Source organism: Pseudobacillus sp. 179-B 2D1 NHS, from assembly GCF_045370945.1.
Classification (GTDB): Bacteria; Bacillota; Bacilli; order Bacillales; family Domibacillaceae; genus Pseudobacillus.
In genome coordinates this window covers 1-50,201 of the sequence record NZ_JBIQDP010000030.1, presented here as the reverse complement: position 1 = coordinate 50,201, position 50,201 = coordinate 1, and the positions used below count along the sequence as shown (strand labels likewise).

Below are 50,201 nucleotides of genomic sequence, written 5' to 3'. Positions count from 1 at the left end.
TTGGCACAATGGTCACACCAGGCAACACACATGACAGCCAGATCTTAGAGCCGTTAATGGAGAAAGTGATAGAAAAGATAGGAAAACCTAAAGCTGTTGCCGCAGACGGGGCTTACAAAACGCCTGCGATTACCAGTTATTTAATGCAAAATGACATGAAGCCGGCCCTTCCTTACACACGACCGCGCACAAAAGAAGGCTTCTTCCGAAAACACGAGTATGTTTACGATGAGCACTTTGACTGTTACCTTTGTCCGGAGGGAGAAGTCTTGACCTACTCGACAACGAATAAAGAGGGGTATCGTGAGTACAAATCACCGAAACAGGTGTGTGTAGCCTGTCCTTCTTTAGCCAAGTGTACAGAAAGTAAAGACCAGTCACTCGCCACATCTGACAGGAGTATGTGGAGGAAGCCGACCATCTTCGCCATCACGAAGAGGTCAAACCCATCTATGCGAAACGCAAAGAAACGATTGAACGCGTTTTCGCAGATGCAAAAGAAAAGCATGGCATGCGTTGGACAACGTTAAGGGGGCTTAAAGAATTGTCGATGCAGGCGATGCTTACTTTCGCTGCCATGAATCTCAAGAAAATGGCCAGCTTGGACTTGGCAAGATCCCAAAACGGTCTAAATAATGAACTCGGAGCGGTCTATCCTTCTCTCAAACGGCTATAAAACCAATAAAAAATCAAAAAGGGGTTCGGAATGAGACCATTCCGAACCCCTTTTGTCGACAAGCTGCAGTCTTCGTTTTAGACTTCTATTTAATTTTTTGTACTCATTAACCCAACCCGTTCCGCTTTTTAGCCCCTTATTTTCATTATCCAATCTTCTTTAAAGATGATTGTTTCCCGCCATATAGCTGCCCCCAAAGATCAGACATTTTTCTTCTACCGCTTTCTATTCTTGGATTAAATTGGATTGCGGCATGTTGACGTATGGTTTCTACATATTCTATAGCCTGTTCGAGCTGCTGGTCAATGTTTAAATTACCTTTTTTTGATTGGCTGGTGATGGAAAGGCCAGCAACTGTTCCTTGAGCCATGGCGATTTTTCCACTCTCAATTCCAGTAATATTACCTGCAACAAATAATCCGTCAAGCGGTGTTTCCATTTTTTTAGAGTGGTGGGGGACATGGCCGCCAAGCTCTGGAATGTATTGAAACGGGCAGCCGGCAACTGCTGCAAGCTCAGCAAGAGGATATAAACCGCCCGCAATACAGACGAAATCTGCCTCGTATATTTTTTCTGTTCCCGGGATTAACTTTCCACTTGGATCAATATCTGCTATCAGCACACCTTCCACATGATCCTTTCCAACAATCTCTAGAGCCGCTTTTTTTAGCTGCACCGGTGTACCATTAATCTTCACACCGCTTTTAGGGAAGAAATTCATCCCAACTCTTCTGAACCAATCATTTTTCATGAAGCGGCTTCCAAAACGCAAGAGAGGTGATGGAGCAAGATGGGCGGCATTAAGAAGTGATTTCATTACTTCCTCGGGTTCTCCAGCCTTTTGGCTCAGCGGGCTTTTTTCCGGTAAAACAATCCGATTCACATTGATTCCAGCTAATTGCAATTCGTTTAAAATAGCGAAGGCTAATATATTTGCCCCAATAATGATTCCTGTTTTCCCAACCTCGACACGGTGAACATTAGTCATAACCTGCGCAGCTCCAATAGACATGACGCCTGGGAGAGTCCAGCCCGGTACAGGAATAGGAAACTCAGCTGCTCCTGTTGCAGCTAGAACAAAAGGGGCTGTCAGAGTCCCGATATTGGTATGCACATGCCATAAATCATTCTCTTTTTCAAGGTTATAGACGGAAACACCGCAGCGGATATCTACTGATTGCTTTTTAGCCTCGTCATGAAGTCGCTGCGATTCTTTGATTCCGTTCCACCATTCGCCTGAAGGTTCCTCATGAAGTTGGCCGATTAATCTTCCGCCTGGTCTTACAAATTCATCTACTACGGTTACCTTTAAACCATTTTCCGCACAGGAAATAGCACCTGCTAATCCGGCTGGTCCGGCTCCGATTACAATGACATCTTTCACTGTTGCTCCACCATCCTTTTCACAATGTTAGGGTGCTGTTTCCCGCTTTCAACAACCATATTTTCCTTCACCATTGTTAAGCATGCCCTCACATTAGCCTGGTCATTTACTGTGACCCGGCATTCCATGCAATGGCCGATGTTGCAGTAAAACCCTCTTGCTGTTCCGCTTTCCTCATGAACACGAAGCGTTCGCATTCCATTTGCTAAAAGAGCAGCTGCAACCGTTTCATGTTCATATGCTTCATATTCATTTCCATCAAATGTAAAAGGGATCTTTTTTTGATCTCCTAGTTTTCCTAAAATAGGATGGTCTATGATCCTAGTCATGTTTCTCACCTACTGTTCCAAATGTTACCGGGCGAACGGGGGGTTGATATTTTAATGGTATTTCGCCTTCCTCTGTATTAGATAGGACACTTTCTACGACCCGATCGACTATGATTCTGCAAGTACGTCCCCCGCAGAATCCCATTCCTGCTCTTGTTCTTAATTTTAATTCTCTTGCTGTACAGTGGTGTTCTTCAGCTGTTTCACAAAGCTGTCCATATGTAACCTCTTCGCAACGGCAGATAACAAGTGCTTCTTTGTGGCTCATTTGGAAATCCTCCTTTGCAATCGTATATGAAAATATCATGCAAGAATCACACCAACATAGAAGAATCTCCTTACACTTAGCTCAAACCTACCCGTTTTAATCGGTTATAAAGGGTTGCTCTTGTAATTCCAAGCTTATTGGCACATTCCAACTTATTGCCGTTTGTTAATACGAGCGCTTTCTCAAGCACCTTTTTCTCATACCGCTCCATTTCCTCTTGCAACGGCAAAATAATAGAATCTATTTCTTGATAAGATTCGTGTAACTTCCTATCATCTGTATTCTCCATAGCGGAGCTTGAATGAAAAGGCAAATACTCTTTACGAATCACACCATCTGTGGCAAAAACAACAAGGCGTTCCACGACATTCCGCAGCTCACGAACATTCCCCGGCCAATCGTATTGAAGCATCTCCTGCATCACTTCTTGAGAAAATTGATGGATCGGCCGTTGATAGCGTAAAGAGAAATCATTTAAAAAGTAATGAACAAGTTCGATGATGTCCTCACGCCGCTCTTTTAAAGGAGGAATCTTTAAACTTACAACATTTAACCGGTAATATAAATCTTCGCGAAATTGGCCCAGTGTCATTAAGTGTTTTAAATCTTTATTGGTTGCGGCAATCACACGGAAGTCTGCTTCCATTTCTTTCTCTCCGCCAACTCTGTAATATTTTCGCTCTTGGAGCACACGAAGCAGCTTAACCTGCATGTCTAGAGGCATCTCGCCAACTTCATCAAGAAAGAGAGTGCCGCCCTTTGCCAGCTCAATTTTCCCTTTTTTTCCTTTATGATCAGCACCAGAAAAGGCGCCACGGTCGTAGCCAAATAATTCACTTTCAAATAATGAGGCTGGAATGGCTCCGCAATTGATTGAAATAAATGGAGCATCTGGGCTCTCTGTTGCCTCATGAATAGCTTTAGCAAATACTTCTTTACCGACGCCGCTTTCTCCTAAAATTAATACGGTTGACTTGACGGTGCATACCTTTTTCGCCAGTTGAATGGTTTTCTCTAGAGCAGGGCTTTTCCCCTTAATATGGTTAAAGGGATCGGATGGCCTATATTTAGCCATTTCCTGTTCTAACCGGTGAACCTCTGTTGACATATTAAATAATTTTTCATTTAGCACAATTTGGTTCGTCACATCGGTTTCCGAGACAACTGCGCCAATGGTTTGATTCTTAAAATAAACAGGGCTCGAATTGATTAGAACAAAGAGATCAGGTCTTGGCTGGTGATATTGCCCGGATAGTTTTTTTCCGTTATGAAGGGACTGCAGGATTTCAAGGTCTTCCTGTTCGAAGAAATCGGTTATCGGCTTGTCGATTATTTCATTTTTTTTGACAGTAAAAATTTTTTCTGCTCCTCCGGTCCATGTGCGGACGCGTTCGCTAGCATCAATCACGGTGACCGAAGCATCCATCGTATCGATAACCGTTTCATAGAAGGCCTTTAATTGATGGTAGGAGTCATGTAAAAAATCAATGATTTGTTCTGCCATGAAATAGCCAACGATATTGCCGCTAATCGTATCGATGATTTCAACGGCTGAATAGCGCTTACATGATTGTACTAATGTTAAAAATGAATCATCTAGATGAACGGTTCCGAAAGAAAAGCTATCCTTCTTTTTTGATAAAGGAATTAATTTATTTTCAATTATTTCTTGAATGGATGGTAAAGCAAACATAGACAACCTCCTGAAGTGTAAAAAAATATTTACACTGTTTAATATTTTATACACTATTTTATCAAATTTTTAGAAAATTGAAAGAATAAAAGTGGATAAAGATCAAATATTTGGAAGTTAGCCGGTGTTTTGGAGAGATTCAATTTTGGCACACTTATTGCAATAGGTAAGTTAGACAGCCAGACGAAGGGAGAGTGGTTTTGTGACCCATCATTGTGACGTTTTAGTCATAGGAGGAGGGATTATTGGTTGTTCAATCGCCTATTATACTTCTAAATCTGGAAGAAGCGTAACGATTATTGAAAAAGGCGAATTTGTTAGCGGCACTTCATCAAAATGTGATGGTAATATCCTAGCGATTGATAAAGATCCCGGGTTTGATAGCCAAATGTCATTAGTCAGTCAAAAATTAGTAGATGATTTAAGCAGAGAATTGGAGCATCCATTTGAATATCGAGCTCCTGGAAGCATCCTTGTTTGTGAGACTGAGGAAGAAATGGAGGCTGCCCAAAAATGGGTAGGCCGTCAGAAAGAAGCAGGTTTGGCATTCAGGATGCTGGATCGTCAGGATATTCGCCAAGAGTCTAAGTTCTTTGCCGATGATCTTTTAGGAGGATTAGAGTGTGCGACAGATTCTACGGTTAATCCGTATCTGTTGGCATTCAATCTATTGGAAGCAGCCAAAAAAATGGGCACAAAAGCTTTCAAGCAAACAAAGGTTATCGAAATGAAAAAGGAGACAAATGGTACTTTTGTTGTTGAGACGACGAATGGTGTTTTTACAGCTGACCATGTAGTTAACGCTGCGGGAGTATGGGCTCCTTATATTGGAGAAATGCTTGATGTATCCATTCCTATCAAACCGAGAAAGGGTCATATCATCGTCGCATCCCGGCAGCAGCATGTAGGGTCGAGAAAGGTGATGGAATTTGGTTATTTAATCTCCAAATTTGGCGGAAAGCGCAAAGTGGATCCGCTGACGGAAGCATACGGGGCAGCACTTGTTTTCGAACCAACAGAAAGTCAAAACTTTCTTATCGGAAGCAGCCGCGAATTTGTCGGATTCAATACAAAGGTAAACAATGAAGTCATTAAATGTATTGCTAATCGTGCTATAAGGTTTTTTCCGAAAATGGCTGACATGATGGCTATCCGTTCCTATGCAGGCCTGCGTCCATGGACGGAGGATCATTTGCCAATCGTCTCAAGATTGGAAGAGATTCCTAATTATTATATTGCAGCAGGACACGAGGGAGACGGGATCAGCCTTGCTGCGGTTACTGGAAAAGTGATAGAGGAAATGCTAAATGATAAAGAAACTTGCATCCCGATTGAACCGCTAAGCTTTAACCGCTTTAATCCTGTTCATTCTAAATCTTCCGCCTCTTTACTAGGAAGATAAAAGCTATTGAGATTTAATTCGCAGATGCCTCGAATTGTTAATGGAAATTTGTCAGAGGCAAATACACAAAAGGAAGTTGAGGGAAAGGATGTTAGGCTGATGAAGGCAAATCGAGTGTTTACTACGATTGATACACATACAGGAGGAAATCCGACGCGAACATTAATTAGTGGGATTCCAAAGTTAAAAGGGGAGACAATGTCTGAAAAAATGCTTCATATGCAAAAGGAGTATGACTGGATTCGAAAGCTGTTAATGAATGAACCAAGAGGACATGATGTGATGTCCGGTGTTTTATTGACAGATCCATGTCATCCTGAAGCAGATATTGGCGTCATTTATATCGAAACTGGCGGATATTTGCCGATGTGCGGGCATGACACGATTGGTGTATGTACAGCATTGGTTGAAGCCGGATTGATCCCTGTTAAGGAGCCCGTTACATCTATCAAATTAGACACACCCGCTGGACTTGTTGAGGCGGATATTATTGTTGAAAATGGAAAAGCGAAAGAGGTTTCCTTTTGTAATGTGCCTGCCTTTTTATTAAAAAGTGTCTCTGTGAATGTTGAGGGAATTGGAAAGGTTGAGGCCGATATTGCATACGGTGGTAATTTCTATGGAATTATTGATGCCAATTCTGTTGAATTAGAGTTAACGCCAGAGAACGCCTCAACTATTATAGAAAAAGCAATCAAAATAAGAAATACGATTAATGAACAAACCGATATTGTTCATCCTCAATACTCATTCATTCGCGGACTGACACATATTGAATTCTTTACAGAACCAACTCATAAAGAAGCGGATGTGAAAAATACGGTAATTGTTCCTCCGGGAGGGATTGACCGTTCACCATGTGGTACAGGCACCTCGGCTAAATTGTCCGTTCTTTATTCCCAGAATAAAATTGGAATCAATGAGGAATTTGTTCATGAAAGTATTGTAGGATCCTTGTTCCGCGGATGGGTGCTTGAGACAACAAATGTGGAAAATGTGAAGGCAGTTATGACAAGAATTTCTGGTTCAGCTTGGCTAATGGGGATGCACCGGTTCTTTTATAACGAGGAGGACCCGCTTAAAGAAGGCTTTTTGCTCATTCCCCCAATGGAGCACAAAATGGAGGATGTAAAATGAATTTTCAAAAGGTTTACACAGCGACCGATGTCCACGTAGCAGGAGAGGCTTTTCGGATTATAAAAGATGTGCCATTCGTTCGTTATCAGAGCTTAGAGGAGCTAAATGATCAATTCCCGCAGGCTTACGAGAAAGAGACCAAACTTTTATTAAATGAACCACGCGGATTTGCTGGCTTAAATGGCTGTCTTGTCGTGCCGCCCTTTACAAGTGAGGCAGATGCGGCTGCAATATTTTTTAATCATGAAGGAACCGTGCCAATGCAATACGGCGGAGTTGTGGCAGTCATTACGGCATTGCTGGAATGCGGGCAACTGAAAGTGAGAGAAACAAATGAATATAAAATTGAAACGGTCAGCGGGGTGATTTCTGTAATCGCTTCCATGGAAAATGATGAAGTGAAATCAGTTGAGCTGGCAAGTGGACCGTGCCGGGTTATTCAGGACAATGTAGCCTTGTCTTATTTAGATTTACAATCGGAAGCTGCTCTCGTTCAGGCAGATCAATTATATGCGATTTTTGATCAATCACAGGTGCCTTTTGATATCCGCATGGAGGATCTTGCAGAGCTTAACCAATGGGGACAGAAAGCAACAGCAGCGCTTGCTTGCACACATCCGGCTGATAAAGTGATACTGTTGGATCGGTCGAGAAAGGATAAAGGCAAAATCAAAACAGTCACCTTGCGGCAGGACAATTATTTCGTTCGTTCCCCAGGGTTTGGCACGACGGCTGCCGCTATTACCTATTTATTATCAAATAGTGATTTAACGGCAGATGGATTAGTTGAAAATGAAAGTATCTTTCATGGCAAGCTGACAGCCGAACTCATAAAACAAACTGAAAGCGGCTGCGAATTTAAATTCAAAACCCGCGGATTTATTACGGGCATGCAATCTTACGTGTTGGATCCGACAGATCCGCTATCCGCTGGGTTTTTAATAAAATAAATTACTTACATGTATAGGAGGAAAACAAATGACAACAATTAGAGGAGCTTATCCAGTATTAATTACACCGATGACACAGGAACAGGAGATTGATTGGGGTGGAGTAAAGAACAATGTGAATTACTTCGTGAACCAAGGGGTTGCGGGGATCGTAATCAACGGAAGTACTGGTGAATTTGTCAGTCTATCAAAAGAGGAAAAATTCCAAATGGTCGAAACCGTGATGAAGGAAGTAAACGGACGTATCCCTGTTATAGTCGGAACTTCTGCAGAAACAACGAAGGAAACAATCGAATATACAAAGCAGGCCGAAGCGCATGGAGCCGACTGCGCCTTAATCATTAATCCTTACTATATGAAGCCAAAGGAAAATGAAATGTATCATCATTTTAAAGAGGTCTCCAACGCTGTTAACCTTCCAATCATGCTTTATAATAATCCATTTACTTCTGGCGTTAATATGAGCACGGAGTTAATGCTGCAAATTGGAAAGGATTGTGAGCATGTCACTCACATTAAAGAGTCAAGCGGTGAGATTGGAAAGGTAAGAGATCTTGCAAGAAAAGGAAAGGGAGACTTTGAAGTATTCTGCGGTGCCGAAGAGCTAGTGATGGAGTCTTATTTAGTTGGAACAACTGGCTGGATTTCTGTCGCAGGTAATATTGTACCGAAGCTTGTAACTGATATGTATAACCATTTTGAGAATGGCGAGCTTGAAGAAGCATGGGCAATCAATGACCGTATTTTACCGCTTTGTTCGTTCCTGGAGGGTTCGGGAAAATATGTACAAATTGTCAAGAGGGCGATGGAATTAACTGGCCAGGCAGGAGGGCCTGCACGTCACCCGCGTTTGGGTTTATCCCCTGAAGAAGATCAACACTTAAAAGATATTTTAGCAAGCTTATCCGTTGAGCTAGTTTCATTATGATATAAAAAAAGCAGATGAAAGGGGAACTTAACTTGTTAACAACGCAAATTGAATTAAAACCACAGGTAAAAGCTTTTCTTGAAAAGGATATTGATCTTTTTATCAATGGACAATCTGTGCCGTCTGTCAGCGGGAAAAAATTCGAAACGATTAACCCGGGAACCGAAGAAGTGCTTGCATTCGTCGCCGAGGCACAAAAGGAAGATGTAGATTTAGCCGTCAAAGCTGCACGGCAAGCCTTTGAAACTGGAGATTGGCCTAATCTTAGCGCAGCGGAGAGGGCCCATATCATTTACAAGTTTGCTGATTTAATAGAAGAACACCGCGAAGAATTAGCTCAATTAGAAGCACTTGATAATGGTAAGCCATATGAAGTTGCCCTGCATGATGATATTCCAGCTACGGTTGAACATTATCGCTACTATGCAGGCTGGGCAACAAAAATTCTTGGCCAGACATTCCCGATTTCAAAGGATTATTTGAACTATACGAGACATGAGCCGATTGGGGTTGTCGGTCAAATTATCCCGTGGAACTATCCGCTTGTGATGTCCGCTTGGAAAATGGGTGCGGCTCTTGCTACAGGATGTACAATCGTGTTAAAACCAGCAGAACAAACTCCACTTTCTCTTATGTATACAGCTAAGTTGGTAAAAGAGGCTGGCTTCCCAGATGGGGTGATCAACTTTGTTCCAGGGTTGGGCCAAGAGGCGGGAGCTGCGATTGTCAACCATCCTGATGTCGATAAGGTTGCCTTCACAGGGTCAACGGTAACTGGCAAATACATCATGCGCCAGGCAGCTGAAACCGTTAAGCATGTGACACTAGAGCTTGGAGGGAAATCTCCAAACATTATCCTAGAGGATGCTGACCTTTCAGAGGCGATCCCAGGTGCCTTCAATGGAATCATGTATAATCATGGACAAAACTGCAGTGCCGGCTCACGCGTATTTGTTCATAGAAAGCACTACGATCAAGTAGTTGAAGAGTTTGCTAGAATGGCCAATGACATTAAGCTTGGAAAAGGGATGGGAACTGAAACTGAAATGGGTCCTCTCGTATCAGAGAGACAACTTGAACGTGTCCTTGGCTATATCGAAAAAGGAAAGGCGGAAGGAGCCCGGGTGGCAGCCGGTGGAGAGCGTGCTTTTGATAAAGGCTACTTCGTCAGGCCAACAATCTTTGCAGATGTAACAGATGATATGACGATTGCAAAGGAAGAAATCTTTGGACCAGTAGTTTGTCTCCTTCCGTTTGATACAGTAGAAGAAGTAATTGAAAGAGCAAACAATACTCCATACGGACTTGCAGCTGGTGTTTGGACCGAAAATGTAAAAACCGCACACTATGTGGCCAACAAATTAAAAGCAGGTACTGTTTGGATTAATGATTACAATCTTGAAGATGCAGCAGCTCCATTCGGCGGATACAAGCAATCAGGAATCGGACGTGAAATGGGATCTTATGCACTTGATAACTATACAGAAGTAAAGTGTGTCTGGGTTAAATTAAAGTAAAATATTTTTCTTGTTTGTCATCTTTCGTTTTAAACATAGCCGAGGGTTCCGCATAAGCATGTTCGAACCCTCGGTGGCATCGAGTGATGAAACACTCGTTATATTTAGGGCAAAAGCGGACTCTGTTGGGACCACCGTACAGGCCAGTATTTCTTTCGATTCGTCCTCACCAAATGCCGACAGCTAGATAGACCATTTCTTTAGAGACCGCGCTACGCTTAACTGCAATGTAAGTCGCGTCCCCATATACATGCGCATAGTGGGAAGAAAGTTAGAGTGACTGGAAGGCTTTCACTTGTTCGCTCAACACCTGCGTCATGTGTCTTTGCTTTAGTCAGAAAATTCTAACTATAAGATGATATAAAGAAATTGAATTGTTTTCTCAAGACATATTCTGGGAGGTATAGCATGGAGGAGTTAGTAAATTGGGCGGTATCGAAGGTTTGGAGCCTTGGGCTAGTTGTTTTTGCACTTGGTGCTGGATTGTTTTTTTCCATCATGACACGCTTTGTGCAAATAAGGTATTTTAAAGAAATGCTTAAGCTGTTGTTTGAAGGAAGGAGATCTGAATCGGGTGTCTCTTCTTTCCAAGCATTCTGTATGGCACTAGCAGGACGTGTCGGTATAGGCAATATCGCCGGTGTGGCGACAGCTATTGCCTTCGGCGGTCCTGGAGCTGTTTTCTGGATGTGGATTATGGCCCTGCTTGGAGGCGCAAGTGCTTTTATTGAATCAACACTTGCCCAAGTTTATAAAATAAAGGACGGGGAGCAATATCGAGGCGGGACACCTTATTTTATTGAAAAGGGATTAAATATTAAATGGTTCGCGGTATTGGTAGCTGTTGTTGTAACCCTTTGCTATGGGGTATTGGTTCCTGGTATACAGGCAAATACCATTGCTGTTGGATTTGAAAATACGATGGGCCTTAATCGAAATATCACGGGAATTATCTTGATTGCTTTGCTTGGTGTCATTATTTTTGGCGGTGTTAAGCGGATTGCGACTGTTGCCGAAAAAGTTGTCCCATTTATGGCATTAGGATATGTTGTTATGACTTTCGTTATTTTAATGGCTAATGCGTCAGAAGTTCCAGCCATGTTCTCTATGATTATCACAAGTGCATTTGGTACAAACGAGATGTTTGGCGGAATGATCGGTGCAGCCATTGCCTGGGGTGTTAAGAGAGCGGTGTTCTCTAACGTTGCTGGTGTTGGGGAAGGCACCTATAGTTCGGCAGCAGCAGAGGTTTCCCATCCGGCAAAACAGGGTCTTGTTCAAGCCTTTTCTGTTTATATTGATACCATTATTGTATGTACAGCTACGGCCCTGATGATTTTAATAACCGGCATGTATAGCATTACTCCGGAAGGACAGAAGCCCATTGTAGAAAATATGAAAGGAGTCGAAGCCGGCCCGATGTGGACACAGGAAGCAGTCGAAAGCGTTATGCCTGGTTTCGGTTCCTTGTTCGTCGCTATCGCTATCTTCTTCTTTGCTTTCACCACCTTAATGGCCTATTATTATATTTCCGAAACCACCCTTGTTTTCCTTGATAGAAAACAAAAATTTAAATGGGTAAAAAATGCTTTAATGGTTATTTTCTTAGGAATGATTTACTTTGGAAGTATTAAGTCAGCATCTCTTTTATGGGCACTTGGAGATTTAGGTTTTGGAAGCATGGCTTGGTTGAACCTTGTAGCCATTCTGCTATTAACAAAACCAGCCTTAAAGGTTTTTAAGGACTATGAATCTCAGAAAAAAGCCGGCTTAAATCCAGTATTTGATCCTCTTAAGCTGGGGATTAAAGGTGCAGATTTTTGGGAGGAGAAAAATAAAGAAACATCTTCAAAGGATAAAAGAACTACTGGTTAAAATAGTAAAGAGGCGGTTTCTCCACTCCCATTGGCAAGCCAAATTGATTAGCGAAAATTCCACTCAATTTTCCATAATATAGAGTTTACGAGTCCCAGTACATTAGATGATCTTTTATATTTGGTTCAATCAGATGGATGGAAATTTTGGATCGACTCAAAAGAAAAACGAGAACGGCTGAATAAAACAAATGAAGGCCCTATCTAAGAAGCCTTCATTTTTATTTATCTTACAAATATTAGTTAGTAATCTATACTCCTCTCTTGGATAAAACGGGTATTAGATCAATAAAGGAGACACGAGTTATTCAGAATTGGATCAGGCGTTAATCCCACTTGGTATTATAGTTATCGGTTTTGTCTTTTTTCTTACCGGTGCCATAATGTCAATTGGAGTTGGGAATGCGGATATTGTGACTGTTATGCAAGGGTTAGGATTTCCTTTCTGGGGCTTTTTAATTTTGTAGCTTGCCCTCTGGACAAGTCAAATAGTAGCTAGCTATTCTACTGGCCTTGATGGGAATATTAGATTATTTTATGGACTTCCTTATCTTATTAGAGGTTATTTATCCTGCTATTGCTGGAGTGATGTTTGCAGATTTCTTCTTTATAAGGAACAAAAGATGGGGAGACAAAAGCGGGTGGAACTGGCTTGCAACTTTTGCGTTAGTCGTTGGTGCCCTGGTCGGTTATTTTACTCAATATCACTTCCCAATGGGGATACCAGCTGTTCAATCTATAGTTATTTCAGGGGCTGTCTACTTGGTATCGATGAAGCTAAAGGCAAAAGTGAAGCCGGATCATTTCACTGAAGTTCAATCGGATGGTGTTGATGAACATGCCAGTTAGACAGTGAATGATTAGAAGAATTTTAAGCAAAAGCTATAACGAAGTGGGATAAAACATCCCACTTTATTTATTTCATTAAAAATAGACTTGGATGAGTACTGCGGAAAGATAACTAGAAAGTTTATTGAGTATCTTTAATAAATGATGAGTAGCAGAAATATGAAATTTAGGAGTGACCTCTTTATGTGTAGTCCATATCGATCAAGGGTTGATAAACTAATTCATTATTTGAATAACCAAAATATAGAATTGGCAATTGTTTCTCATCCGAAAAATGTCTTTTATTATACATGATTTAATACTGAGCCGTATGAGCGGTTTATGGCCTTAGGGCTTGATTTAAAAAAGCAAACTCAATATCTGTTTGTTCCTTCTCTTGATGAAGAAGCAGCAAATAAATCTTCTTACATAAAGCAAATTGTCTCGGTTTCGAATGAATTAAATCCCTTCCAAATTTTAAAAGAAACCGTAGGAGAAGGCATAAAGGTCATAGGTATAGAGACAAAAGAGGCTTCTCTATTCCAGCGGGAACAGCTAACTCACTTCTTTTCTGATTTTGAATACAACGATATTGGTGATTTTATATCCACCTAAAGAATGAAAAAAACCGCTGCTGAACGTGTTAAAGTTCGAAAAGCTATTCAAATAATTGAAAAAGTACTGGAGGAGGGAATTAAGAGTGTTAAAGTTAGCATGAGTGAGCTGGATTCGGCAGCAGAGTTTATCTTGAGTTGTTCCACGACAGTAATTGTTTTGAGGGATGGCAGTTACGAGGCGACAAAGGTTTTTATTTATTTCACCTTATGAAATCCTTTATCAGTAAAAAAGAAGTTGAGTATCTAAAAGGTACTGAACCTCTTTTTGTTCGAAAAGTAGAGAAGAGCATAAAGAGAAAGGAGTTAACGTGTGATAGGGTACATTCTTTAATAAGACATATAAACCTCAGATTTGAGTATTTAATGTACAGCTAAGGCAGGACGAGTTGGTAATGACTTCTTGAAAGTTTTTTCAGTTTATTGGAATGTATACATTCATAATTTGTCGGTAGTGAAAAGACAGCGATAAAGGATTTTTACTCCATAAAAATAAAATGTCTTTGGACTCTTTCATGAGATACTAATAAATAAGCAGGCAAACTCTGCTCATGTTTGTACATTTTCTGTTTGTTATAAAACTTGTCATTATGTTTAATATCATACCGATTGAAATAAAACCATTAAGAGAACGAAAAGAAGATATAAATGTACTGACCTTTCATTTCTTGGATAAATTTAATAAGAAGTACAAAAAGAATGTAAATATGCCATTGGAAATTCTGACACTATTAAAAAACTTTCATTGGCAGGGAAACGTACGCGAGCTATCAAATGTAATAGAAAGGTATGTAGTATTATCTGGTGAAAAAGATGTTATTTTGGAATATGTAAGCTTAGCGGATTACCCAGTAATCAATACTGAAAATATTACAGATTTAAAAAAAGAAGTACACTATTTTGAAAAAAAGATAATAATTGATACATTAAATAGAGAAAAAAGTTCTTATAATGCAGCTATAAAGTTAGGGGTTTCTCAATCATATATATCAAGAAGATTAAAAAAGTATCGAACAGATATATAATTTAATGAAGGGATTTTGATGTTACCGGGAATCTGGATGAAGGTACCGCCCAGGAAATTGTCGGGCTGTGCGGGCACTGGCCCATAAGGAAGGGAAGTGTGTTATCGTTGTTACTCATGACTCGAATATTTCCCGCGATTCCGATGTGACGGTGAAGCTGTCGAAAGGGAATATTACGGTTTCGTCAAATGATCGAGAGCTGGTTTCGAATTGAAAAAGGTGCCTTTCCCCAGGTGGGGGAGGTACTTTTTTGGGTTGCGCTGTATCGAATGCTTTTGGTTCTTTTACCAGATGCAGAATGGAAGTGGCACATAAATGAACTAAATTGGATCATAAGTGGAAAAACATGCACACATAATTTATGAAAGTAATTCATAAAGTCCAGCCTTTTGTCTCACTGAAATTTTAATTCAGAATATTGACTTTGTTATGATAGAATTATAAATTATTTGATATTTGGGGGTGATGGCTATGCTGGAAAAATTAATGACAGAAATGAAGTCGGGTGCCGCAAAATTTTTTCAGTCGTATCCTGTTAAAACAGATGTATTGCTGGCAGGAAGAGAATGGAAGGATTTGCATCTAAATTGTCAGATTGCCTCTAAGATCATGAAGACCGGAATCAATGCGATAGTAAAGCAGAAATCTGATCATAGTACATGTATGTCTTGTTCTGCGAAAGATCATTGTTCAATTGAATCTGCTGCATTTTCTCCCATTTTCATCAAAAAAAGAGTGGCAGGAATTATATTAATTACTCCCATAAAAGAACAAAGGGAGTGGCTGCAAAATAATTTGGACATTCTAGAACTTCAGCTTGATTTATGCAGTGAATGGGCAGGTGCGAAACTAGAAAATCATGAAATGAAAAAGGAGAATAATCAGTTTTTAGGAGAGATCAATGGAATATTTCATTTTATCCATGAGCCTATATTGATAGCTGGCAGGGACGGAACCATTCATAACATCAGTAATAGGCTGTGCAGCATGCTGAATAAAACTCAAGCAGAATTAATAGGTGAACATATTACAGAAGTCATTTCGGTTCCGGACTGGCTAAAGATGGCCAAAATAGCCAATCAGCATGAAATGAATGTCTCTTTCCATACAAGTAAAACCATAGGAAAGTCAGAACCCTATACGGCCCGTTTAAAGCCTATTTTATCAGCTGGACAAATCGAATCATTTCTTATCCAGTTAAATCCCATTTTAAAATCAATGAAAAAAGAGGATAAAAGATTTCTGTACTCCTTTCATGATGTTAAAGGGACAAGCGAGGCCATTCAACGTGTGGTTGAAATAGCAAAAAGAGTAGCTCCAAGCGATTCTTCGGTTTTACTTAGAGGTGAGAGCGGTACCGGGAAGGAAGTATTCGCCCAGTCCATACATCAGGCGAGCAATCGAAAAGACGGCCCATTTATCGCCATCAATTGTGCAGCTATACCTGAATCGCTGTTGGAAAGTGAGCTTTTCGGACATGTAAAAGGGGCTTTTACAGGTTCAAACGCAGATAAACCAGGAAGATTTGAGATGGCCAACGGCGGAACGATATTTCTGGATGAGATAGGTGACTTATCTCTTCATCTCCAGGCTAAATTGTTAAGAGTGGTTCAGGAAAGAAAAATTGAACGGGTTGGGGATACGAAAACCACTCCTATAAATGTACGCATCATAACAGCTACTCACCATAATCTGGAAAAATTAGTTTCCGAAGGGCAATTCAGGGAGGATTTGTATTACAGGCTAAATGTAATTCCAATTACTATTCCCCCCCTAAGAGAAAGAAAAGAAGATATTCCTATTCTCGTCGAATACTTCTTAAAATCGTTTTCTCAAAAGCTCTTCCGATCACCAAAGAGATTATCTAAAGATGTCAATGAAATTCTGCTGCATTATCATTGGGCAGGTAATATACGGGAACTCCAAAATGTTGTCCATCATTTTATGCAATTGGAGATCGGTGATTTGGTCACCATTAAAAGCTTGCCTTTCTATCTAAGTGACCTATATAAAAGTCAGGTAAACAAGAATGCTCTTCAGCAAATACCGGCTGAAACATCCGGGAGAAGAAAGAAATATTCAGAAGAAAAGGAACTAATTCTAAAGCTATTGGATCAGTTTGGCAGAGATACGACAGGCAAAAAGAAAGTAGCTGAACAGTTGAACATAAGCCTTCCTACATTGTATAGAAGGATTAGCAAGATGAAAATTAAATGATCCTCTTCAGTTAAAATAAAAGGGTTTAAAATATGATAAAAAGTCAAAAAAATGAGAATAAATGAGAAAACTTGAGAAAATTGTTTAAATCATTAGAATTTTCATTTTTAAATTCTTTCTCATTATCAACTTTTTTGCGTTTGAAGAAATCATAAAGGCAATTAATCCCATGCTCCTCAAGCCTGAGGGGTTTTCTCTTTTCTGGCACAGTTCTTGCATTAATAAAATTTGAAAGGGGCAGCACATCATATGTCTTGGCAGATTAGAAAGAATGACATTCCCATTTTAGCATTAGGAGCAAAACTATTATCCTGTGGCGGGGGCGGTGATACGAAAACAGCGGAAAGTCTGTTGATATCCATTATGGGAGAAGATGATGTCATTGCGGTCAAATCCATCTCAGATCTTGGGGATGAATGGGTGGCCGCGGCAGGAATTATGGGTTCTATTGTTTTATTTAATGAGGATATTCCAAGCGGCCGTGAAGGAGTCCAGGCTTTAAAGCTTTATGAATCCGTCATATGCAAGAATGTAGGAGCCCTAATTTCAATCGAAATAGGCGGTGTTAATTCCTTAATACCCTTAGTAATAGCAATCCAAGCGAATTTGCCCGTCATAGACGGGGATGGAATGGGAAGAGCCTTTCCAGAATTATTTATGACTGCCTTTCATTTATCGGAAATTCCGTTATCACCGATGGTTTTACAGGCGCATAACACGAACAGGGTTATTTATGACGCGGAAAATGCTCATTACACAGGAGAAATGGCAAAGGTTTTTACCGTAAAAAATGGAGGTCATGCCCATTTAGTTGGATATGGAGCTAAAGGACGGAAAATGAAGACGTCTATGATTCCCGGAACATTAAATTTAATTTTCAGGCTGGGCAATGTCCTTAAAAGTGAAAAATCAGCAGGCGTCAAAATGGATCATATGATACACGTTTTTGAAAACTCCATTTATGGGAAGCCTCAGCAAATCATTAGCGGAGTGGTAACAGAAGTATGCCGCTGGTTTGAAAAAGGCTCACTTGTAGGAAAGTTCATTGTTGAAGGGCGATCTGCATTTTCTGGTCAACGGATTGAAATAGAATTCAAGAATGAATTTATATCCATAAAAAATGGCCAATACATCTGTACAGCGCCTGATCTCATCCTGGTATTAAATGAGGAGAATTTCATTCCTTACAATGTTTCTGAAATTCAATCAGGTCTTTCCATCACCATATTTGCTGTCCCTGCGCCTAATATTCTTCGTACAAAAGACATGCTGGAGTTAGTCGGTCCGAATAGCTATGGATTAGCCTGTTCATTTAAACCGTTTCAGGGGGATTCAGGCAATGAAACTTGGAATTGATGTAGGTGGTACAAACACAGATGCAGTAGTCATAAAGAATGACGGCAAGCTTCTTTCCTGGTCGAAACACTTAACAACAAAGGATATCATTACCGGCATTGAATTAGCAGCAAACGAAGCTTTACGGGATGCGAATATTCCGCCAGAAAAAATTGACGGTGTATTCCTGGGGACGACTCATGTGCTCAATGCCTTATACTACCCCAACAATCTGGCAAAAACCGCGCTGATCCGCATGACCAAGATACCTTCTTTAATTGAACCTGCCATACAATGGCCATCGAATCTTAAGAAGTATATTGGGAAAGTGTATGATTTTAAGAGTTTGTGTGATTACAAGGGGAATAAGGATGATTCTTTAAATCTGAATTCTGGCCAAATAAACAAGTTGCTCAGCGATATAGAGAAATACAGCATTGAATCCATTTGTATTGTAGGGGCTTATTCCCCTTTATATGAAAAGGAAGAACAAGATATCCGGAAAATCATAAAGGAACATTATCCCGAAATACCGGTTACGATGTCACATGAAATTGGAAGTACCGGTTTTATAGAAAGGGAAAATGCAGCCTTAATAAATGCCATTTTATCAAAAGTTATAAGGCAGGCTATGACTGACTTATCAAAATTATTTAAGATTCTATCGTTAAATTGTTCCTATTGGCTTACACAAAATGACGGTTCACTTATGGAAATTCAAGAGGCTTCGGAATATCCCATCCTGACGATTGGTTCTGGTGTGAGCAATAGTATTAGAGGCGCCAGTATCTTAAGCGGTTTAAAGAGCTGCATTGTTGTGGATGCTGGCGGAAGCACAATCGATATTGGAAAAATCATAAATGGACAGCCCGAAGTTTCTGTAGGTTCTTCTTCTATTTTTGATATTCAAGTTAATGTCCGTGTTCCGCAAATTCATTCTTTGCCATATGGAGGCGGGAGTCTTATCACGATAGAAAAAGAATTAGCGGAAATCAAGGAAACGATTGCAAATGATATCGAACAGCAGGGGATGGCATGGGGAGGACATAAATGGACGTTAACCGACTCCTTCCTTAAACTGTTTCCCGATTCTTTTCAAGATGAAACTTTACAGCTGAAAGGATTGGACCTTTTATCAAAAGAAGACTGCAGAAAAGTTATTCGCAAGGTAACAAAAGATATTAAGGCGTCAATCTCACGCCTCCAGCCAAGCGTCGAGGATCTGCCAGTCATTCTTGTTGGAGGCGGAAGTCCGCTTCTCGCCAATCGCTTATTTGGCAGATACAAAAAGATATTGCATCCGGCTGGCTATCATATTTGCAATGCTGTCGGAGCATGTTTTGCTCCTCTATCTGCAGAAATTGATAAAGTTTTCTGGCTGAATGGCATAACCAAACAGGAGGTCATAGACCAAGCAAAAGATCAACTTTTTCAGCAGCTGATGCAAAAGGGTGCGAAACAAGAAAGCATAGAGCTTGTATTATTGGAAGAGTTTCCATTTGATTATCTGGAAGGCGAAGTGTTAAGAGTTCGGTTAAAGGCTTTAGGAGAATTGGCCTGATAGGATGAGGTCTTTCCATTTTAAATATAGATAATGAAAAATTTTAACAAAGGAAGTGTATGAGAATGAAAATCAAAGTGATCATGCCTATTACATCGGATATCTTTAATGAGGAAATTAAAGAGGAAGTTAAATACTATGCATCCGATACAACCGAAGTGGGAGTTACAAGTCTGGATTATGGGCCTGCCTCTGTTGAAAGCGAATATGATGAGGCCTTATGTGTGCCTAATTTCTTAGAAAAAGCAAAAGAGGCAGAAGATGAAGGATATCAAGGCGTTATTAGTGACTGCTTCGGAGATCCCGGTGTAAAGCCTGCCAGAGAGATTTTGGATATTCCAGTTGTGGGTGCATGTGAAGCCTCTATGCTGTTCGCAAGCTCTCTTGCAAAATCTTTTTCAGTGGTAACGGTGCTTCCAAATGTTGTCCCAATGATTGAGAATATCAGCAAGACTTTAGGTGTAAACGGAAATTTGGCTTCAGTACGCTATGTGAATATTCCTGTCTTGGAAGTTCACGATAAAAATAGGCTGAAAAGAGAATTATACGAGGAAATGATTAAAGCAATCGAGCAAGATCATGCACACTCACTTGTATTAGGCTGTACAGGCTTTATGGGAGTAGCAGCAGAACTGCAGGAACGCTTAAAGCAGAACGGGTACGATGTTCCGGTCATCGATCCGGTGTTTGCCGCTACGAAACTACTTGAAAGCCTGATTTCGATGGGAGTAAAACAAAGCCGCCTGACTTACATGACACCTCCATCTAAAAAGCGAGTAAAAAGTTAATAAGAAAAATGAGCTTAGTTATATCGCAATTTACTTTGCCTCAAAATAAGGGGAAGCTTCTCTAAATCGAACAAAAACATACAAAGCAGAGGAGAAGTAATTTAAAAAGGAGGTGGAAAGTCGTGGGAGATAATTCAAAGTTAGGAGACGATTACTCTCTATCTAGAGTTCCCAAGTCAGCACGCTTGCCAATGTGGGATATTATGCTTGTCCGTGTTGGTGCTCTGGCGACACTCTCTCAATTTATGCTTGGGGCTGCTTTGGGATACGGAATGACTTTTTGGCAGGCGTTTTGGGCCATGATGCTCGGAAGTGTTATATTGCAGGTTGTAAGCTTTCTAATCGGTTATGCGGGGGCGCGTGAAGGGCTTTCTACGAGTCTATTATCTCGCTGGACAGGATTCGGCCGATACGGTTCGACCATTATTGGAGCCGTTATCGCCATTTGTACAATTGGCTGGTTTGGTGTGCAGAACTCTGTTTTTGCCAATGGGCTGGTTCAGGCAACAGACGGCAAATTGAGTCTGCCAGTCGCAGCTGCTATCACTGGACTAGGTGTAACAGTATTGGTTATTTTTGGATTCAAGCTTTTGAGCATGACTGCGAAAATTGCCGTACCAGCCTTCCTATTGGTAGTAGGGGTGGGAATCTACCAAGTATTAAGCGACCACTCCATTTTTAACCTAATGAGTACTCCGCCTCCGGGAGAAGGACTTTCCATCGGTGTAGGTGCAACAATGGTTGCGGGAGGCTTCATGATTGGTGCAGTCATCACACCTGACTTCAGCCGCTTTGCCCGAAATGGCAAGGATGTATTCTGGATGACCACTATCGGAACCCTTGTGGGCGAGCTTGGTGTCGGAATGATAGCGGTTCTTATGGCCCATGCAGCCAAAACAAGTGATGTTGTCAGCATTATGCTTCAAACATCGGGCTGGCTTGGAGCTGCAGTTGTTGTTTTTTCAACAGTGAAAATTAATAACTTAAATCTATATTCTTCTTCACTGGGATTTACAAATATCATTGATTCCGTATTCAAGCTGAAAGTAAATCGCGGGCTCATTACCCTTATCATTGGTGCGATCGGAACACTGTTATCCATTCTCGGCATCCTGGACAGATTTGTGGATTTCCTCGTTCTGCTTGGAATCATGATTCCTCCTATAGCCGGTATTATGGTGGTGGATTACTTCGTGTTAAAAACATATCGTAAAGCACTTGATGAAAGCAGGGAAAAAGGCATCTTGCCATCAGAGCCGGAGAAATTAAATCCAGTGACTTTATTCGCCTGGGCTGCAGGATTTGCAGGCGGCTATTATATAACTCTAGGAATACCATCCATTAATTCGCTGTTAATAAGCGCTATCATCTATTACCTCGGTGTAATAGCTATGAAAACCATATCCGGCAATAAAAAGGTTAAAGAACATATTGCATCATAAATTTTTTGAATATTGGGAGGTTTTGAAAAATGAGGAAACTAGGCAAACAGGAGATTGAAGATATAGCAGTAGGTGCCGCCTTACTTGGAACGGGCGGAGGGGGGGACCCTTACATTGGAAAGCTCATGGCATTGCAAGCGATCGAGGAATATGGGGAAATTACACTTTTAGATCCAGATGAGGTGCCGGATGATGCATTAATTGTTCCATCAGCCATGATGGGAGCGCCAACTGTTATGCTTGAAAAGGCCCCAAGCGGTGAGGAGGCAGCTGCAGCTTTCAGGAACCTTGAATCGTATTTAGGGAAAGAGATTTATGCAACTATGCCAATTGAAGCAGGCGGATTAAATTCCATGCTGCCCTTGGCCCTTGCTGCCAAACTTGGCCTTCCGGTTGTAGATGTGGATGGGATGGGACGAGCGTTCCCTGAACTGCAAATGGTCACATTCTACCTGGATGGAATCTCTGCTACTCCTATGGTGATCGCAGATGAAAAAGGAAACACAACACTATTGTCGACAATCAATAATGTCTGGACAGAAAGGATTGCCCGGGCTGCAACGATTGAAATGGGGGGGGGTTCCATGATTGCCATCTATCCAATGACAGGCAAAGATATTAAGGAAAGCGGAATTAGTAATATCTTAAAACTTGAAGAGGAAATCGGCAAAGCAATCCGGCTTGCTAAGGAAAATAATGCAGACCCCATACACGAAGTCCTTAAAAAGGCTAAAGGGTTTGAACTGTTCCGCGGCAAAGTTAGTGATATTAACCGGAAGACAGAAACAGGTTTTGCAAGAGGAGTGGCAACCTTTGAGGGGATCAATGAGTATAAAGGCGAGACTCTCGAGGTTCGATTTCAGAATGAACATCTTCTTGCCCAGACGGATCAGCGCCTGCTTTGTGTCACACCTGACCTGATTGCGGTACTTGATGCAGAAACTGGCCTTCCAATCACAACAGAGGGGATTAGATACGGTGCGAGATGTGTCATTATCGGAATGCCTTGCCATCCAAAATGGAGAACTGAGAAGGGGATTGAAACAGTTGGTCCAAAGTATTTTGGATATGATGTGGAATATGTCCCAGTTGAAGAACTAGCCAAAAAAGGAGTGACAGTATAATGGGTGTGTATCGCATTGGAATTGACGTCGGGGGAACCCATACAGATGCAGTGCTTTTAGATCAGGATAATAAAGTCATTTCGGAAACAAAATCACCTACAACAGAAGATGTGGCAACTGGCATTTATACAGCTATGAAAAAAATTATAAAGGATGGGAATGTCCCGCGGGAAGAAATCAAATATGCCATGCTGGGAACAACACACTGCACAAACGCAATTGTTGAGAGAAAAAGAATGAATAAAATTGCCGCAATCCGAATTGGAGCCCCTGCAACACTCGCGGTTAAGCCGCTGATCGGAGTACCTGATGACCTGCGGGATGCACTCGGAAAATATGTTTACCTGATCCGGGGAGGGCATGAATTTGATGGACGCGAAATCGTTTCTTTAGATGAAGGGCATTTATATCAAATCGCAGAGGAAATCAAAGGGAAAGTCGATTCTATTGCTATCACTTCTGTTTTCTCTCCAGTTTCGCAAGCTCATGAGCACAGGGCAAGTGAAATCTTGAAAGAAGTGCTGGGAAATGATATTTCTGTTTCCTTATCATCCGAAATTGGATCAGTAGGATTGCTGGAAAGGGAAAATGCAACCATTCTGAATGCGGCCGTTGTCCAAGTTGCTAAAACAGCCGCGGATGGATTTATCAATGCTTTAAAAAATGAAGGTATTGAGGCCAAAGTCTTTTTCGGACAAAATGATGGTACCCTCATGTCTGTTGAGTATGCGGTGAAATATCCGATCTTCACAATTTCTTGCGGCCCAACGAATTCACTGCGCGGTGCATCGTATTTAAGCGATTCCTCAGATGCTATCGTTGTGGATGTTGGCGGTACAACGTCTGATGTCGGGGTTCTGGTTCAGTCATTCCCTAGGGAATCCTCCCTGGCTGTGGAAATTGGAGGAGTCCGCACGAATTTCCGGATGCCGGATCTGATTTCTATTGGACTTGGCGGCGGAACGATTATCAGAATTCAAGAAAATGGTGGCTTCACAGTTGGACCTGACAGCGTAGGATATCGGCTGCCGGAAAAAAGCCTTATTTTTGGAGGGGACACGTTAACCGCCACAGATGTTGCAGTAGCACTCGGCAAAGTAAATCTTGGCGATTCTTCAAAGGTAGCACATCTAGATCAAACATTATTGAATAAGGTCTATGATAAAATGGTCGAGCTTGTTGAAGAAGCAATTGATAAAATGAAAACAAGTGCGGCACCGGTACCGGTAATCCTTGTTGGCGGAGGAAGCATCTTGCTGCCGGAAAAATTGAAAGGTGCATCAGAGGTCATTCGTCCTGAACATTCAGGAGTAGCAAATGCCATTGGAGCAGCAATCTCCCAAGTAAGCGGACAAATTGAAAAGGTATACGCCCTGGCTGAAATCGGAAGAGAAAAGGCACTTCAACTTGCTAAAGAAAAGGCTATGTCGGAAGCAATCAATGCTGGTGCTGATCCTGATAGTCTGGTCATTGTAGATATAGAAGATGTTCCGCTTGCCTACATGCCCGGCAATGCAACTCGTATTCGCGTAAAAGCTGCAGGAGATTTAGCCCGTATGGAAGTGAATGAGTTAGTGTAGGCTTGGCCGATATTGTAAAAGCTCTGGTACTATTGCTAGAGCTTTTTACTCATAATGGACAGGTTGAACAGTAATATTTTAGTATGGAGGACAATTGAATGGAAACAGCAACATATATAGATCAGATTAAAAATCACACTCTTATTATGGATGGCCACTTTGACTTATTGATGGACGTGGCAATTCAAAGGGAACGCGGAAGAAGGAAGGTGATTGAAACAGATTATTGGCCGCGTTTTAAACAAGGCGGCGTGAATATTATCATGGCAGCTATTTTTATTGATAGCAGTTTTTTGCCGGAAATGGCCCTGCGGAAAGCCTTGAATCAAGTAAGTGCATTGTTTGAAGAAGTACAGGAATCACCAGATAAGTTAATGATCTGCAAGAATAGTGAAGACATGCTGCTGGCCCAGAAATCAGGCAAAATCGGTTTCCTGCTTTCTCTTGAGGGTGCAGAGCCAATTGGGACCGACTTAAGCCTGTTAAGGGTATTCTATGAATTGGGTGTCCGAAACATGGGCTTGGTGTGGAGCAGAAGAAATGCTGTCGGTGATGGAAGCCATTTCAGCCCGATTCGGGAAGGCAGGAAAGGCGGCATAACCTCTTTTGGTGTCCAGTTAATTGAAGAAGCAGAACAACTGGGAATGACGATTGATGTTTCCCATTTGAATGATGAAGGATTTTGGGATGTCATTGAAATTTCAAAAAAGCCTATTATTGCTTCCCATTCAAATGCAAGGGCTCTTTTGAATACGATGCGCAATTTAACGGATAACCAAATGAAAGCCATTGCCTCCAAAGGCGGTGTTATCGGAATAAACGCGGTCAGCATTATTATCGCGGCAGAAGACGAAAACAGTAATCTGGACCAGTTGATTAATCATCTTGATTATATGGTTCAGCTAGTTGGCATTAATCATGTCGGAATAGGTCTCGATTTATGTGATGATTTCTTCAAATATGTGTCCGCAGAGGATTTAGCCAGCATGCCTCGGAAACCGTTCGACGTGATTAACGGACATGGAAACCTGGGTCAATTGATTAAGGGATTTGCAGATAGAGGGTACAAGACGGAAGATATAGAAAAGGTTTTGGGACGGAACTTTCTGAGAATTTTTTAAACCTGAAGCTAGTAAATAATCGTATGCAACCTGACTAGTAAAAAAAGGTGCTTTGCCCATTGCAGTTCTTGGGAGAGGCACCTTTTTGGCGAACATTATTTCTTTCTTGAAATAGACGGTTGAATGAAAAATTGTGCATATAATCGAAAAGTGATGCATAAATGAACAACCCAACCCTGAGCATAAATCGAAAAAGTGATGCGCAAATCTATGAAAGTGGTGCATAATTGTAAATGCCTCCTAATTTACGCGGAAAATTCCTCTTTATTCATACAACCCGCCCGTATACATGCTGGTCAGGTTCACAAGAATTTCTTCCATTTCGTATTTATCCTCGTTCATCATCAGTCTTCCCACATAAACATCTCATTCGAGTAGAACCAGACTCTTGCGGTGAGGGATGGATCGAGAGGCTGCTTGACTAGTTTTTGCACCTGGGCATAGCGGATACCCACCGAAATCTGCTCGATGAATCGTTCGCGAGTCATATACCATTTATGGTCGATTTCAGGAGAGGCCCCGATTGCTTCTTTTACTACTTTCATCATATCTGCTCATCCAAAGCCAGCTGCAGGAAAAGGCGAACCTGCTTTTTGATATTTGCATAGGCTTCAACCTTTGTTTGCGGTTGGAAGGACATCTCGGCCACTCCGTAAAATTGGTTCATCAAATCTTCCATCAAGGTAATAAAAAGTTCATCTTTATTTTTAAAAATAGACGTAAGCCGTTCAGTAGCCTGTTTTGGCTTTTTAAATAATTTGCAGATGGTGGCTTTTTGAAAGCACTTTCGAGGAAAATTTCTTTTCCGGCTTTCAGGAGTTTGCTACGCGTCTTAAGGACTTGCTGCTACCTTGCCGGCAATTGGTCGATTGAGTTTGTCATGCTTTCATTCCTTTGCCAGTTTGCTTTTATATATCGGATCTTGAAGTGTTTTTTATTATAAAAGTGTGAAATTTTGACCGTCGATAACTGTCCAGTTCCAGCTACCCCTCGAGGTCACAAGCCAATCCTCTCAAAAAGGCAGAGAACGCCTTTCCGTGAGGCTCGTCTTGTGCTTGAGTCCCCCAGGATGGGGGTCATGTAGACGTTGCCACAGGACATGGCGTTCTTAGTCTGCATTCCTTCGTGGGCAAGGTACTTGACTGTTGACACAAAGGTATAGACTGTTATGTGAAATGACACAAAAGCCCTTACTATCTTGTAAATATACGAATTTTTCTTTCTGCTCTTGTTGATGTTGACCATACCGTAGCATGCTATTCAATTTCGCGTAAAAGTGTATTTATGTATAAGGTGTGCTTAGAGAAAATATATGAAAAAAAGACAAAGTTGTTAAAGGATCCTCTCTTTTATTCATTGAACTTCAAACACATACCGTATAAAGGACAAGTTTTTATTATTAACTGCTGAACAATAAATACTTGAATAATTGAGAAAGAGGCACATGATTACCAACAAAAAAATCATGTGCCTCTCATGTCTCTATTGAGCAAATTAACTCTGAAAAATCTGTGCAAAATACTGTCAAATGTAGCTTTGAAATAAAGACGTACTGTTTATAAAAAAGATGTACCATTTTAAAGAAAGTCATATCGTTTATAAAAAGGATGAGTCGAAATTATCTACATTTCAGTTTTGTTATTGAACTAACCGTAAGGATTGTTGAACAAGCGTGGATTAAAATCTATATTATTGTAATACTTGAAAGTAGATCAATTAGGGAGGGTATTGAATGAAAAATACATTGCTAATGAGAACAGAAGCTTCCCAATCATTAAATTTTTTAATTTATATCCAAAATATATTTTTAAATCAAAGTCAGAGTAGTAATGAATTGAAATTCCCTTATATACCAACAAAGTGCGAATTCCGAAAAGACTTTGTTATGCATTATAGGGAGTTATGGGACGAAATATCGAAGCGAACTTCTGAACAATCATTAAATGACTTAAAAATTTTCACTGAAGAAAAAAGCTTATTTTACCAGGAGTTATTTGCTAAAGACGATGATACTTTAAATGAATTTAATGAAATATATCAATCCTTTAAGGCATGGTGAGGCAGCTTTGCTGGGCATATTGCGATAGAAAGGTCTATTGATGAAAATCTACAAGACATTTATTTGGAATTAGCGAATTTGCTCACAGAAAAAGGACTTAAACCTCAAAAAGAATTGAATATTAGCGTAATCTATGATGAATGCTTATTAGTTGATTTAAAGCCCTCTTCTTATTTTGCAATTCTTTCTATAAGGGATTGTTTTGTGAACTACAAAGAGTTAATCCTAAAATTACAGTTAGGTATTTATTAAGCTAACGAATAGAATTAGTTGAACAAGGTAAATAAAAAAGTCGATTTCTTAATACCTCAGGAAATCAGCTTTTTTATAGATTGAAACTTCCTTAGCATTGTAAATCCGCATTTTCCTGACAGTGCCCCTTTTAGAGCTACATAACCAAATATTTTGGCTAATGGTTGGAACACGAAAAATATAACACATTGACACATTGACACTTGTATCATGCAGCTAGTGGAGATAGCGAGGGATCAGTTGTGAATAATCCATATAGTATAGGTGTTTAAAAGCCAATAGATAGTCGACTTTTAAACACGTCTTATTAATAAGTAAATATATATTCAGAATGAATGTAATCAAAAAAATGAGCATTATAGAGAATGGGGTCGTTTTCTAACTGCTTTGCTCGCTTGATGACTTCTTCAGCTACGTCCTGCTTGCCAATTTGTTTTAAATAAGCTTGCAAATAATAATACACAGATAATGACTCATATGAAACAGAAGGCTGTAGAGACTGACGGTCGTATTGCCCAAAAAGTTTGTGCTTATCGTCCCACTCTTTTAAAAGCCATTGATTGAAATTGTCCGAGTTATAGCCAATATTTTTTCGATTAATAGCAATTAGCAATTGATCAATCATATGCACCGTTTTATTGTGTGCGTAGGTTTCTTTTTCTATATCAAAATACTCTGGAAAGAAGGGATCTTTATTATCGTTTAAATGGATGAGTAGCTGTTTCGATTGCTCGGTATTCGGAAAAAGCGAAAAAAAGTCAGGGGTCAAATAACTTAAGGTAATTCTCGCTGATGGCTTCTCCATCGACCAATCATAGAAGTCAACATAATAGCCTTGTCTCTTTTGATTTTTTGATATTGTTTCCTGAATACTTTGAGCCAACTGTTCATACTTTGGTTCTTTGAAAATCTGACCAGCTTTTTGGAGTGCGGCTATAATCCTCACGTCATCAATTAGCGCATTAGTGTTAGTCTCGTTATCCAGCTCCCATTTAACATAGGTTTCTTTTTTTTGGGCCACAACAAAGTAGTTGTAAAAGGCATTATACAATTTGTTAAAGGCTTCTTTGTTTTCGATGTGGAGTAAATAATCCATATATAAGCCTATACTTTCAGATAAATACTGAGAATTCGGCTGGTTAGGATAAGCTTGAATTAATCCATACTTAGTATTTATATAATGGTTGTTCACTGTTTCAACTACTCTTTTTTCTCTGCTATCTTCTTTTCCGTTCTCTTGTCCGTAAAAGGTAAAAAAGACTAGGCTGATTAACAAGATGATAACTAATATCCAGAACCCCCACCGTCGATAGAGATTTTTCATTGGCTTTCTCCCTTATTTTTAAAACGGGCTGTTTTATCCCATCCGATTGTTTTTTTTCGTATTCTACTCCATATATACATGGCAAAACTACGTGTTAAAAGAATGATAAATAACTGGGCATAAGTAAAATACATGATCAGTACAAATAAAACATTCATAAAAGAAACATTTCGATCCACGACAAGAGCGCTTAGTAGCTGTGATGTATAAACGATATAACTCATAAACCACAAAATTAATAAAGGTGCCTTCATGTCAGGCGGTGTATAGCCTGACACGCTCATAATAAAAAAAATATCTGAGAATAAGAGCAAAAGGACAAAAATTAAGTAAGTTAACAAATGCTGCATGGAGAGAATGAATGTTCGTCCTTTCCAGTGAGATAAATCATGAAAGGACTTTTCCAGTAAATAAATATTACCTATAAGCCAGCGAGTCCGCTGCTTAATAAACGTTTTGATTTTTTCAGGCTCTTGCTCCCATGTTTTTGAGGAGGGGACAACAGGTAATCGGTAACCAGCAGCGGTGATACGAATGGTCAGCTCTGCATCTTCAGCTAAAGCATACGCATCATATCCCCCAACTTCTTTAAGAATGACTCTTTTTAATAGCATATTTGTTCCTGCAAGAGAACCTAATTTAAATAAAGTCCATCTGCCACATTGCATTAACAATTGAAATACTTGGAATTCAAGGCCAATCATGCGGGTTAGGCTATTAACATAAATATTTTTGGTTTTTACATAACCGACGGCTCCTGCCGCTTTAGGCGTGTTCTTGGCTGCTTCTACCAGTTTGACAAGGGCATCTGGCTCTGGTTCATTGTCAGCATCATATACAATGAAATAATCAGAGTGAGAGATGCTTAATCCATAATTGAGTACACGAGATTTTCCTTTTGGTTCTCCCAGAGGCACGGGGATGTAATGGATATGAGAAAATAGTTTGGAAAACTCTTGAGCAATTGTACCGGTATTATCTGTTGAGTTATCATCAAGCAGGTAGACATCCATTTGCCCAGGATAGCGCAGTCTCGCCATGGCGCGCAATGTTTGGTTAATAACCACTCCTTCATTGTGGGCAGGTATCAAAACAGCCACGCTTGGATATTTTGCAAGCTTCTTTAACGGTTTAAAAGTAAGCCGATACCATACACCTGCAATGGTTAATGCTGAATAAAACATTAACAATAACCAGAAAAAAGTCATTGTTATGAGTAGTGGCCAGGTCATTGTATTTCCCCCTCTATGGGCGCTAGTAGATTTTCATCTTTAAAATGCTGAACTGTTACTTCATATGGAAGAGTAATGGTATTTAATTCGCTTTTTAGTTTTCCTTCAATTCTGTCCAAAACAATTTTTACCCCTGCTTCGTCGGTATCCTTTAAAATAAAATAAATTTGATCAGGTATAGCTGTTACTAAATCAAACTGCTGACGCATAGAAGACAGGACGATAGTTTCCAAGTGTTCCTGTAAATTTTCTTTCACGTATTTCCCTTCATAATTAATAGTCATTTTGATCATCCAGGCCTGTCCATTTCGTTGGGCAGATCGTAAAATCCATTTTGCCTGATAAATGAACTCATGAGGAGTTAAAATGCTTGTTTTTTTATCAAACTTTTCTAGAAGAGAAAGTTGTTTTTTGAGAAACACATTCTCATAACTGATGGTTTTTACATAATTAATTAATATCCAGAAAAGCAATAAGAAGCTCGTCAGTAGTAGATGATCATAAATATATAGCATTTGTTTTTCTGATGATTGGTTATTTACAAAGGCATAAACAGTTAAGAAAGCTCCGTAACTTAATATAACGGTGATGGCATATAAGAAAACGAAACGATTGTGCAAAAGGCTCATTATAAGTATAGAGACAGCTGCCAAAGCAATATTTATCTCGCAAAAGGGTAATTCAAGATAAATGATAGACCATCCATTCGCTAAAATTAAAAGAATTAAAAAGCCAATAATAAAGTTGTTTTTCATAGTAATCCTTTCTAGTCATCTTTCTAAATTGATTGTTGATATGATCTTTTTATATCTAATTTTTATATCTAAAGCAACGCTAACCATATATAACCAATAGACACAGAGTGATAAGAAAAGAATAGTGGTAAGGTTGCTAGGTAATTATAATATTAAACATAATTAGACTACAAAAAGGTTTATGAAATAGAGATATTCAAATACATTAATCTATCACAATTTTTTCTCTGAACCAGCAGTAGTATAAAAAAGATGAAAAAATCACTGTCAATTATGTACCCATAAAGCTACAAAGCGTTCATGAAAATTCCCTCCTATCTCTTGTCATTTCCGTAAAATGAATTACTTTGTAGTGTCAAAAGTTAGAAGACTTGACACTGATATTCAGATCCAGTAATATCAAGGTGTGGGCAGGTATCAAAACTTAGTGCCATAAATGAAGTCGAAAAGGGGCTGCTACATAATGAAGTATGGGTATGCCAGAGTAAGTACAATTAGACAGGATCTTGAATCACAGATGCAAGCTCTGGAGAAAGAAGGCTGCGACAAGATCTTTTCTGAGAAACTCACTGGGGCGAAATCGGATCGACCGCAATTTCGAAAGTTACTGACTTTATTGGAGAAAGGCGATACTCTTGTCGTAACCAAATTGGATCGTTTCGCTAGATCTACCGTTGATGCGATTCAGACCGTAAGAGAACTATTTGAAAAAGGTGTGAAGGTCCACATTTTGAATATGGGATTAGTTGAGGACACACCGACCGGCCGCCTTGTATTTAATGTCATGAGTGCTTTTGCTGAATTTGAACGGGATATGATTGTAGAACGTACACAAGAGGGAAAAGCGATTGCTAAACAGCGTGAAGGCTTTAGAGAAGGTAGGCCAAAGAAGTACAGCAAAAAACAAATAGAACATGCTTTAGATTTATTGGAACTTCACTCTTACAAAGAAGTTGAAGGGATAACGGGCATTTCTAAGAGTACATTAATACGTGCTAAAAAGAAGGTGTCACCATGACGCTAGCGGAATATAACCAACGTTATGAAACAATCATTCAGGGAAGTTTTTCAGATGAACAAAAAGATGAAATGCTGGCTTCTTTAATGACTGAGATGGAACAAGAATTTCATATACCCATGTTAAGGAATGAAACATGGGAGGCTGAAAATGCAGATGTAATTGCATTATATCGAAAGGTTTCTATGAGCAGGAAATTGTGAGATTTTAGATTTCCTATACAAGAAACAAGGGGATAAATTATAGGGGGAAATGAATATGTCAGAGAACATAGTGATATACGAGGGGAAATTTCATTTCGGTAATACATAAATATAATTCAGGTGATTGGGAAATTAAGAGTATAGATAACCCTAACTTCGTTGAGTTGGTAAAGGAAGCGGACGTATCTCAAAAGCTGCTAAATAAAGAATAAGGATTTTGGATATATCAGTGATATTATACAAGGCTTGATTCGAGAACACTGTATTTTCGGGCCAATTTTGGCCTTTTTTGTGTTGAGGCTATTATACTGTAAATAAATATTATATTTCCCAAACAACAAAAGTTATTATGCTTCACTAGAATAGCGCCTAAGATACTGTGTATTCCCAACGAACTGTGACATTAACTTTTCATTTTTTCTCGATAATCCGCAATTGCTGTACCCGCATTATCCGAAGTATAATAATATAACTAGCCGATTGGAGGTGGAAAAATGGATCTCATTTTATGGATGACTGTTTTGTCGGGTACATTTATCGCAATATTCGCTGATAATAAAAAATGCAAAAAGAAAAAATGTTAAACTTTTTCATATCTACTCAAATTACTGGTGGCTTTGGGAACTGGACCCTGTGTTAAAGATTTATTTTTTAAGAAGTACATCTTGTTCCCCCCTACATCCCTAATTAGGGGGCTTTTTTATGCGCATAATGATCGAACTGTGCATTAGTCATCTTCGTCTTCAACTAGGATTTTAGCTTCTTCCCATTCCGCACCACATGACCCTCACACAATGTCGCCATCATAATTTGCAGGGAATCCTGTGTCGCAATATCTGCATTCCTAGTGCACTTTCTTCTCCCCTCTCTGTCGCTTAATCCGTCTACTGTGTATTAACATACGCTTAATAAAATTTAAATTGAGAGGTTAATCCTTATTTAGAGGAGCAGTAAAAGCAGTGATAAAAGCAATTTTAGAGTTGGCTAGTGATTTCTTATCCGTGGGAATATATGTTGATAATGGTATTTGGGATACTAAAAAAATTGGCGGTAATATTGAACAGCTAAGGAAATACGATTGGTTTGAGAGTATATATACTGATGAGCGTTACCATCGTTTATTTTTTACAAATAGGAAAGTTAGATGTTATTTGCAAAGTTCAATTCGCGTAAAAAGAATAATGAAGAACGAACGAGCACAAAAGAAATTGATAGGATTATTGAATAAGCGATTATAGTGATGGGGAATAGAAATGCATAAAACTTAACTTTTTTATGCAGTCATAGTAATAAACGGAATACCAAAAACCTTGTAAAATCAATAATATACAAAATAATATATAGGGGAAAAAGAAACAAAAAGAAAACCTCTTGCCGGATAAGAGGTTTATTCGTACAGAAATTTTCTCATTATGGTGTTATATGAACTAAGGGGATATAGAGTATGAAAACAATAAAGTTTTATTTTATATGGGAAAACAACAGTATGTCTGCTACAGATTGCAAGACGGGCAGAGAAAGTTCCTAGAAAAATTGTAGTCCTGGGTAATAAAATAGAAAGCATTATTTCCTTAAAAACAGGGAACAACTAATTGTGTTTCATTAAGTAAATGGAGTTCGAACTTGTTAAGACCATCTAATTTCTTATTACAACATTTGAAAGGGTGACTAGCATGCTTGATGAAAAAACAATTAATATTGTTCAATCCACTGCCCCTATTTTAAAGGAAAACAGTAAAGAAATTGGGAAAAGATTTTATAAATTATTATTTGAAAAAGCTCCTGATTTATATAATGTTTTTAATCAAACCAACCAGAAAAGGGGCCTTCAACAAGAAGCTTTGGGATATGCTGTATATGCAGCTGGAGAACATATTACTAATCTTGATGCAATTAAACCAGTCATTGAGAGAATATCCCAGAAACATCGAGCGATTGGAATAAAGCCTGAACAATACCCTGTGGTGGGTGAAACATTACTACAAGCTGTAAAGGATGTACTGGGTACTACTGCCACTGATGAAATTATTGAGGCTTGGGGGAAAGCTTATGGATATATTGCAGATGCATTTATAAGCCTTGAAAAAAAGCTTTATGAAGAAACTGAACATCAAGCCGGAGGATGGAAAGGATATAGAGACTTTTATGTAGATAAAAAGGTAAAAGAAAGCGAGGATGTTACTTCATTTTATTTAAAACCTAAAGATGGAAAAGCAATTTCTACATACAAACCTGGACAGTACCTTACTATTAAGGCTGAAATTCCTGGTGAAAAATATACACATATTCGCCATTATAGTCTTTCTGAAGCCCCTGGAAAGAATTATTATCGAATTAGTGTTAAACGAGAAGATGAACATCAAAGCACTCCTGAGGGAATCGTCTCGAATTATTTACATAGCCAGATTCAAAAGAGAGATACACTCTCGTTTTCTGCTCCGGCGGGGGATTTTGTACTGAACAACAGCAGCATGCCTGTTGTCTTGATTAGTGGTGGTATTGGGATTACTCCTGCTCTAAGTATGCTAAATGCTGTCGTGTCTGAGCAACAGAATCGCCAAGTGACGTTTATACACGCAGCTCGGAACAGTCAGTATCACCCTTTTAAAGACCATGTTAAACAGTTAGAAAATAATCATACAAACTTAAAATCGCTTGTTTGTTATGATTCACCTACCAATGAAGATAAACAGAGGAAAGATTATGATAAGGAAGGGTACATTGATCTGGATTTTCTAAAATCGAATGTCTCAGACAAGAACGCTGATTTTTATCTATGTGGATCTCTTCCGTTTATGGAAGCCATTATAAGAGCTTTGAAAGAATGGGGAATACTTACAGGACATATTCATTACGAATCCTTTAGTCCAGTGGCTATTTTAGGAGAGGAATAATCTAATTTACAATTCAATATGTGCTAAAATCTGAAAAGATTTTGCCCTAATGATTATTAGTTAGGTTTTTTTTATTTCATGCAAAATTTTACTTATCCTATCCCTGTTATTCATTAAACAGATAAATCTTCTATATCTCCTTTGACTGAAACGACGAATTTAGATAACAGACTGTGACACCTTATCGACGCATGAAAGATATATTGGAGTCCTTTGTGATCCATTACATTACCGCCAAGCGTGAAACAGTATCAAAAGAAGCGTTTGCCTAGCTGTCGACAACGCTCTATATCTTTACGTTTTACAGCTTTCCAAAACTTCAGCTAATAGAAGTCTGTGTTAATTATTCAGGAAAAGGGCGCCATTATGGAACAACATATGTAGAAAATAACACAACTTTTTTATAAAATCGAAACTTAAATATGCTAGATAAGAATCCATTTTAATTAGAGACTTTTTCAAAATGAATTCTTATAATTTACCGTAAAATGCAGATTCATTAGATATTGTTAATCAAACTTTATTCCAACAACATACTCTCTCATAAAGTATTCCTCGCTACGTTCGTAAAAGTACACTTTTACCCAAAAATTATTTTCTAAAAGTCAAATATTAATGCGTGATTATTATAACGAACGAGAGATTATGATTGTGATTCATGAAATGGTTGATGAAGTAGCGATGAGAATCCGTTTGCACCACGTAGCAGCCGGGAAAATCGCTCTTGCTATTAGCTATTCTCGGGACATTGAAGAGAAGGGGTTTAAACCTCAAATACAGTTCCCTAGGCAGACAAACTGCACGAAAGACCTGAATCCTCAATTTGAAAAACTGTTTAAGAAATATTGGAAAGGACAGCCGATCCGGCAAATTGGAACCAGCCTTGTGTGAACAAATGGAGTTATTCTGACTGTAGGCAACATTGACCCTTTATTCGACAAAAGGGCGCGACTGTGGAGGAACACTAGCAGGAAATGATCAAACTTTTTATAAAGATCCCATGCTTAGCTAAAACAAAAAACTCCATTTTGAACAAATTTTGTTCAAAATGGAGTTTTTGCATTGCTGTTAAATAAGGATTGACTAGAATTTTTTAATCAAACTTTATTCCAAAACAACAGCTGGATTGTTTTGAGGACCGACTGCCCAATTTGTTATCCAATTACATGAAGTTTATTGATAGCGTCAAGCAAGTTGGGCTGTGGCCCGGATAACCAACTCGTTCACGTCAACATCTTCTGGCTGCTCTATTGCATAGGCTATAGCACGAGCGATAGCCGAAGCCGGAAGAGCGTCACGCCGGTATGTTTTCATCAGTTCTCTGGCCTCGTCGTCTGAAATGCTCTCTGCAAGCTCGGACTCGGTCACACCGGGAGAGACGAGCGTTACCCGGATGTTGCGACCAACCTCCTGTCTTAAACCTTCCGTGATGGCACGAACGGCATATTTAGTAGCACAATATACCGCTGCCGTCGGCGAGACCGCGTAGGCACCGATGGAAGCCACATTAATTATGTGACCGGATTGTTGCTCTTTCATAGCGGGGAGGCCCGCAGCAATGCCATGCAGAACCCCCCGGATATTGACGTCGATCATTCGGTTCCATTCGTCGACTTTCAAGGTTTCAATGGGAGAGAGAGGCATCACACCAGCATTGTTCACGACGACGTCCACACGACCAAACCGGCTCTGCGCCAAGTGAATGATCGCCTGCATCTCACCGATATTTGTAACGTCTAGCTGTTGATAAGCGACAGAACCTCCTTCTGCCTCAATGAGGGATGCCAGAGCTTCCAACCGTTCTACTCGTCTAGCTCCAATGATGACATGGGCGCCCCGGCTAGCGAGAAGCTTCGCCGTTGCTTCACCAATCCCACTGCTCGCACCTGTAACCACAACTACTTTTCCATTGATTTCGGACATTATACATTTCTCCTTTTGAATTGATTTATGAAAACTGGGATTCACTTTTATTTTTCACGATAGAGAACCATACCGGCGTGATAGAGAACCGAATCTCGGAAATCGCCGTCTGCCGTAAATCCTGTATCATCCACATATTCAATATGATCGCCTACGATAGTATATTGGCCTTGATAAGCGCTCTTCCGCTTTCCACGTGCTTCGTCATACCGGCCGTTCGACAACAATTCATGCCGGATGTAACCGTCTTTTGTCACCCACATTCCAACATAAGGATGTTTTTTTACATTTTGAGTATTCATTTCAGAATATTCTCCTCCCATTTACGAATGCACAATTGTGTATACCTGATCATTGGTTTTACTGTTACGAACTTTGTAATTGTGCAACGCAATTTTTATATAACCATTATCTTATCAATCGAAAGTTAGGCGGTAGCAGAATCATACGAAATGATTGCCTATTCCTCCAGAAAAAGATAAAGTTAAATTATTCGTGTGGATGAAAGGGGACTAGAGGATGAGTGAATGGTTCAAAAAACAAAGGAGAGAACTGCTACAGATTATAGAGAAGTTCACACCGACAGACGGGACGCATGACACGCAAGTTCCCGGTTTACGCTTCATTCGTGTTTCCCGGTTATCCGAACCTGTTTATTCGGTCTATGAGCCATCCCTTTGCATCATAGCACAGGGTTCAAAGGCGGTTATGTTGGGGCAAGAGGCATACCATTATAATCCAAACAGCTATTTAACCGCCTCGATACATCTGCCGATTACAGGACAAGTGATAGAAGCTTCGCGAGAAACACCGTATTTAAGTTTGCAGATTCTATTCGATATGGACCAGATTCTTGATGTTATTCAGGTATCTGGGGAGGCCATACGAGCAAGAGGAGAGACCGGTCGAGGGTTGAAAGTAAGCAGGATGAACGATACGCTCATGGATGCAGTGTTGCGGCTTGTGAAACTGGTCGAAGCGCCGGAGGATATCCCATTGCTTGCGCCTTCTACCATTCGGGAGGTCATTTATCGGATACTTCAAAACGAAAGCAAAACCTCTTTGATGCAATTTGCAGTCATCGGAAGCCATGCACAACGAATCGCAATGGTCGTCGAGAAGCTTAACCGCGACTTTGCTCAGCCTCTGCGTGTAGATGAATTGGCAGAAGAGGCTCGAATGAGTCCCTCGTCTTTGTATCATTATTTTAAAGAAGTCACTGGGATGAGTCCGATCCAGTTTCAAAAACACCTTCGATTACAAGAGGCACGCCGTCTGCTCTTTTCTGGATCGATCGATGCGGCGGAAGCTGCGTTTCAGGTCGGATACGAGAGCCCATCGCACTTTAGTCGGGAGTATGCGCGAATGTTTGGGCTGCCGCCAGTCCGTGATGTTCACCGTTTACGCAGCTCCCTTATTGACGAAATGACAACAAATTTTTAGTTATATTCTTGTCTTCATTTGTTACACCTTGTGTTGAATGGTTTGTATATGTCATGAAAAAGGTGGTTTACTTTAACAGATTTGACTATCTTCTGGACGTTTATTTCATATAAAATGGATTATCTCACGGTTTATGTATATTATCGAATTTGATCATACACAAAATTATTTAGACTAAAAATCCAGCCTGACTCTTATAGGAGCAGGAGACCAAGAAGCCGGCTTCACCTCTTAACGTGGTGAAAACCGGCTTTTTTGGGAGATGTCCTCCCTATCATTACATATCAGAAGATTCTTTAGAGCTTAATTTGAGCCTTTCAAAAAGAAAAAACAAGTAGGTCCATTTTTCTGAAAATGATCACTATTGAGGAGTCAGTTCAATCAATAAGATGAGAGATGGATAATTTAATTGTATATCCACATAGATCATTAACGTAAAAAGAAGTAAGTCTCTTTGTTTATATTTACGATAACCACGTAGATGTGATCAAGCAATAGAAGAGGAAAGTTGCCTCTTAAAAGTTGACTTCTGAGGAGCTAAATAGCTTACTATTTTAAATGGAACGTCCAAGTTTATTTTGACATACATGCATGAAAATAATCTCTCTTTTTTAGAATCGTTATATATAGCTAAAGAGAAAGGAATAGCAGAATCAGATCCATCTTTGGGTGTAAAAGGGTTTGACAGCGCTTGTGAAATTTTGTTACTAGCAAACAGTCTTTTAGGAACAAATTATTTATTAAAAGATATAAAAGTTAGTGGAATTGAGCACTTAACTAGAGAAGACATTCATAAAGAAAAAATGAGTAATCGTCATATAAAATTAATGGCTCGCGCTTATAAGGAAGATGAAAAAGTCATTCTAGATGTAACACCATGTGAACGTGATGAAGAGCATCCATTATCTCATGTAAATGAAACTAACAAAGAGGTGCTCTTTGAAACAATAGAAATGGGTACTATTTGTTCTACTGGTGGGGCTTCACATCCGAGAGGGGCGGCGGCTGTAAAAGATTTAATCAATATTTACGAAAAAGACTTGTACTAGCAGTGCGTTTTCATGTTTATCCAGGTATTTATTAGAGAAACACAGGATCTGCTCCATCTTCTAAGGCATGCTGGCAAAACAATGTTTCGGTGTTTGGGCGCAGAAATAGGGAGTTCACTCCTATTCTGGAGTTTAGTCATGGAATGCTTCGTCAAACTCTTTGATTTAGGTGGAGAGGTTCACTTTAGTGGAGTATAAGGAGAAGACAGAGAGTCTAATTAATAAGCTGCCCCAAAGTAGATTGCTATTGGGGCAGCTTATATCTAAAAGTCTCTTTTATATAGTTACTATACTCTCAAGACGTTAAGTACGCGTAGGACTTTGGCTGTTGGCCAAAGTAATATTTCTTTTCTACATAAATTTGATGATTGATCATGAAAATGAGGATGGTCCATAGCTTTCGACTATTATCTCTTTTCCCTAAGACATGATCGGCAAGCAAGGCATGAACCGCCTGTTTGTTGAACAAATGGTCGGTATGGCTATCGTTAATAAGCTGAACCGCCCAGTCATATATTTCATCTTTCAGCCAATGGCGGATAGGTACTGGGAATCCCAGTTTTTTTCTATTCCATACATGTGAGGGCACAATACTTTTTGCTGCTTCACGAAGCAGAAATTTAGTCTGACCGTTATGGATTTTTTGGCTGGCGGTCAGTTTGGAAGCGGTATTAAATACGTTCCGATCCAAAAAGGGTACCCTTACCTCGAGTGAATGGGCCATTGACATTTTGTCGGCTTTTAATAAAATGTCTCCCTTCAGCCAGGTTTGAATATCAATATACTGCATCTTGGTCACATCGTCATAAGAAAAGGAATCAGCGTACAGCCTGTCTGTTACTTTTTTATTTTCAGCATTGGCTAGATAGTGAACCAGCAAGTCCTTTTTTTCTTTTTCATTAAAAATATTAGCATTGCCAATATATCGCTCGTCCAGCGGAGTGGTTCCTCGTTCGATCAGGCTTTTTCCTCTCACACCATCTGGAATGCCGGACGCCATTGTTTTCAAAAGAGACTTCACAGAAGTCGGCATGTAGGAAAACATTTGTAATGATTGAGGTTCTCTGTAGATATTATATCCGCCGAATAATTCATCTGCCCCTTCTCCTGACAGAGCGACTTTTACATGTTTCCGGGCTTCTCTCGCTAGAAAGTATAATGGAATAGCTGCTGGATCGGCAAGCGGATCGTCCATATGCCAAATGATTTTCGGCAAGGCAGTTATGAATTCTTCAGGTGAAATTAAATAAGAAACATTCTCTACTTCCAGCCGATGAGCCGTTTCTTTTGCCACATCAATTTCGCTGTACCCTTCGTTTTCAAATCCGACCGAGAACGTTTTGATGTTTGGGTTGATCCGCTTTGCCAAAGAAACAATGAAAGATGAATCAATGCCACCTGAGAGGAAGGCGCCGACCGGAACATCGCTTCTCATATGTACGCTCACTGAATTCATCAATGATTCCTGAATTTCTTTGATCATCTCCTTATTTTCCATGTTAGACGGCGCAAATGTCGGACGCCAATACGACGTCACTATCATGCTTTCTCCCGGCTTTTGAGTGAAATAATGTCCGGGTGGTAGTTTTTTAATCATCCTCGACATTGTGTGAGGTTCCGGAACATACTGAAAGCTTAAAAAATGCTGAAGCGATTGGGCATCTAATTCATTACTTGCTTCCATTGTCTGCAGTATTGCTTTTTTTTCAGAAGCGAAATACGTACAAGCGGGCTGCTCACTATAAAAAAACGGCTTAATGCCAAATGGGTCCCGCGCTCCATAGAGTTTTTCCTCCACCTTGTCCCAAATAACGAAAGCGAACATGCCACGCAATTTACTGGCTGTTCCTTCTTTGATACGGCTGTAAAGAGCTAAAATCACTTCTGTATCGGTATCCGTTTTGAATCCATACCCATCTTTAAGCAATTCGTCTTTTAATTCGATATAGTTATAAATTTCACCATTAAATACAATCCAATAGCGCTCATTCTCATAGGAAAGGGGCTGGCTGCCCTTTTCCACGTCTATTATACTGAGTCGTCTAAAACCAAAATGAATCCATTCACTTTGAAAATATCCTTCATCATCAGGCCCTCTATGAATAATTGTTTTGTTCATTGCCGCTATTTTTTCTCTCATTTTATTATTCACTGTTAAGGACCGTCTATTTAAATAGCCTACAAATCCACACATATAATCCACCTGCTTTTTATTGTATTTCCTGATACACTACCAATTGTTTTTTAATAAACGTCTTTTTGCTTTCCCTCTATTAGTATAATAAGAGGAGAAAATCGCCAAGTAGTTACAAAAAAGTTACAAAATAAGACTGGGAGGGGGAAGTTGCTGTAAAGGAATGGTTACATAATTTGACGATAAATGTAATAATTAGTTAGTACACAAATATAATGTAGCACCATACTTTATTGTCATTTTTTTGTAACTATTTATTTAAAAAGAGATTTTATAATGAAGACAGCCCATTTTATTTAAAGGAAAAGGCAAAGTTCATGAATGGGAGTATATAGGATGAATAATAAATGGAAACGTAAGCTCGGGATATACCTTTCGCTAGGCATCTTTTTATCTGGTTGTAATGTAGCGGAATCTCCCAATAATCTGATTAAAGCGCCTGCACTTGAGGATGGACAAAAAAGGAAGTTGCATGAAACCCTGAAGCAGCTTGTACCGCCCGGAATGGAATATGTAACACCCAAAGGAGCGGTGGTCAAACAATCAATCTTCATGGAAGACGTCGATAACGATGGAAAACAAGAAGCCTTTGTTGTATACAAACAGCCAAAAGAGAATGCGAACCTCCATTTACTTATCCTGAAGGAACACAAGAAGAGCTGGCTGCAAGTGGCTCTTCTTGAAATGGAGTATCCAATCCTTGATTACTTCAGTCTCCTTAATTTGGATGATAAGGAGGGCATGGAAATTGCCATCGGTTTGGGTACTTCTGAGTTCGAACCGGAACGCCAGCTTTTTATTTATCAGTATGGCCCGGACGGACTTGAGAAGCGGCTCGACCGGACCTACCACTTACTGGACTTTGCTGATTACGATGGAGATCAAAAAACGGACGTGCTGCTGGTGGAGGGGAAAAGACGGGAATCCTTTACGGCTGGGCTCTTCCATTATAAAAAGGGGAAACTGGAGCGGCACTCGTCGGTTGATATGGATGCGTATGCCTTTCATGAGCATATGACCAGCGGCACATTAAGAGACGGTCAGAAGGCACTGTTCATTGACAGCAAGATTGGCGTTCACTCGATGATCACAGAGATCGTGGCATATGACCAGGGGAAGCTTGTAAGGGTTGACAAGAAACAGGCCATTAGGGAGTACTCTCTTTACAGCCAGGACATTAATAAGGACGGTATTACAGAAACAGGGGGAATGTATATTCCAAAAGGATGGGAAGATGCCCCTTTCGAGGACATTCCATTTATCGAGTTTTATTTGTCATACTCCATAAGCGGAAAGTCGAAAAAAGTCACCGAGAGATATACCGACCGGGTGCATGGATTTTATATCGAAATCCCGGTCGAGTGGCAGCGCAAGGTGACTATTAAAAAGATCAAAAATGGTGTCCAGTTACTTTCCATCCCTAGAGAGGCGCCTATTTTTGAGATAAGGTGGACAAGCAAAGACCTGTCTGAAGTGTCCAAACATATTTTAAAGAAGTCGCAGGACACCATTTTTTATTCCAACCGGGATGAATATCACACATTTCCTTTTGAACAGTTTCATTTATTAGAAGATGATTTTTAAGTGAGGAAAATTATGAAGAGAATTCTAGTGGTAGAAGACGAATTATCAATACGCAGCTTTGTTTGCTTAAATCTTAAAAGAAAGGGTTATGAAGTCAGGGAAGCCGAAACAGGCGAGGATGCATTGCATATATTCCATCAGGAGGCATTTGACATTGTGCTGTTGGATCTTATGCTTCCCGGGCTGGATGGATTTTCAGTATGCCAGGAAATCAGAAAGGTGAATCAGGCAGTCGGCATCATTATGCTGACCGCAAAAACACAGGAAGAGGATAAAATAGAAGGCCTGGTCATCGGGGCTGATGACTACCTGTTCAAACCTTTCAGTCTGGCAGAGCTGGAGGCCCGAATATTTTCACTTTTACGCAGAATCCAGCAGTCCGGTGGTTCAATAGAAAACGCGGTAACGCTTCTATCTGGTCCATTTCAATTGGAAACAATAAAGAAAAGATTAACTTGTTTAGGAAAAGAGGTCCACCTTACGCCAACAGAATATTCCATTCTTCACTTTTTAATGAATCATCCAAACCAGGTTTATACGAGAGATGAACTGCTAGATGAAGTATGGGGAGAAAATTATATCGGTGATTTAAAAGTCGTTGATGTAAATATTCGACGGATTCGTCAGAAAATTGAAGCTGACCCTTCCTCTCCTGTTTATTTATGTACCGATTGGGGACGGGGCTATTTATGGAAAGAGTAACGAATGAAACGTAAAGTCATTCTATATTTTATGATCATTATTCTGTTAACTTTAAGTTTGATTATGGTGGTCTTTGGTATTGCCCTCACACAATACTATTATCAGGGAATCGCCCAGGCCTTTCAAAACCATGTCAAAGCGATTAATCCGACTTGGGAAAGTGGAAACGAATTCAATTACGTGGCTCTTGAAAACTATAGTGATCTTGTCATTAAAAGTTACCAATATGATGGAGCTGAATTGGAGTTGCTGAATCGTGATGGCGAGCTTTTGCAATCATCAACCGGCTTTTATGTAGACAAAATCCGTCCGATTGATACAAATATCTTTTCCTATAAGATGGTTTATCAAAAAGAGGAGCTTACATCTGGCGAGAAAGTGCTGGCTGTCTATATACCGCTGATAATGAATGGACAGGCAGTTGGAGTGCTTCGATACGCTTCTTCCTTGACCGACGTGCAGGAAACCGTCAGCCGGCTGATGAATTACGGATTCTTCGTATGTATTGGTGTAACCGCTATTGTCTTTCTTGTCGCTCTTCGCCTCGCAGATTCGATTGTCCGTCCTTTTCATCAGATCATCCAGTTCACCCAGGAAATTTCCAATGGGCGGTTCGAAAAAAGAATAGAGGAAACCTTTCCTCATGAGCTGGGCAAAATGGCGGATACGCTTAATTTCATGGCAGCTGAGATCGTCAAAATGGACCGATTAAAAACGGATTTCATCTCTTCGATTTCACATGAACTACGGACACCATTGACTGGAATAAAGGGCTGGGCAGAAACGATGGAGTCACCAGATGGCTTAACGGAGGAGGAAATGAACTTCGGTCTTCATATGATTAATAGTGAATCAGAACGCCTTATGAAATTAGTGGAAGACCTATTAGACTTCTCAAGATATGAGTCCAATCGTATTACTCTCGTACCAGAAATAGTGCAATATGACAGGCTTGTGCAAGAAGTGGCTTTACAGCTTCAAAAAAAAGCAACTGAAAAAAGCGTGCAGATAAAGGTTAAATCTACACCTGTTTTGATCTATGCAGACGAGGACAAGGTTAGGCAAGTACTGCTTAATTTACTGGATAATGCGATTAAGTTTTCTAAAAAAGGCAGTGATATTCAAATAGTGCAGTATGTAGAAGATGGGATGGCTGCGCTTAAAATCAAGGATCGAGGAATCGGAATGAAGCAGGAAGACGTCACACATATCATGGAGTCTTTTTACAAAATTGATGCAAAATCAGTCGGTGCAGGGCTTGGGTTGGCGATTGCGCGTAATATTGTTCATCAACACGGAGGAGCCATCAATATAAAAAGCGAGTATGGGAGCGGAACAATTGTTTTTGTTTACCTGCCTGTGAATGAAACGAAAGAAGAATGATCCGAACGCAAACAGAGTCTTATAGATATACCAGATTTTAAAAAGAGAATTCATAGTAGGAGGCATTTAGGTAATGAAGAAACTAGGATATATGCTGGCACTTTCTCTATTGTTAGCAGGGTGTGTTAACGATGGAAAATCTGATGATACAGCGAAAATAACAAAGCCCTTATCAGAAAAAGAAGCTATTCATACGCAGGAAGAAGCCATTCAGGATAGCACGGACGAGGTACAAAAAGAAGTAGAAAGTGATGAAAGCAATGAAGTATCCGACACCGTTCCAGAAAATAAAGACATCATCGAAGAGCCGGCAGAACAAGTCGAAAGGGCGGATGACAGCGATGAAACCAGCAAAGAATCAGGAATTAGCGAAAGTAGTGAAGAACCGGTTTCAGAGGTGAAAACAAAAAAGGGTAGCGAAGAACCTGCTGCAGAAGTGAAGAGAAAAAAAAGCAGTGAACAGGCCCCTATTGTAAAAGAACCAGCAGCCAGTCCGAAAAACGAAGAGACAACATCCGAAGAAAAAAAAGAATCTGCTCCTGTTAAAAGTGAAAAGGCTAAATATTTAAATAAACTGGCGAATGTTAAAGCCAGTATAAGTGAATTTGAGAAGCAATTAGAAAGCGGAACACAGGTAGAAATGGGACAAGCGTACGGAGAAATTTTCAAAAGGTGGGATCGGGAAATGAATGACATTTATGGTGCGCTTAAAAATCAGCTTCCTGTGAGTGAAATGAACAAGCTGAGAGCAGAGCAGCGCAATTGGCTCATCTATCGAGACAAAACTGCCAAGGAGGCGTCTGTGAAATATGAAGGGGGAACAATGGCCTCATTAGAATATGTCGCCACTCAGGCGAGACTTACAGAAGAAAGAAGTTATGAGCTAGTGGAAGCTTATATGTATTAAAAGCAGATTTGGTTTACGACTTGGCAATCTCACCATCTTCATCTTTTGTTCCTTTATCTATTTTAGATTTTTATTATCTTTATTTTTATAAAAATGAGAGTTATCTTCCACATATACGAATCATAATACAAGGATTTCCATTATGATTCGTATGCTTTTCAATTAATAATTGTTTTGCCTCTTCTCATGAAATAAAATCTTCAATATTAGAACATCCAACAAGTAAAAGTATGACTGTTGTACCTATATAGTTAATATTTTTTCATTTTCCCCTCAAGTAGAAAAGCGATCATTCAGTCACCGTCCCCTAAGAACATAACGTGTTGTCTTCTAACATAAAGCTCAAAACTCCAGTATGCCTTCTCCTAAATCATCTTAATACAATTCCCTAAATATTCTTTTAGTTCTTTATTGAAAGGGATTTTAGTCGTGTTTGATTTGTGTGCATGTCTTACAGTTGGCGCTCATGTATTTTTTTGGGGTTGGTACTAGTTAAGGGATTAGTTAGAATCCAAGTATCCTTACCCATGTTTCCATATTTAAAAGGAAAGATGTTTTGTAGTACGCCACTTACAATCCTATAATCATCAATCATTGATTCAAAGCAACAATACAAATTGTAATTCTAAAACATGGATTAATAATTTTAAAAAAGTTTGTAACGAAATGTGTAGGTACGGTATTAATACTAAGAACAAAGTGAGAGAGAAGGTCGTCATGAATAAGCTTGAGAAAGAATACGAGGAGATCCAACCCAAAATATATGCGTTTTTTTATGCGAAAACAGCGAATCGAGAGACTGCTCAAGATCTCTGTCATGATACCTTTTATGAGGCGTGTAAAAATATCGCATCTTTTAATGGACATTCCACCTTGTCGACGTGGATATTCGCAATTGCGAATAACATATTAAAAAAGTATTATCGCAAAAACAAGTATCAGCAAAGCTTAATCCAGAAACTCGCTTCGATTCCGGAAGCTGACATACACTCAATTGAGGATTTAGCAGAGATTCATGAGGAAATGAGAAAGCTTTTGTATCATATTTCAAAGTTAGATGATTATGCAAGGGAATTAGTACTTTTACGTATATACGGCGAACTAAGCTTTAAGGAAATTGCAGAGCTGCTAGGTAAAACTGAAAACTATACACGTGTGACCTTTCACCGTTTAAAATTGCGCATTCAAAAGGAAATGGAGTTGACTATATGAATGAAAAGTGTGCGATTACGCAAGATTTATTACCGCTTTATGAAGAGAAACTATTACAGCCACAAACAAAACGATTTGTTGATGAACATCTGCAAAGATGCCATGAGTGCCATCAGATAGCTGAACAATCGCAAATTCCACTGGCACCAAAGGTAAAGACGGGACTCTCTTCGAAAAAGATGATCCGGAAAATAACATTGCGGGTGACTTCTATCCAAATATTTTTTGTGGCTATTGCATTCTTGTTAGCAATGAGCACAAGTCTTATGAATGGCAGTGTTGGCTTCGTGTTAACCTATACCATCTTAGGTACCATCACTTATTTATTCTATCATTCTATGATCATGGCATTTTTAATTGCAGCTGTTCCGACCTTAATGTGGAGTATTTTGAAGTATATGACGGATTTGCTCGGCGGTGTTCCCTTAGAAAGTATTTCAGGAGAATTGATAGTTACTATAATCGCCTTCGCCATGCATGCAATATTTACTATTATCGGAATTACCATCGGTTTTTGTATTCGTAAAGTAATGGAGGAGAAGAAATAATTATGAAAAAGAAAATGATTTACAGTATGATTTCCGCTTCACTAATAGCATTAGTAATAGGTATCTATATCAAAGCAGCCGGGAATCCATATGAAATGTCCAAAGCCAGGGAGAGCCTTAAAGCTTATTTAGAAAAAACATATCCTGAAAGGGACTTAAAAATTAAGTGGTATGCAAGGTATGATAGTTTTAATGAAAACATTCGTTTTGAGGTCTTAGAAAAGGATCCCCTTGGTGTGGAAACAACTTATAAATTCAATGTCAAAAGTTCCGAACCTTATGAAGTATTTATTGATACGATCCATGAATCCCGTATAGATAAAAATACTTCACAAAAATTAAATAAACAGGCGGAACAGTATATTCTAACGCTCCTGCAGAAAAAAGTTCCGGAACTCCATTCAGTGGCTACAGATATCGAGGTTTACAATAACGATGTCACGGAATGGACACCCAAAGTTAAAGTACCAAGACCCATTCACATTATGCTGGAAATTGAAAAGGGCAACTTGACCAAGGATCAAATATTGCAGCAAGCAAAGATTATTCAGAAGCAACTGAATGAAGAGTCAATTGATTATTATTTAGTTGAGATTGGATATCATGCTACTGTTAATAGCGAGGAAATTTATGAATATGTTAGCTTTACCCCACAGCAAAAAATAACCATAAAGGATATAGAATAAAAACGAATATAACCTTCATATTTCTTTCTGTACAGTTAACAAAAGTTATATGCCCAGCCGAAGACCCCATATTTGGTAGCATCATAATCAATTTAGGCTAAACTCTATACCGTAGAAAAAAACTATCTTCCTCATAGAAATTTATGAGGAGGATAGTTTTTTTGTTTAGTGAAGAATAAAGTACTTTAAAAGGGCACAACTAATGGTTTTATAGCGTGTAGGAATGTGTTAGCTAATTTAACTTCTAAAAAGATGTATGCATGGTTTTATATCAGGTTGGGCTCTTCCATTATTCTTGTTAGTGGTCGTAATGATAATATCGTTGATAGCTGTCCTCCCCGTTGGTTAAAGGAGGATCTTACTTATATAGTATAGAGGAATTTACAAATTAGAGCGTTTACTAAAGTACACTTTTATCCAAAAATTATTTTCTAAAAGTAAAATATTAATGCGTGATTATTATAACGAACGAGAGATTATAATTGTGATTCATGAAATGGTCCATGAAGTAGCGATGAGACTTCGTTTGCACCACAGGGCAGCAGGAAAAATCGCTCTTGCTATTAGCTATTCTCAGGACATTAAAGAAAGGGGATTTAAACATCAAACGCAGGCAATGGAGAAAGGCAGGGAGATAAAGTATTCTGTTTCTGAAAAAGGAACAGTGGTATGGTTAATTGGAAAGCCCAATATTTCTAGACCGGTAAGAATAGTTACAGAGATGGAAATGGGAAGTAGATTTAAGCCTACAGAAAGTGAACTAAAACATGATGATAGATTAGAAGAGTTTAAAAAATACCCTAAAGGGACAATAGTAAAAGCTAATGGTGAAATTGCTGAAGGATGAGGAGATTAATCAGGTGACTATGTATAAGTACTATGCTGTAATTGAGAAAGAAAAGCTAAACCATATAGGATGCTACATTGTGAGCTTTCCTGACTTGGAGAATGTTTTTACTGATGGGAGAATGATATTTTAAAGCAAGCCGCGCTGATCATGGGACGAAAGTAAATGTCATTAAGCGAAATAAAGACAAATA

General features: G+C 39.5%; 44 protein-coding genes and 4 pseudogenes. 35 read left to right on the top strand and 13 right to left on the bottom strand.

The annotated features are described in order from the left end of the window. Positions 1 to 8: 8 nt before the first annotated feature. Positions 9 to 538, top strand: a pseudogene (locus ACH0BF_RS21815) (transposase); the annotation flags it as partial. A gap of 6 nt (positions 539 to 544) precedes the next feature. Next, on the top strand, positions 545 to 676 hold the full coding sequence (locus tag ACH0BF_RS21810) for a hypothetical protein (RefSeq protein WP_406910294.1): 132 nt from the start codon (positions 545 to 547) through the stop codon (positions 674 to 676). Between the two features lie 145 nt (positions 677 to 821). On the opposite strand, the gene ACH0BF_RS21805 is transcribed toward ACH0BF_RS21810, so the two are convergent. The 4 genes and pseudogenes from ACH0BF_RS21805 to ACH0BF_RS21790 all read right to left on the bottom strand — a co-directional run. Then, the gene (locus ACH0BF_RS21805; RefSeq protein ID WP_406910291.1) at positions 822 to 2,060 is read right to left on the bottom strand and encodes an NAD(P)/FAD-dependent oxidoreductase; all 1,239 of its coding nucleotides are present in this window, start codon (positions 2,058 to 2,060) and stop codon (positions 822 to 824) included. After that, positions 2,057 to 2,389, bottom strand: a complete 333-nt coding sequence (locus tag ACH0BF_RS21800; RefSeq protein ID WP_406910290.1) for a (2Fe-2S)-binding protein — start codon at positions 2,387 to 2,389, stop codon at positions 2,057 to 2,059. The genes ACH0BF_RS21805 and ACH0BF_RS21800 overlap by 4 nt, the downstream gene beginning before the upstream one ends. After that, the gene (locus tag ACH0BF_RS21795) at positions 2,382 to 2,657 is read right to left on the bottom strand and encodes a (2Fe-2S)-binding protein (RefSeq protein WP_406910289.1); all 276 of its coding nucleotides are present in this window, start codon (positions 2,655 to 2,657) and stop codon (positions 2,382 to 2,384) included. The genes ACH0BF_RS21800 and ACH0BF_RS21795 overlap by 8 nt, the downstream gene beginning before the upstream one ends. Before the next feature lie 76 nt (positions 2,658 to 2,733). Beyond that, positions 2,734 to 4,158 (bottom strand): annotated as a pseudogene (locus ACH0BF_RS21790) (sigma-54 interaction domain-containing protein); the annotation flags it as partial. Positions 4,159 to 4,552: 394 nt separating this feature from the next. Between ACH0BF_RS21790 and ACH0BF_RS21785 the strand changes: the two are divergent. The 5 genes from ACH0BF_RS21785 to ACH0BF_RS21765 all read left to right on the top strand — a co-directional run bounded on the left by ACH0BF_RS21785 (position 4,553) and on the right by ACH0BF_RS21765 (position 10,284). After that, a complete protein-coding gene (locus ACH0BF_RS21785) occupies positions 4,553 to 5,752 on the top strand; it encodes an NAD(P)/FAD-dependent oxidoreductase (RefSeq protein ID WP_406910288.1) in 1,200 nt (399 codons plus the stop codon). A 99-nt stretch (positions 5,753 to 5,851) separates the two neighbouring features. Beyond that, positions 5,852 to 6,889: a proline racemase family protein gene (locus tag ACH0BF_RS21780; RefSeq protein ID WP_406910287.1), complete on the top strand. Its 1,038-nt coding sequence runs from the start codon at positions 5,852 to 5,854 to the stop codon at positions 6,887 to 6,889. Beyond that, the gene (locus ACH0BF_RS21775) at positions 6,886 to 7,839 is read left to right on the top strand and encodes a proline racemase family protein (protein WP_406910286.1); all 954 of its coding nucleotides are present in this window, start codon (positions 6,886 to 6,888) and stop codon (positions 7,837 to 7,839) included. The genes ACH0BF_RS21780 and ACH0BF_RS21775 overlap by 4 nt, the downstream gene beginning before the upstream one ends. 28 nt (positions 7,840 to 7,867) lie before the next feature. Next, on the top strand, positions 7,868 to 8,767 hold the full coding sequence (gene dapA, locus ACH0BF_RS21770) for a 4-hydroxy-tetrahydrodipicolinate synthase (protein ID WP_406910285.1): 900 nt from the start codon (positions 7,868 to 7,870) through the stop codon (positions 8,765 to 8,767). Between the two features lie 32 nt (positions 8,768 to 8,799). Next, a complete protein-coding gene (locus ACH0BF_RS21765; protein WP_406910284.1) occupies positions 8,800 to 10,284 on the top strand; it encodes an aldehyde dehydrogenase family protein in 1,485 nt (494 codons plus the stop codon). A 111-nt stretch (positions 10,285 to 10,395) separates the two neighbouring features. On the opposite strand, the pseudogene ACH0BF_RS25115 reads toward ACH0BF_RS21765, so the two are convergent. Further along, a pseudogene (locus ACH0BF_RS25115) lies at positions 10,396 to 10,606 on the bottom strand (transposase); the annotation flags it as partial. Positions 10,607 to 10,692: 86 nt separating this feature from the next. Here ACH0BF_RS25115 and ACH0BF_RS21760 point away from each other — a divergent pair. The 12 genes from ACH0BF_RS21760 to ACH0BF_RS21705 all read left to right on the top strand — a co-directional run bounded on the left by ACH0BF_RS21760 (position 10,693) and on the right by ACH0BF_RS21705 (position 25,793). Then, positions 10,693 to 12,159 (top strand): alanine/glycine:cation symporter family protein, encoded by a 1,467-nt coding sequence (locus ACH0BF_RS21760; RefSeq protein ID WP_406910283.1) that lies wholly within the window; start codon positions 10,693 to 10,695, stop codon positions 12,157 to 12,159. Positions 12,160 to 12,695: 536 nt separating this feature from the next. Next, entirely contained in the window at positions 12,696 to 13,007 is a 312-nt protein-coding gene (locus ACH0BF_RS21755; RefSeq protein ID WP_406910282.1) for an SLC5/6 family protein, read from the top strand. A gap of 321 nt (positions 13,008 to 13,328) precedes the next feature. Continuing rightward, positions 13,329 to 13,601, top strand: coding sequence for an aminopeptidase P family N-terminal domain-containing protein (locus ACH0BF_RS21750; RefSeq protein WP_406910281.1), 273 nt, complete (start codon positions 13,329 to 13,331; stop codon positions 13,599 to 13,601). A 550-nt stretch (positions 13,602 to 14,151) separates the two neighbouring features. Then, a complete protein-coding gene (locus ACH0BF_RS21745) occupies positions 14,152 to 14,625 on the top strand; it encodes an AAA-type ATPase lid domain-containing protein (protein ID WP_406910280.1) in 474 nt (157 codons plus the stop codon). Between the two features lie 471 nt (positions 14,626 to 15,096). Beyond that, positions 15,097 to 16,842, top strand: coding sequence for a sigma-54 interaction domain-containing protein (locus tag ACH0BF_RS21740; RefSeq protein ID WP_406910279.1), 1,746 nt, complete (start codon positions 15,097 to 15,099; stop codon positions 16,840 to 16,842). A 249-nt stretch (positions 16,843 to 17,091) separates the two neighbouring features. Beyond that, positions 17,092 to 18,198: a DUF917 domain-containing protein gene (locus ACH0BF_RS21735; RefSeq protein WP_406910278.1), complete on the top strand. Its 1,107-nt coding sequence runs from the start codon at positions 17,092 to 17,094 to the stop codon at positions 18,196 to 18,198. Then, positions 18,182 to 19,738, top strand: coding sequence for a hydantoinase/oxoprolinase N-terminal domain-containing protein (locus ACH0BF_RS21730; protein WP_406910277.1), 1,557 nt, complete (start codon positions 18,182 to 18,184; stop codon positions 19,736 to 19,738). The genes ACH0BF_RS21735 and ACH0BF_RS21730 overlap by 17 nt, the downstream gene beginning before the upstream one ends. Positions 19,739 to 19,803: 65 nt before the next feature. Next, positions 19,804 to 20,526 carry an aspartate/glutamate racemase family protein gene (locus ACH0BF_RS21725; RefSeq protein WP_406910276.1) on the top strand — a complete coding sequence of 241 codons (723 nt, stop codon included), beginning with the start codon at positions 19,804 to 19,806 and terminating at the stop codon, positions 20,524 to 20,526. A gap of 122 nt (positions 20,527 to 20,648) precedes the next feature. Beyond that, complete coding sequence (locus ACH0BF_RS21720) at positions 20,649 to 21,968, top strand: purine-cytosine permease family protein (protein WP_406910275.1); 1,320 nt, start codon at positions 20,649 to 20,651, stop codon at positions 21,966 to 21,968. A 29-nt stretch (positions 21,969 to 21,997) separates the two neighbouring features. Then, entirely contained in the window at positions 21,998 to 23,092 is a 1,095-nt protein-coding gene (locus tag ACH0BF_RS21715; RefSeq protein ID WP_406910274.1) for an S-methyl thiohydantoin desulfurase family protein, read from the top strand. Beyond that, positions 23,092 to 24,672, top strand: coding sequence for a hydantoinase/oxoprolinase N-terminal domain-containing protein (locus ACH0BF_RS21710; RefSeq protein WP_406910273.1), 1,581 nt, complete (start codon positions 23,092 to 23,094; stop codon positions 24,670 to 24,672). The genes ACH0BF_RS21715 and ACH0BF_RS21710 overlap by 1 nt, the downstream gene beginning before the upstream one ends. 98 nt (positions 24,673 to 24,770) lie before the next feature. Continuing rightward, positions 24,771 to 25,793, top strand: a complete 1,023-nt coding sequence (locus ACH0BF_RS21705) for a dipeptidase (protein WP_406910272.1) — start codon at positions 24,771 to 24,773, stop codon at positions 25,791 to 25,793. A gap of 344 nt (positions 25,794 to 26,137) precedes the next feature. On the opposite strand, the gene ACH0BF_RS21700 is transcribed toward ACH0BF_RS21705, so the two are convergent. Both ACH0BF_RS21700 and ACH0BF_RS21695 read right to left on the bottom strand, forming a co-directional pair. Then, entirely contained in the window at positions 26,138 to 26,341 is a 204-nt protein-coding gene (locus ACH0BF_RS21700; RefSeq protein WP_406910271.1) for a hypothetical protein, read from the bottom strand. Further along, positions 26,338 to 26,460 carry a hypothetical protein gene (locus tag ACH0BF_RS21695; RefSeq protein ID WP_406910270.1) on the bottom strand — a complete coding sequence of 41 codons (123 nt, stop codon included), beginning with the start codon at positions 26,458 to 26,460 and terminating at the stop codon, positions 26,338 to 26,340. The genes ACH0BF_RS21700 and ACH0BF_RS21695 overlap by 4 nt, the downstream gene beginning before the upstream one ends. A gap of 1,065 nt (positions 26,461 to 27,525) precedes the next feature. On the opposite strand from ACH0BF_RS21695, the gene ACH0BF_RS21690 reads away from it, so the two are divergent. Then, entirely contained in the window at positions 27,526 to 27,852 is a 327-nt protein-coding gene (locus ACH0BF_RS21690) for a hypothetical protein (RefSeq protein WP_406910269.1), read from the top strand. A gap of 559 nt (positions 27,853 to 28,411) precedes the next feature. On the opposite strand, the gene ACH0BF_RS21685 is transcribed toward ACH0BF_RS21690, so the two are convergent. The 3 genes from ACH0BF_RS21685 to ACH0BF_RS21675 are packed head-to-tail and all read right to left on the bottom strand — an operon-like array spanning position 28,412 to position 31,415. Further along, on the bottom strand, positions 28,412 to 29,428 hold the full coding sequence (locus tag ACH0BF_RS21685) for a glycosyl hydrolase family 8 (RefSeq protein ID WP_406910268.1): 1,017 nt from the start codon (positions 29,426 to 29,428) through the stop codon (positions 28,412 to 28,414). After that, on the bottom strand, positions 29,425 to 30,660 hold the full coding sequence (locus ACH0BF_RS21680) for a glycosyltransferase family 2 protein (RefSeq protein ID WP_406910267.1): 1,236 nt from the start codon (positions 30,658 to 30,660) through the stop codon (positions 29,425 to 29,427). Before ACH0BF_RS21680 ends, ACH0BF_RS21685 begins: the two co-directional genes overlap by 4 nt. Continuing rightward, a complete protein-coding gene (locus tag ACH0BF_RS21675; RefSeq protein WP_406910266.1) occupies positions 30,657 to 31,415 on the bottom strand; it encodes a hypothetical protein in 759 nt (252 codons plus the stop codon). The genes ACH0BF_RS21680 and ACH0BF_RS21675 overlap by 4 nt, the downstream gene beginning before the upstream one ends. Positions 31,416 to 31,878: 463 nt before the next feature. On the opposite strand from ACH0BF_RS21675, the gene ACH0BF_RS21670 reads away from it, so the two are divergent. The 5 genes and pseudogenes from ACH0BF_RS21670 to ACH0BF_RS21650 form a co-directional block, all read left to right on the top strand. Next, positions 31,879 to 32,433, top strand: coding sequence for a recombinase family protein (locus tag ACH0BF_RS21670; RefSeq protein ID WP_406910265.1), 555 nt, complete (start codon positions 31,879 to 31,881; stop codon positions 32,431 to 32,433). After that, entirely contained in the window at positions 32,430 to 32,636 is a 207-nt protein-coding gene (locus ACH0BF_RS21665; protein WP_406910264.1) for a hypothetical protein, read from the top strand. Before ACH0BF_RS21670 ends, ACH0BF_RS21665 begins: the two co-directional genes overlap by 4 nt. A gap of 959 nt (positions 32,637 to 33,595) precedes the next feature. Next, entirely contained in the window at positions 33,596 to 33,874 is a 279-nt protein-coding gene (locus ACH0BF_RS21660; RefSeq protein ID WP_406910263.1) for a hypothetical protein, read from the top strand. Positions 33,875 to 34,309: 435 nt separating this feature from the next. Beyond that, positions 34,310 to 35,530: an NO-inducible flavohemoprotein gene (gene hmpA, locus ACH0BF_RS21655; RefSeq protein WP_406910262.1), complete on the top strand. Its 1,221-nt coding sequence runs from the start codon at positions 34,310 to 34,312 to the stop codon at positions 35,528 to 35,530. A gap of 603 nt (positions 35,531 to 36,133) precedes the next feature. Further along, positions 36,134 to 36,421: pseudogene (locus ACH0BF_RS21650) on the top strand (DinB/UmuC family translesion DNA polymerase); the annotation flags it as partial. 294 nt (positions 36,422 to 36,715) lie between these two features. Here ACH0BF_RS21650 and ACH0BF_RS21645 read toward each other — a convergent pair. Both ACH0BF_RS21645 and ACH0BF_RS21640 read right to left on the bottom strand, forming a co-directional pair. Then, positions 36,716 to 37,453 (bottom strand): SDR family oxidoreductase, encoded by a 738-nt coding sequence (locus tag ACH0BF_RS21645; protein ID WP_406910261.1) that lies wholly within the window; start codon positions 37,451 to 37,453, stop codon positions 36,716 to 36,718. 47 nt (positions 37,454 to 37,500) lie between these two features. After that, on the bottom strand, positions 37,501 to 37,755 hold the full coding sequence (locus ACH0BF_RS21640) for an Atu4866 domain-containing protein (protein ID WP_406910260.1): 255 nt from the start codon (positions 37,753 to 37,755) through the stop codon (positions 37,501 to 37,503). A 217-nt stretch (positions 37,756 to 37,972) separates the two neighbouring features. On the opposite strand from ACH0BF_RS21640, the gene ACH0BF_RS21635 reads away from it, so the two are divergent. After that, entirely contained in the window at positions 37,973 to 38,896 is a 924-nt protein-coding gene (locus tag ACH0BF_RS21635; RefSeq protein WP_406910259.1) for an AraC family transcriptional regulator, read from the top strand. A 551-nt stretch (positions 38,897 to 39,447) separates the two neighbouring features. Then, positions 39,448 to 39,945 carry a hypothetical protein gene (locus tag ACH0BF_RS21630; RefSeq protein ID WP_406910293.1) on the top strand — a complete coding sequence of 166 codons (498 nt, stop codon included), beginning with the start codon at positions 39,448 to 39,450 and terminating at the stop codon, positions 39,943 to 39,945. A 295-nt stretch (positions 39,946 to 40,240) separates the two neighbouring features. On the opposite strand, the gene asnB is transcribed toward ACH0BF_RS21630, so the two are convergent. Next, on the bottom strand, positions 40,241 to 42,139 hold the full coding sequence (gene asnB / locus ACH0BF_RS21625) for an asparagine synthase (glutamine-hydrolyzing) (protein ID WP_406910258.1): 1,899 nt from the start codon (positions 42,137 to 42,139) through the stop codon (positions 40,241 to 40,243). A gap of 336 nt (positions 42,140 to 42,475) precedes the next feature. Here asnB and ACH0BF_RS21620 point away from each other — a divergent pair, with 336 nt between their 5' ends. The 8 genes from ACH0BF_RS21620 to ACH0BF_RS21585 all read left to right on the top strand — a co-directional run bounded on the left by ACH0BF_RS21620 (position 42,476) and on the right by ACH0BF_RS21585 (position 50,008). Further along, on the top strand, positions 42,476 to 43,723 hold the full coding sequence (locus tag ACH0BF_RS21620; RefSeq protein ID WP_406910257.1) for a VCBS repeat-containing protein: 1,248 nt from the start codon (positions 42,476 to 42,478) through the stop codon (positions 43,721 to 43,723). Positions 43,724 to 43,735: 12 nt separating this feature from the next. Continuing rightward, positions 43,736 to 44,425 carry a response regulator transcription factor gene (locus ACH0BF_RS21615; protein WP_406910256.1) on the top strand — a complete coding sequence of 230 codons (690 nt, stop codon included), beginning with the start codon at positions 43,736 to 43,738 and terminating at the stop codon, positions 44,423 to 44,425. Between the two features lie 3 nt (positions 44,426 to 44,428). Further along, a complete protein-coding gene (locus ACH0BF_RS21610; RefSeq protein ID WP_406910255.1) occupies positions 44,429 to 45,808 on the top strand; it encodes a sensor histidine kinase in 1,380 nt (459 codons plus the stop codon). A 73-nt stretch (positions 45,809 to 45,881) separates the two neighbouring features. Further along, positions 45,882 to 46,715, top strand: a complete 834-nt coding sequence (locus ACH0BF_RS21605; RefSeq protein ID WP_406910254.1) for a lysozyme inhibitor LprI family protein — start codon at positions 45,882 to 45,884, stop codon at positions 46,713 to 46,715. A gap of 717 nt (positions 46,716 to 47,432) precedes the next feature. Continuing rightward, positions 47,433 to 47,927, top strand: a complete 495-nt coding sequence (locus tag ACH0BF_RS21600) for an RNA polymerase sigma factor (RefSeq protein WP_406910253.1) — start codon at positions 47,433 to 47,435, stop codon at positions 47,925 to 47,927. Further along, positions 47,924 to 48,475 (top strand): zf-HC2 domain-containing protein, encoded by a 552-nt coding sequence (locus ACH0BF_RS21595; protein ID WP_406910252.1) that lies wholly within the window; start codon positions 47,924 to 47,926, stop codon positions 48,473 to 48,475. The genes ACH0BF_RS21600 and ACH0BF_RS21595 overlap by 4 nt, the downstream gene beginning before the upstream one ends. 2 nt (positions 48,476 to 48,477) lie before the next feature. Beyond that, positions 48,478 to 49,161 (top strand): YfjL-like protein, encoded by a 684-nt coding sequence (locus ACH0BF_RS21590; RefSeq protein ID WP_406910251.1) that lies wholly within the window; start codon positions 48,478 to 48,480, stop codon positions 49,159 to 49,161. A 379-nt stretch (positions 49,162 to 49,540) separates the two neighbouring features. Then, complete coding sequence (locus tag ACH0BF_RS21585) at positions 49,541 to 50,008, top strand: DinB/UmuC family translesion DNA polymerase (protein WP_406910292.1); 468 nt, start codon at positions 49,541 to 49,543, stop codon at positions 50,006 to 50,008. Positions 50,009 to 50,201 lie beyond the last annotated feature (193 nt).

What these genes read in the sequence shown, in the direction of transcription:
- ACH0BF_RS21700 (WP_406910271.1), bottom strand. Translation starts at nt 26,341, where the DNA reads ATGATGAAAGTAGTAAAAGAAGCAATCGGGGCCTCTCCTGAAATCGAC.
- ACH0BF_RS21735 (WP_406910278.1), top strand. Translation starts at nt 17,092, where the DNA reads ATGTCTTGGCAGATTAGAAAGAATGACATTCCCATTTTAGCATTAGGA.
- ACH0BF_RS21740 (WP_406910279.1), top strand. Translation starts at nt 15,097, where the DNA reads ATGCTGGAAAAATTAATGACAGAAATGAAGTCGGGTGCCGCAAAATTT.
- ACH0BF_RS21760 (WP_406910283.1), top strand. Translation starts at nt 10,693, where the DNA reads ATGGAGGAGTTAGTAAATTGGGCGGTATCGAAGGTTTGGAGCCTTGGG.
- ACH0BF_RS21745 (WP_406910280.1), top strand. Translation starts at nt 14,152, where the DNA reads ATGTTTGTACATTTTCTGTTTGTTATAAAACTTGTCATTATGTTTAAT.
- ACH0BF_RS21665 (WP_406910264.1), top strand. Translation starts at nt 32,430, where the DNA reads ATGACGCTAGCGGAATATAACCAACGTTATGAAACAATCATTCAGGGA.
- dapA (WP_406910285.1), top strand. Translation starts at nt 7,868, where the DNA reads ATGACAACAATTAGAGGAGCTTATCCAGTATTAATTACACCGATGACA.
- ACH0BF_RS21715 (WP_406910274.1), top strand. Translation starts at nt 21,998, where the DNA reads ATGAGGAAACTAGGCAAACAGGAGATTGAAGATATAGCAGTAGGTGCC.
- ACH0BF_RS21780 (WP_406910287.1), top strand. Translation starts at nt 5,852, where the DNA reads ATGAAGGCAAATCGAGTGTTTACTACGATTGATACACATACAGGAGGA.
- ACH0BF_RS21640 (WP_406910260.1), bottom strand. Translation starts at nt 37,755, where the DNA reads ATGAATACTCAAAATGTAAAAAAACATCCTTATGTTGGAATGTGGGTG.
- ACH0BF_RS21615 (WP_406910256.1), top strand. Translation starts at nt 43,736, where the DNA reads ATGAAGAGAATTCTAGTGGTAGAAGACGAATTATCAATACGCAGCTTT.
- ACH0BF_RS21755 (WP_406910282.1), top strand. Translation starts at nt 12,696, where the DNA reads ATGGACTTCCTTATCTTATTAGAGGTTATTTATCCTGCTATTGCTGGA.
- ACH0BF_RS21610 (WP_406910255.1), top strand. Translation starts at nt 44,429, where the DNA reads ATGAAACGTAAAGTCATTCTATATTTTATGATCATTATTCTGTTAACT.
- ACH0BF_RS21605 (WP_406910254.1), top strand. Translation starts at nt 45,882, where the DNA reads ATGAAGAAACTAGGATATATGCTGGCACTTTCTCTATTGTTAGCAGGG.
- asnB (WP_406910258.1), bottom strand. Translation starts at nt 42,139, where the DNA reads ATGTGTGGATTTGTAGGCTATTTAAATAGACGGTCCTTAACAGTGAAT.
- ACH0BF_RS21725 (WP_406910276.1), top strand. Translation starts at nt 19,804, where the DNA reads ATGAAAATCAAAGTGATCATGCCTATTACATCGGATATCTTTAATGAG.
- hmpA (WP_406910262.1), top strand. Translation starts at nt 34,310, where the DNA reads ATGCTTGATGAAAAAACAATTAATATTGTTCAATCCACTGCCCCTATT.
- ACH0BF_RS21680 (WP_406910267.1), bottom strand. Translation starts at nt 30,660, where the DNA reads ATGACCTGGCCACTACTCATAACAATGACTTTTTTCTGGTTATTGTTA.
- ACH0BF_RS21800 (WP_406910290.1), bottom strand. Translation starts at nt 2,389, where the DNA reads ATGACTAGGATCATAGACCATCCTATTTTAGGAAAACTAGGAGATCAA.
- ACH0BF_RS21695 (WP_406910270.1), bottom strand. Translation starts at nt 26,460, where the DNA reads ATGAACCAATTTTACGGAGTGGCCGAGATGTCCTTCCAACCGCAAACA.
- ACH0BF_RS21645 (WP_406910261.1), bottom strand. Translation starts at nt 37,453, where the DNA reads ATGTCCGAAATCAATGGAAAAGTAGTTGTGGTTACAGGTGCGAGCAGT.
- ACH0BF_RS21795 (WP_406910289.1), bottom strand. Translation starts at nt 2,657, where the DNA reads ATGAGCCACAAAGAAGCACTTGTTATCTGCCGTTGCGAAGAGGTTACA.
- ACH0BF_RS21685 (WP_406910268.1), bottom strand. Translation starts at nt 29,428, where the DNA reads ATGAAAAATCTCTATCGACGGTGGGGGTTCTGGATATTAGTTATCATC.
- ACH0BF_RS21590 (WP_406910251.1), top strand. Translation starts at nt 48,478, where the DNA reads ATGAAAAAGAAAATGATTTACAGTATGATTTCCGCTTCACTAATAGCA.
- ACH0BF_RS21670 (WP_406910265.1), top strand. Translation starts at nt 31,879, where the DNA reads ATGAAGTATGGGTATGCCAGAGTAAGTACAATTAGACAGGATCTTGAA.
- ACH0BF_RS21635 (WP_406910259.1), top strand. Translation starts at nt 37,973, where the DNA reads ATGAGTGAATGGTTCAAAAAACAAAGGAGAGAACTGCTACAGATTATA.
- ACH0BF_RS21620 (WP_406910257.1), top strand. Translation starts at nt 42,476, where the DNA reads ATGAATAATAAATGGAAACGTAAGCTCGGGATATACCTTTCGCTAGGC.
- ACH0BF_RS21705 (WP_406910272.1), top strand. Translation starts at nt 24,771, where the DNA reads ATGGAAACAGCAACATATATAGATCAGATTAAAAATCACACTCTTATT.
- ACH0BF_RS21675 (WP_406910266.1), bottom strand. Translation starts at nt 31,415, where the DNA reads ATGAAAAACAACTTTATTATTGGCTTTTTAATTCTTTTAATTTTAGCG.
- ACH0BF_RS21775 (WP_406910286.1), top strand. Translation starts at nt 6,886, where the DNA reads ATGAATTTTCAAAAGGTTTACACAGCGACCGATGTCCACGTAGCAGGA.
- ACH0BF_RS21600 (WP_406910253.1), top strand. Translation starts at nt 47,433, where the DNA reads ATGAATAAGCTTGAGAAAGAATACGAGGAGATCCAACCCAAAATATAT.
- ACH0BF_RS21690 (WP_406910269.1), top strand. Translation starts at nt 27,526, where the DNA reads ATGAAAAATACATTGCTAATGAGAACAGAAGCTTCCCAATCATTAAAT.
- ACH0BF_RS21710 (WP_406910273.1), top strand. Translation starts at nt 23,092, where the DNA reads ATGGGTGTGTATCGCATTGGAATTGACGTCGGGGGAACCCATACAGAT.
- ACH0BF_RS21730 (WP_406910277.1), top strand. Translation starts at nt 18,182, where the DNA reads ATGAAACTTGGAATTGATGTAGGTGGTACAAACACAGATGCAGTAGTC.
- ACH0BF_RS21595 (WP_406910252.1), top strand. Translation starts at nt 47,924, where the DNA reads ATGAATGAAAAGTGTGCGATTACGCAAGATTTATTACCGCTTTATGAA.
- ACH0BF_RS21750 (WP_406910281.1), top strand. Translation starts at nt 13,329, where the DNA reads ATGGCCTTAGGGCTTGATTTAAAAAAGCAAACTCAATATCTGTTTGTT.